Here is a 57,671-nt window from a genome sequence, read left to right on the forward strand (position 1 = left end):
GCGTGCGTGTTGTCGGCCAGCTGCTGGAAGCTGTACTGGTAATGCTGCGGTTTGCTCGATTTACAAAAGCCGATCTGGTCCGGCACCACCACGCGGTAGCCTGCGCCGCTGAGTGCCTTCATGCTCGTCTCCCAGGTTGCGCCGCAAAAGTTCTTGCCATGCAGGAGGACGACGGTGCGGCCGTTGGCCTTGCCCTGCGGCGCGATATCCATGTAGGCCATGTGCAGCTTCACGCCCTGCGACGTGAAGTTGAACTGCCTCACCGGTGCGGGGTAGGCGAAACCCTCGAGCTCGGAGCCGTAGAAAGGTTCGTCGGCGGCGTGGGCGCTGAGGAAAGCCAGCGACAGGGCGAGGCTGGCGGCGATGCGAGGCAGGCGATGGGAAGTCATGGCGGTTCGGGTCGGGTTGGCGGACAGATCGAGTCTAGCCCAGAACCCGATGCGGCGATGCCCGTAGGGTGTGCGGCTCCACCCGGCCTTGTGACTATCGGCGGCCTGAACGCCGCCCACGCGTTCAACCAGCGTAAGAAACCTCGCGTCGTTCGATGGCGCGTCAATGCATACGTGATTTGAACGCGTGGGGTGAGGCGGGCTAAATGCCCGCGTTACGCGCAGCAGGCGCTCAAGCCGCGTGTGTTCACATCGTCGGGTGGAGCCGCACACCCTACGCCCTATTCCTGCCCGATCAGCACCACCTTGTTGCGCGACTCGAACTGCACCTTGCCGCCCTTGACGATGGCGCGCGTGCCCGAATACCAGTCGCGCACGGTCTGGCCGTCCATGAAGACGCCCGTCACCGGCACCGCGACCGGTTTATCAAGCGGCAGGTCCAGCGCGACGACCACGCGGTCGACCACGCCATTCTTTTCATAGGTGCGCTTGAAGGTGTAGGGATAGTGCTGGAGCATGCGGTGCACGCCGGCGCCCACGGCCGGATGCGCCTGGCGGAAGCGCGCCAGCCTGGCCCAGTGTTCGCGCACGTCGCGCACGCGGTTCAGTCCGCGCTGGGCGTTCGATGCCAGTTCGTCCCAGTTCATGAACGAGCGCAGCGTGGCGTCGCCCTCGGCGCCCTCCACTTTCAACAGGCGCGCGGTCTCGTCGCCGTAGTAGACCTGGGCGGCGCCCGGCGCCAGCAGCAGCTTGTTGGCCGTCTCGTAGGGGCGCTCGCGCATGGCGTCATAGGGCTTGTCGTCGTCGTGCGAACTGACGTAGTTCAGCACCGAATAACCCTTCATCGGTCCTTGCAGGGCCTGGGAATAATCGCTGAACAGCTTTTCGTAGGGCTCGGCGGCGTCGGTCTTCATGCCGAAGTTGATCATGCTGTCGAAGCCCTGGGCCGGGTAGTCCACCTTTGTTCCGCCCAGGTCGAACGCGCGGCCGTGCTTGATGCTGTAGTTGTAGACCTCGGAGGTCATGTAGAAGGGCGTGTCGCCCAGCTTCTTGTCCGGGTTTGCCCGCTTCCAGTCCTCGAAGGCGGCGCTCGCGACCTTCTTCAGGTCTTTCCACACGCCCGGTTCGGTATGCTTGACGGTGTCGGCGCGGAAGCCGTCGAAGCCGTATTTGCGTACCCAGTCGGCATGCCACTTCATCAGGTAGTAGCGCGGCGCGCGCGGGTAGCCGGTGCGCTTGAAGAAGGCGTCGAGCTCTTTCACCTCGCGCTCGTAGCGCCCTTCCCGCTTCCATTTCTCCGTCAGGTGCGGCGGCAGCGCCACGGGGTCGTTGCGGTCGGTGCGGATGTCGGGCAGGTTCTTCACCAGTGTGCATTCGATGGTCGTGCGCGCGTCCTTGTAGGTGCAGGCCGGGCTCGTACGTACCCATTCCGCCGGCCACACCGGATCGAGATCGGTCACCGGTCCCGTGTGGTTCATCACCACGTCGAGCAGCACGCGAATGCCGTGCGCATGCGCGGTGTCGACCAGGGTTTTCAGCTCGTCCTCGGTGCCGAGATTGGCATCGACCGCCGTGAAGTCGCGCGCCCAGTAGCCATGGAAGCCATAGCTTTTACCGGTGCCTTCGTCGGTGCCGGCATGGATCTGCTCGACGGGCGGCGTGATCCAGATGGCGGTCACGCCCAGCTCGTCGAAATACCCTTCCTTGATTTTCGCCGTGATGCCGGCGAAATCGCCTCCCATGAAACCACGCAGTTTTGCCGCATCGTTCTTGCGTCCATAGGCCAGGTCGTTGGCCGGGTTGCCGTTGTTGAAGCGGTCCGTCAGGAGGAAGTAGACGGTCGCGTTCTCCCATGTGAAGGGTTTGCTCGGCGCCGACCACGGTGCGGCGGCGTGGGCCGAGCCAAGGCCCAGCAGCAGGGAGACGGCAAGTGCGGGTAGTTTCATGCAGGGTTCCTGTAGGTTGAAAATCAGGTGATCACGCTCGGCAGCGCGCGGCCGGTGCGCTGGCGCAGTTCGGAGACGCCGTCGGCAATCGCGATCAGGCTTGACAAGGCTTGCTGGGTGTCGAGGTCGTGGCGGCCCGGATCGGCCTCGTAGCGCTCGAGGTAGACACGAATGGTGGCGCCTTCCGTGCCCGTGCCGGACAGGCGGAACACGATGCGCGAACCATCCGTCATGACGATGCGCACACCCTGGCGCGAAGCGATCGACTTGTCGACCGGGTCGGTGTAGACGAAATCGTCGGCCAGTGCCACGCGGTACGCATCTGCCCCCTCTCCAAGGGTCTGGCCGGCCAGCTTCGGCAGCTTCTCGCGCAGCGCCGTCATCATGGCGTCGGCGGCCATGGCGTCGACCGCCTCGTAGTCATGGCGCGAATAATAATTGCGACCGAAGCGCGCCCAGTGCTCGCTGACGAGCTGGCCGACCGACTTGCCGCTGGCGGCGATGATGTTCAGCCAGAACAGCACGGCCCACAGGCCGTCCTTTTCGCGCACGTGGTCGGACCCTGTGCCATAACTCTCTTCACCGCACAGGGTGACCATGCCGGCGTCCATCAGGTTGCCGAAGTACTTCCAGCCGGTCGGGGTCTCGAAGCAGGAAATGCCGAGCGCCTCCGCCACGCGGTCGGCGGCGGTCGATGTCGGCATCGAACGGGCGATGCCCTTGATGCCGCCGGCATAGCCCGGCGCCAGCGTCGCGTTGGCAGCGATGATGGCCAGGCTGTCCGAAGGCGTCACGGCCAGGTTGCGGCCCACGATCATGTTGCGGTCGCCGTCGCCGTCCGACGCGGCGCCGAAGTCGGGCGCATCCGGGCCGTTCATCAGGGCGATCAGTTCGGCGGCGTTGACGGGGTTCGGGTCCGGATGGTGTCCGCCGAAGTCTTCGAGCGGTTCGGCATTGATGACGGTGCCAGCGGGGGCACCGAGCATGCCTTCGATAATGGCCTTCGCATACGGGCCGGAGACGGCGCTCATGCCGTCGAAGCGCATCGTGAAACCGCGCTGGAACAGTGCCCGGATGGCGTCGAAGTCGAACAGGCGCCCCATCAGTTCCGCGTAGTCGGCCACCGGATCGATGACCTCGACCGCCATGCCTTCCAGCTGGGTGCTGCCGATGTCGTCGAGGTTGACGGGCGGCGCGTCGCTGATGCGGCAGGAGGTCAAGCCCTGGGTCTGGGCGAAGATCGCTTCGGTGATTTTCTCCGGCGCCGGGCCGCCGTTGCCGATGTTGTACTTGATGCCGAAGTCGCCGTCCGGGCCGCCGGGGTTATGGCTGGCCGAGAGCACGATGCCGCCAAAGGCCTTGTGCTTGCGGATCACGCAGCTGACCGCGGGCGTCGACAGGATGCCGCCGCGCCCGACCAGCACGCGCGCCACGCCATGGGCGGCGGCCATGTGCAGGATGGTCTGGATGGCATTGCGGTTGAAGTAGCGGCCGTCGCCGCCGACGACCAGGGTCTGGCCGGACAAGTCGCCCAGGGTCAGGAAAATCGCTTCGACAAAATTCTCGAGGTAGCCCGGTTGCTGGAATTCGGTCACCTTCTTGCGCAGGCCCGAGGTGCCCGGGCGTTGTCCCGTGAATGGCGTGGTCGCCACGGTCTGGATGGTCATGCTCCGCTCCTGTTTGTGTATTCGTCGTTGATGCGTTTATTAACAAAACGTTACGATACGACAGGAGCGGAAATGGTGGCGCGCAGGCGCGGTTTAATTGCGTGCCTTGTCCGTCACGGCCAGCGTCAGTACGGCGGCAACGAGCATGCAGCCGCCACCGAGCGCCAGCGTCAGCACCGTGTGGCCGTCGAAGAAGGCGCGCGTGACGAAACCGAGCAGCAGGCCGCTGACGATCTGCGGGATCACCACGAAGAAGTTGAACAGGCCCATGAAGTAACCCATGCGCTTGGCCGGCAGCGAGCCCGCCAGGATCGCGTACGGCATGGTGAGGATGCTCGCCCAGGCGATGCCGACGCCGATCATCGGCAGCATCAGCATGTCGCGCTCGTGGATCAGGGCGATGCTCGCCAGGCTGATGCCGCCGATGGCGAGGCAGGTGAAGTGCACCGTCTTGCGGCTGGTCGCACGGGCAAAGACCGGCAGGATGAAGGCGGCCAGCGCGGAGACGCCGCTGTACACCGCGAACATGATGCCGACGTGGTTGCCGGCCGCCTGGTAGGCCGCCGACTGGGCGTCGCGCGTGCCCCAGACGGTATCGGCAATCGCGCTGCCGGTATAGATCCACATGGCGAAGAGCGCGATCCAGGTGAAGAACTGGACAAAGGCCAGCTGCACCATCGTTTTCGGCATCCTGGCAAAACCGCCGACGATTTCGGCCAGCGCCACGCCGACATTGCGTGCCTGCTGGCGCTCGTGCTGAAAGCTGTCCAGGTCGGGCGGCGGCAGTTCGTCGGCGGTGAACACGGTCCAGCTGACGGCCGTCATGAACACCACGGCACCGGCGTAGAAGGAGTAGCGCACGGTGTCGGGAATCATGCCGTCCACCGGCACGTTCGAGACACCGAGCTCGGTGAAGATCGTCGGCAGCAGCGAGGCGATCACCGCGCCACAGCCGATGAAGAAGGTCTGCATCGCGTAGCCGGCCGTCTGCTGCGAGGCGTCGAGCTTGTCGCCGACGAAGGCGCGGAAGGGCTCCATCGAGACGTTGATCGCCGCGTCCATCATCCACAGTACGGCCACGGCCATCCACAGCGCCGAGGAATTCGGCATCAGGAACAGGGCGATGGCGGCCAGCAGCGCGCCGATGAAGAAGAAGGGACGGCGCCGGCCCCACTTCGGGTGCCAGGTGTTGTCGCTCATGTAGCCGATCACCGGCTGCACCAGCAGGCCCGTGACCGGCGCGGCCAGCCAGAACAGGGCCAGGTCGTCGGGATTGGCGCCCAGGGTCGAAAAGATGCGGCTGGTATTGGCGTTCTGCAGGGCGAAGCCGAACTGGATGCCGAAGAAGCCGAAGCTCATGTTCCACAGCTGCCAGAACGACAGGCGTGGCTTGAGCGCGTTGGTATGCATGTCCATCTGTGTCCCCAAGCGGCCCGGCGCAGGTAGCCGGGCTCTCTGTATATGGCGAACGCTCCATTGATTGTCCTGCCGGCGCGGATGCCGTGCGGGAAGTGTCTGGGAGCGTCCCCGTCCGGTAGGCCAGGAGGACGGGCTAATGCAGGTCTATTTGTAGCAAAATAACATGGCATTTTCCGAGTGTCAATCGCGCGACATGGTAGTAAAATCGCCATGTCTATAAGGTGGCACGTCCATTTTGTAGTCAAATAACACAACAACACGGAGACACCATGCTCGACTTCCAGCGCCGGCTGAGCCCTTCCTTCTACGCCCTGGCCAGCCTGCCCGCCACCGCCATGGGCTTTGCCCTGTGCATCCAGATTTCGGCGCTGAGCTGGTTACTGAGCACCAGGTACCACCTCGACATCCACGAGATCGGCATCGTCTGGGCCGCCGGCCCGCTGGCGGGCATCCTCGGCCAGGTCATTATCGGCTTCATCAGCGACAAGACCTGGTTCTGGGGCGGGCGGCGCCGGCCCTTCATCCTGGTCGGCGGCACGCTGGCGGCGCTGTCGGTCTTCCTGCTGCCGCGCATCGAGGTCGTGGCAAGCCTGCTCGGCACGGCCAACCTGCTGGTGGTGGCGGTGATCATCGCGCTGACGCTGGACCTGTCGATCAACATCAGCTTCAACCCCACCCGCTCGCTGATCGCCGACGTCACGCCCGAAGGCGAGGCGCGCACGCGCGGCTACACCTGGATGCAGACGATCTCCGGCTTCTGGGGCGTGATGGCTTACCTGATCGGCGCCTACATCGACAACTATGCGCTCATCTCGGTGGGCGTGTTCATCGTGCTGGCCTTTTCGGTGCTGCCGGTCTTCCTGATCGAGGAGCCGCGTGAACTGGCGCCAGCGCAGCAGGCTAGCGCCGAGGAGGCGACCAGCACCGACTGGGGCCAGCTGTGGCGCCTCTGGACCGCGCACGCCTTCAGCTGGTTCGGCGTGCAGGCCATGTTCGTCTACATCATTGCCTTCATCCAGCAGCACGTGGTGGCAAGCGGGGCCACGCCCTCTGAAGCGGCGGCGCAGTCGGGCCACGTGATCGCCATTTCCTTCGCCGTGATGAACGTGGTCGGCTTCCTGCTGCCGGCCCTGGTGCTGGCGCCCCTGGTCACGCGCTTTGGCAGGGTGCGCACCCAGGCGGGCTGCGTCGGCATCATGGCCCTGGCCTACTTTGCCATCGCCCTGTTCGCCCGCACTCCCGGCGCGCTCTACGCGCTGATGGCGGTGGTGGGCATCGGCTGGGCGGCCGTGGTCAGCCTGCCGTTCGCGATCATGAGCGAGAAGGTGGACAAGCGCCGCATGGGCTTTTTCATGGGCCTCTTCAACCTGTCGGTGGTGCTGCCGCAGCTGGCCACGACGAGCGTCGGCTATCTATTGAAATCGGCGGCCGACAAGAACGTGCTGTTCCTGATCTGCGGCGGCTGCCTCGCCGTCTCCAGCGTGCTCTGGCTGCTCGTACGCGAGAATAAAGCCGCGCCCGTCGCGGCGCCTGCGCTTGCGAGCGCTCACTAAGCTCATGAAAGCCCGTCACTCCATGACATTGACCCGCTCCCTCCTCGCGCTTGCCCTGGCCGCCACGCTCTGCGGTTTTGCTTCGGCGGCCGACAACATCGCGCCGCCACCAAAGGCATCCACCGCCCTGCCTGGTGTGAGCCTGCTGCCGGAACTTCCCGAGATGCCGGCCCTGAACCGCAAGCGGCAGGTGCGCCTCTACCTGCCGCCGGGCTATGCGACCTCGAACAAGCGCTACCCGGTTCTCTACATGCACGATGGCCAGAACCTGTTCGACGATGCCACCGCCTATGCCGGCGAGTGGAAAGTCGACGAAACGCTCGATGCGCTGGCCAAGGAAGGCAAGCTGGAACTGATCGTGGTCGGCGTCGACAACGGCGGCGACAAGCGCATGACGGAACTGAACGCCTGGGACAACACGCGCTTCGGCGCCGCCGAGGGCAGGCAGTACATGGACTTCATCGTCAAGACGCTGAAACCCCTGATCGACGCCCGTTACCGCACCCTGCCCGACCGCGCGCATACCGCCATCATGGGCAGCTCGATGGGCGGGCTGGCCTCGCACTACGCGATCGCGCAGTATCCGGATGTCTTCAGCAAGGCGGGCGTGTTCTCGCCGGCCTACTGGACCGCCGAGCCCTCGTACGGCTTCATGGCGCAACATCCGCTGCCGAAGGACGCGCGGGTTTACCTGTTGATGGGCGAAAAGGAAGGCGAGTCGATGGTGCCGGATGTGGAACGCATGGCGCAGGTGGTGCGGACGAGCGGGCATCCGGCGGCGAATACGGTCTTGCGCATCGTGCCGGAACAGCGCCATAACGAGGGATTCTGGAGCGGGGAATTGCGGGCGGCGCTGCTGTGGATGTTTGCGGACCAGAAGGCGGCGCGCTAGCGTCAACGTAGGGCGGGGTGAATGTGGCCGGGGGCCTCATTCACGAGCCCACGCGGATTCAGGCAACAGCGTATCGAAACGCTGAAGGAAACGCGAACGCCAACACTCAAATACCAGCGCTACTCAGCAGCCGGTGAGACCGCGTGGGCTCAAGAGCCCACCCTACGTGCCTGCGGCGACGAAGGTATGCGGATCTATATTGAACGCGTGGACGGCCAGCCGTCCACGCGACGCCCTCACTCCGGCTTCGGTCCCTTGCGGTGCGGCTTCTTCGCGCCATCCTTCTCGGCGAAGCGGCGGTCACCGGCCTTCTTGAAGAAGGCCTTTTTCGGCGGCGGTGCTTCCTCGCCATCGCGCGTGATGTTGAGCTGCTGGCCCGCGACCCACACGCCCTTCAGGTGGCCGAGCAGGTCGTTGGGCAGGTCGGCCGGCAGGTCCAGGGTGCTGAAGTCGTCGTAGATTTCGATGCGGCCGATCAGCTTGGAGTCGATGTTCGCTTCGTTGGCGATCGCGCCGACGATGTTGCCCGGCTTGACGCCATTCACATGGCCGACTTCGATGCGGTAAGTCGCCATGCCCGCTTCCGGCGTGCGCATCACGCGCTCCTTCTTGAAGCCGGTGCTGGCGCCGCTGTTGGCCCCGAACTCGCGCTGCGGACGGGCCGGACGGTCTTCCCAGTTGGGTGCCGCATCGCGCGGCGCACGCGGCAGGCGCTCGACGAAGTCGGTGCGCGATGGGCGCTCTTCCCAGCTCGACGGCTTGGCTTCGCGGTCCGGCTTTTCCAGCAGCAGCGGAACGTCGCCACGGCCGAGCTTTGCCAGCGCGGCGGCGATGTCCACCGCCGGCACGTTGTTCTCGCGCTCGTAGTCCTCGATCAGCGAGCGGAACTGCTCCAGGCCGCCCGCTTCCAGGGTTTCCGTGATCTGGTCCTTGAATTTCGCGATGCGCACATCGTTCACCGCCTTGATCGTCGGCAGCGTCAGCGCCGCCACCGGCTGGCGCGTGGCGCGTTCGATGGCTTTGAGCAGCCCGCGCTCGCGCGGCGTGATGAACAGGATGGCGTCGCCGCTGCGGCCGGCGCGGCCGGTACGGCCGATGCGGTGGGTATAGCTTTCCGGATCCGACGGCACGTCGTAGTTGATGACATGGCTGATGCGTTCGACGTCGAGGCCGCGCGCGGCGACGTCGGTGGCGACCAGGATGTCGATCTTGCCGTTCTTGAGCTGCTCGATGGTGCGCTCGCGCTGCACCTGGGCCATGTCGCCGTTGATGGCAGTGGCCGCGAAGCCGCGTGCCTGCAGCTTCGTTGCCAGTTCCTCGGTACCGAGCTTGGTGCGCGCAAAAATGATCATGCCGTCGAAAGGCTCGGCTTCCAGGATGCGCGTCAGCGCTTCCAGCTTCTGCATGCCCGACACCAGCCAGTAGCGCTGGGTGATGTTGTCGGCGGTGCCGGTTTTTGCCGCCACCGTGACTTCAGCCGGGTTGCGCAGGTAGGTCTTGGCAATGCGCGCGATCGCCGACGGCATGGTGGCCGAGAACAGCGCGATCTGGCGCTCTTCGGGAATGCGCTTGAGGATGGCTTCGACGTCGTCGATGAAGCCCATGCGCAGCATTTCGTCGGCTTCGTCGAGCACCAGGGTTTTCAGCTGCGACAGGTCGAGCGAACCCTTCTCCATGTGATCGATCACGCGGCCCGGGGTGCCGACGATGATCTGCACGCCACGGCGCAAGGCCTGCAGCTGCGGACCGTAGCTCTGGCCGCCGTAGATCGGCAGCACGGCGAAATTCTTCATGTGCGCGGCGTAGCTCTGGAAGGCTTCCGCCACCTGGATCGCCAGCTCGCGCGTCGGCGCCAGCACCAGGGCCTGCGGCGCGTGCTGCTTGGTGTCGATGCGGGCCAGCACCGGCAGCGCGAAGGCCGCGGTCTTGCCGGTACCGGTCTGCGCCTGCCCCAGCACGTCGCGCCCTTCCAGCAGCAAAGGAATGGTGGCTGCCTGGATTGGCGACGGCGTCTCGTAGCCAACGTCCTTCAGGGCCTTGAGGAGGGGCGCCGGCAGGTTAAGGTCGGAAAACGATGGGATGGGGGTGTCAGACATGGATGAGTTGCTCTTAAATTGAAACGGAAGCGACAGTTTACACCGTCGTCCGCGGAGGCGTGGCTAAATTGCCACCAGTCCTCATTTTTGCGGTGAGGAAAAGAAAAAAGCCCTTGCAGGCATGGCCTGCAAGGGCTTGCTGTGATGCGGATGAAATTACAGTTTGTAATTCAGACCCAACAGCATTTGACGGCCATATTTCACATAGCCGCGTGGACGGTCCGGCGAACCCGCATAGGTCTGGAAGTCGGTGTCGGTCAGGTTATTCACCTGGAACAGCACCGACAGGCCCTTCACTTGCGGGATGTCGTAACCGAGCTGCATGTCGACCACGGTGTCGCCCTTGACGAAGGTCAGCTCGCTGGCGCCGCCGATGCCGCCGATCTCGCCAACGAAGTCGCTGCGGCGACGGCCGCTGACGCGGGCCGAGAAGCCGTTCGCCTCGTAGTAGCCGGTCACGTTGAACACGCGCTTGGACAGGCCTGGCAGCGGGATATCCATGCTGCCGAAACGCTGGTCCTTGATCGCGATCTGGCTGCTGGTGAACGAGGCGTTGGCGGTGACGCCGAAGCCGGCCAGCATCGGGTGCAGCACTTCCAGCGGGGTCGACACGGCGAACTCGAGGCCGGCGATGCGGCCGCCGTCGCCGTTCTTCGGCTGGTTCATGGTGCCGATGTTGCTGGTGGCGCCTTCCAGGCGGTACTCCGAGAAGTCACGCGGCACGGTGATGTTGTAGATGTACGACTTCAGGTCCTTGTAGAAACCGGCAGCCGACACATAGCCCTTCTTGGCGAAGTACTTTTCGTAGGACAGGTCGATCTGGTTGGCGCGCCATGGATCCAGCTGGGCGTTGCCGCCGTTGCCGTACGGCGTACCGGTGCTCTGCTGGGTCAGGCCGACTTCCAGCGCGGCGTTCAACTGGTCGAGACGGGCGCGTGCCAGCGTGCGGCCGACGCCGAAGCGCAGGACCTGGTCTTCCGGCAGGGTCCAGGCCAGGTTCAGGCTAGGCAGGTAGTCGGTGTACTTCTTGCCGTCGGTGAGCGGCACCAGGTCGGCGAACGGCCAGGCGCGCAGCGTGTTCGCGGTCGAGCTCTGGTCGGTCTTGACGACCTGCACGCCGACGTTACCGCGCAGCGGCATGGCCATCAGTTCGGTGTCGATGTTGAGCTTGACGTAGCCGGTCTTGACCTTCTCGTCGATCGACCAGTTCTTGGTCGCGCCCCAAGGCACCAGGATGGCCGGGGTGTACGGGCCGAAGTTCTGGGCCAGCACGCCGTTGATGTCCCAGCTCAGGGTGTTCGGCAGCGCGTACAGGTCTTGCGAGCCGTTGACCACGTTGGCTGCGAAGCTGCCGTCGCCCAGCTTCGAGAAGCCGGTTTCCAGGTGCTGCTTTTCCTTCTCGCGCTTCGAGACGTTGAAGCCGACTTCGACGCTGCTGAACGGGCCGTTGCCGAACTTGTATTCGACGCTGGCACGGGCCGAGTTCAGCCTGTCGGTCATGTGCGGGGCGTTGACATAGCCTTCGCCGAACTGGCCGCCGATGCGGATGTCGGCCGGGTTGTCGTAGCTGCCCGACAGGTTCAGGTTCGGGATGGCGCCGTTGCCGTAGTCGAAGCCGAGGGTCTGGCGGGTGGCGCGGCCGGCGTTGATCTCGACCAGCTCTTCCTTGTGATCGGCCTTCGAGTGGGAGAGGTCGATGATGCCGACCCAGTCGCCCGAGGTGAAGCGGTTGTTCCAGCCGAACGCGGTCAGCTTGTCGTCGCGCGACATGCGGTTGTTGCGCACGACCGGATTGACGTCGGTGGCGGTGCCGCTGACCATCACGCCGTTGACGATCTTCCCGTTGGTGAAGCCGACGGTGCCGTCGTCCTTCAGCGGGATTTCCATGCCGCGGCGGACTTCGTCCTGGTCGAAGCGCGAGTGGTACACGTCCAGGGTCGAGCTGAAGTTGCGGTTCGGGCGGTACTCAAGAACGCCCATCAGGCCGTCACGGACCTGGTTGCCGGTGGTGGCGAGGGCCTTCATGCCTTTCGGGACCTTGGCGGCCTGGCCATCCACGGTGCCGTCGACCCAATCCCAGGTCTCGAACTGTTCCGAGACGTTCGGCTTGTCCTGGCGCGCGTAGCCGATGGCCACGCCGATGGTGCGGTTGGCGAACTGGTCGACGTAGGAAGCGCTGACGCGGTTGCCGGTGTCCGGCGAACCGGCGCTGACTTCGCCCTTCGAATTGCGCTCGCCGCGCACGTTCAGGCTGATCGAGCGCTCGCGCAGCGACAGCGGCTTGATGGTCTGCAGGTCGACGGTGCCCGACAGGCCCTGGCCGACGAGGCCGGCGTCGCTGGTTTTGTAGACGGTGACGCCGTTGATCAGTTCGGACGGGTACTGGTCGTATTCGACGGTACGGTTCGAGCTGGTGCTGACCTGTTCGCGGCCGTTGAGCAAGGCGGTCGACAGGTCGCCCGAGGTGCCGCGGATGCTGATCTGCTGCGCCTGGCCATTGACGCGCTGGGCCGACAGGCCCGGCAGGCGTGCCAGCGATTCGGCGATCGAGATGTCCGGCAGCTTGCCGATGTCTTCGGCGGAAATGGCTTCGACGACGCCGGTGGCGTCGCGCTTGACGGCGATTGCGTTTTCGATCGCGCGGCGGATGCCGGTGACCTGGACGGTCTGGATCGGCGCCTCGGCCGCTGGCTCGGTGACCGCGGTTTGTGCGGTGGCGTTACCGGCCATGACCGATACGAAAATGGCGCAGCCGACCGCGACCGGGCTCAGCTGGAATGCAAGGCCTGCCGTGTTTGCAGTGCGCTTGTGTGCGGAATGTTTCATTTGTCCCCTCAGATCAATACGACGTAATTTCCCGAAGACAGCTGCAGAGCCACGGCACGGGAGCGAGTTCAACGTTCTTTTGGACGTTCTGGCAAGAATTCTGTACTAAAACTAGATGCACTGTCAACGAGAGTTCATTTCCACTACGCTATTCGCGAAGCCATAGCCCCGTTATATAGAATGAAACAGCAATTCGTTGTATGCCAGCTACATAAACATCCCTACAGCGTTGTAGTCGGACTACAAGTTGCTTGCTTTTCACCATCTGGGGGCGAAAATGCACCAACAGGGTGCGCGCTCAACCAGGCCCGTACAAACAGACAGTTCACCTGGCCAGTTTCCGGAAGACGAATTGCAATGCAGAAATTTTTGAGCGATGTCGCGTCAGAGCCCTGTATGTACCTAAACTAGATCACCCTTGGCGTTGCCCAGTCCATGCGCGTGGTGTATTCTCAGCCCATTGGCAGAGCCACAAGCCTGTACTTTGCCATGCTTGCCCTGGATTGTTCTGTAGCCAAACTACGATCTATTGGCCAGCTCGACTACTTTTACCGCGAGTGTCCATGAAGCGATCCTTGGCAGCCCTCCTCCTGACCACCCTTTCACTGGCTGCAAGCGCCGATTCCCCACCCGCCATCGAGCACGTCGAACCGCCCTTCTGGTGGACCGGCATGGCGCACAAGGGGGTGCAGCTGATGGTCCACGGCGCCGGCATCGGCCTGTTGCAGCCGACAATCGACCACCCGGGTGTGCGCCTTGTATCGAGCACGCGCGTGGCCAATCCGAATTACCTGTTCATCGACCTCGAAGTCGGGCTTGATGCACAGCCGGGCAGTTTCGATATCGTCCTGACTGGCCAGGGGCGCAGCGAACGCCACCCTTACCTGCTGCGCGCACGCGAGACGGGATCGAAGCAGCGCCAGGGCTTCGGCAACGGCGACGCCATCTACCAGATCATGCCGGACCGCTTCGCCAACGGCGATCCAGGCAACGACAATGTCCCCGGCCTGCTCGAACGTGCCGACCGCAGGGCCGGCGGCGGGCGCCACGGCGGCGACATCCAGGGCGCGATCGACCGCCTCGACTACATCGCCGGCCTCGGTTTCACCCAGCTCTGGCCCACGCCCCTGGTCGAAAACGACATGCCCGCCTATTCGTATCACGGCTACGCCGCCACGAATCACTACCGCATCGATCCGCGCTACGGCAGCAACGAGGACTTCGTGCGCCTGTCGCGCGAAGCGAAAAAGCGCGGCATCGGCCTGATCCAGGACGTGGTGCTGTCGCACATCGGCAAGGGACACTGGTGGATGAAAGACCTGCCCACGCCGGACTGGGTCAACTTCGGCGGCCGCTTCGTGCCCACGGCGCACCACCGCGTCGCCGTGCAGGACAAGTATGCCGCCCAGGCCGACAGCCGCAACTTCACGGCCGGCTGGTTCGCACCAGGCATGCCCGACCTGAACCAGACCAACCCGCTGGTGGCCACTTACCTCATCCAGAACAACATCTGGTGGATCGAATACGCGGGCCTCTCCGGCCTGCGCATCGACACCTACAGTTATTCGGACGGCGCCTTCCTGACGGAATATACAAAGCGCCTGATGCGCGAATACCCCGAGCTGAACCTGGTTGGCGAGGAATGGAGCACGCGCGTACCGGTGGTCGCACGCTGGCAGCGGGGCAAGGCCAACTTCGACGGCTATACCTCCTCCCTGGCCAGCCTGATGGACTTCCCGTTGGTCGATGCGATGCGCTCGGCCCTCGCCAAGCCAGGCGAGAACGGCCTGAACGAGGTCTACGAAACGCTCTCGCTCGACTACCTGTACCCGGAGCCCGACAAGCTGGTCCTCTTCGGCGGCAACCACGACATGGCGCGCATGGTCAGCGCCGTCGGCGGCGACTTCGCGCGCTGGCGCATGAACCTGGTCTTCCTGATGACGATGCCGCGCATCCCGCAGTTCTATAGCGGCGACGAGATCCTGATGACCAGCACGACCGAAGGCCGCGACGACGCCAGCTACCGGCTCGACTTCCCCGGCGGCTGGCGCGGCGACAAGGTCGATGCCTTCACCGGCACAGGCCTGGACGCGCAGCAGCGCGCGGCCCAGGACCTGGTGCGCAAGCTGGCCAACTGGCGCAAGAGCGAGCCCGTCATCCACAGCGGGCGCCTGATGCAGTTCGGGCCCGAGCACAATACCTGGGTCTACTTCCGCTATAACAAGGACAAGCGCATCATGGTCGCGATGAACAACAACGACAAGGAAATGCGTCTGCCGGCGGCGCGCTTCCAGGAGATGCTGAAAGGGACCGCTTCCGGTGTCGATGTCCTGACCGGGAAGACGGTCAGCCTGGCGGACGAATTGCGTCTTGCACCGAAGTCCGTGCTGCTGGTCGAACTGCCGGGGGCGTGATGAAGACGATCCACGGCATCGCCCTTGCCATCGCTCTCGCCGCCGCCTTCAACCTGGCCCATGCGGTGAACAAGCCGGGCGTCGACGCGTTTTTCGATGCCATGACCATCGAGGCCGCCCCCGGCCAGCAGGCGCGCTTTGTCGCCGGCGACAACCTGGCCGGCTACTTCGAGGGATTCACGCACAGCGTCGACGCCGGAGCCGGCTATGTCTTCAAGAGCGGCACGGTCTTCCACAACTACCTGAGTCTCGTCGACGGTGCCCGCAACGAGCGTGCCAGCGGCCGCGAACGGGTACTGCCCTACGGCCACCGGGTCGACTACGCCAACGGCAGCAGCGAGGAACTGGCGCTGCTCTCGAAACAGCGGGCGCTGGCGCTGCGGGTAAGCGCCGCCCAGCCAGCACGGCTGGCATTGCGTGCGCTGCTGAAGACGCAAGGCGCCGTCATGCAATCCGACGGTGTCGTGATCGTCGCGCCAGGCAAGGATGCGCGCCTGTACATGGCGCTGGCGACCGACCGCCCGTTCACGCTGGAAGAAGGCCTGACCCTGCGCGCCACGGCGCCAGGCACATCGCTGCTGGTCGTGGCCGCCTTTGCCGACAGCGCCCACGAGGCGGCAGCGCGTGCGCGCGCGCTCGCCGCGGGCGACCCGATCGGCGACGAACGCCGCGCGACCTACGCCGCCCTCACGCGCAGCTACCTGGCGACGAACGACACGGAATACGACAAGGCGCTGAACTGGGCCAAGGCGTCGTCGCGCCTGTTCGTGGTCGACGAATACGGCGCCGGCATCTGGGCCGGCCTGCCCCGGTTCCGCGAGAACTGGGGCCGCGACACCTTCATCGCCCTGCCCGGTACCCTGCTGGTCTCGGGCGAATTCGACAGTGCCCGCGCCGTGCTGGCGAACTTTGCGCGCTACCAGAACCTGCGCACGCCGCGCGACGCCGACTACGGCCGCATCCCGAACCGCGTGTCGCCCGACGAGATCATCTACAACACGGTCGACGGCACGCCCTGGATGCTGCGCGAAGCCTTCGAATACATCCGCTACACGGGCGACCGTGCTTTCGCCGCCGACATGTACAAACTTGCCGTGCCCTACTTCGAGGGAGCGATCGCCAACCACGTCGACAGCGATGGCCTCTTGCGCCACGCAGCCTCGGACACCTGGATGGATGCGCGGGTCGAGAACCCGACCCACCAGCCCTGGTCGGACCGCGGCCCGCGCGCAGTCGAGATCCAGGCGCTCTGGTACACGGCGCTGCAGACCGGCGCCTGGTTTGCCGAACAAGCGGGCGACACCGGTCGCGCGCAGCAGTGGCGTGCCCTCGCTTCCAAAGCCCAGGCCAGCTTCCTGCGCCTGTTCTGGGATGGCGAGGTCATGGCCGATCGCCTGCGCCAGGACGGCAGCCGCGATGTGAAAGTGCGCCCGAACCAGCTGATGCTGGCGTCGATTCCTTTCGACGACTTCGTGCCGCCGGCCGTGCAGGCGCGCGTCACGCGCAACGCCGTCTCGCAGCTGCTCTACCCCTATGGCATCGCTTCGCTCAGCCAGGACGACCCGACCTTCCATCCGCGCCACGAGAATCCCGCCTTCCACCACAAGGACGCGGCCTACCACAACGGCACCATCTGGGGCTGGAACGCGGGCTTCACCGTCACGGCCCTGAACCGCTTCGGCTACCAGGACATGGGCTGGGCGCTGACGCAGAACCTGGGCCGGCAGATCCTCGGGCTCGGCACGCTCGGCACGCTCGGCAGCATGAGCGAGAACCTGGACGCGCTGCCCCACGAAGGCGGGCGCCTGCAGCCGACCGGCACCTTCGCCCAGTCCTGGGCGTGGCCGAATATGCGCGCAACGCCTACCAGGATTACGTCGGCTTCCGCCCCGACCTGGCGGAAAATACCCGGCCTTCGAGCCGGCGATCCCCGCCGCCCGGAAGCGCTTCGAGGCGATCCTGCCCTTCGGCCAGGGCGAGTCGCTCGACGTCGATTTTCGCCGCGTGCATGGCGGCCAGCGCTGGGCCCCTGCGCCTGCGCGGCAAGGAGGCGCGTACGCTGCGCATGGCCTGGCTGGACGCCGACAAAAGTCGCGCGCAGACCACGTTCAGGCTGGTGCCGGGCAAGACGGTGACCCTGGCCCTGCATGGCAAGCGCGCGACCCTCGACGGCCGCGCGCTCGCAAGCCGGCCAGTGCGCGCTTCGTATGCCGCCACGATCGGCACGCTGCGCTTCGTCGATCCAAAACCCTACCGCAGCGAGGACTTCCCGATGCTGCGCAGCAGGACGCGCTGCGTGGCATCATCGAACGACACGAGTACCGCTGACAGGAGCACGCATGAACCGATCGCACCCGCTGCTGGCCATCCTGGCCGGCGCGATGAGTTGCGCAGCCGTCGCCGCCGATCCTGGCCCGCTGCGCCAGGAGATGTTCGTGCGCGGGGGCTTCAACGGCTGGGGTACCACCCACCCTTTGCGCCACCGGGGCGGTGGTGTCTACCAGGCCGATGTGCTGGTCGCCCCGGGCAATCATGGCTTCAAGCTGGGCAGCGCCGATTGGGGCCGCGAGTGGACAGCGGCGGCCGCTACGCCACGTGCGCCGGTCGCAGCCGGTGCCACCGTACCGCTGGCAACGCATGCCGGGCCGGAAGCGACGCTCTTCGTGCGCAGCACCGCTACCTACCGCTTCACGCTCGACGCCAGCCGCCCGCAGCGCCCACGCTACGCGTCGAGCGCCTGGCCGTCCCCAGCGGCACGGCAGCCATCGACCCGCATGCGGGCCATGCGCGCGTGGCAACGCTCAGCTACCCCACCTTCGACGGCAAGCGCGAGAGCGCGCGCTTTTCGCTGCTGGACCCCGAAGCCCAGCTGCGCACCTACGTGCACTCGACGACCTTGAATCTGCGGGACCCGCTGCCGCAGCACACGCGCTACAGCGAAGCCGCCGGTCAAGCCTATACGCGCAGCGGCAACCTGGCCTTCGACGCCCTGTTCGCGCTGGCGTCCAGCGAGATGCGCCAGGACGCGGTCAGCCATATCCGCGACGGCAACTACAAGGGCGGGGAGCCGATTCCCTGCGCCTGCTTCGAGACCGGCGAGCAGTGGCATTACGTGTGGACGCGCGACCTGTCGTATGCGGCCGACCTGTCGCTGGCCATGTTCGATCCGGCGCGCGTGCGCAATTCGCTGCTGTTCAAGCTCGCGCCCTACCGTGCCGGCGTGCCGAAGGCGCCGCAGGTGGCGGGTACGAAAGATGGCCTGCAGATCGTGCAGGACACGGGCAGCGGCGGCAGCTGGCCGGTCAGCACCGACCGCGTCACACGGGCCTTTGCCGCCGATGCGACCCTGCGCCAGTTGCCGCCCGCCGAGCGCAGTGTTTTTGCGCGCCAGGCGCTGGCTGCGCTCACCAACACGATCGAAAACGACCGCCTTGCCGTCTTCGACCCGATTGACGGCCTGTATCGGGGCGAAGCATCCTTCCTCGACTGGCGCGACCAGAGCTACGCCGCCTGGATCGTCGATGACCTGGCGGCGATGGCGAGCAGCAAGGCGCTGTCGACCAATGTCGCGCACTACGCGGCCCAGGGGCTGGCCGCGCGCCTGGCAGGCGAGGCCGGCGACAAGGAGCGCGCCACGCGCTACACGGCCTGGGCGCTTGCGTTGAAAAAAAAAGGCGATCAATGCGCGTCTCTGGCTGGCTGATGCCGGCATGTACAGCAGCCTCACCGCAAACCACGTCGACGGCGCGGCCCTGCACAAATTCGATTGGCTCGGCCAGGCATTGGCGATCGTCACGGGCGTGGCTGACGCTAACCAAACGCGCAGCATCCTGGCGCACTACCCGCACGGCCCGATGGGCGCGCCCGTGATCTGGCCGCAGCAGCCGGGCATGCCTGTCTACCACAACCGGGCTTTATGGCCGTTCGTGACGGCCTACGGCTTGCGCGCGGCGGCGATCGGCCGCAACGATGCCGTGGCCGATGCCGCCTACGATACGCTGATGCGCGGCGCGGCACTCAACATGTCGAACATGGAGAACCTCGAGTGGCTGACTGGCCAGCCACTGCTGCTCGACGAACGGCACCCGGAGCTTACCGGCCCCGTCATCAATTCGCGCCGCCAGCTATGGTCGGTCGGCGCCTACCTCGGCATGGTCGTGAACAACGTCTTTGGCGTGACGGCGCAGGACGAGGGCATTGCGCTGCGCCCCTTCGTCACCGCCAGGCTGCGGCGCGAAACCTTCGGCAATACCGACCAGCTGACCCTGCACGACCTGCGCCTGCGCGGCAAGCGCCTGGGCGTGCGCCTGCTGCCGCCCGCGGCCAGCCAGGGGTCGGGCTACCATCCCGTCGAACGGGTGCTGCTGAACGGCGCGCAGGTCGCCGGCACGATTCCCCGGGCGCAGCTTCAGGATGGCGACATGATCGAAGTGGCGCTGGGCGCGGTGGTCCAGGGCGACAGCGGCATCCGCCGCGTCGATGCGGACCCGTATGCCGAGTCGCCCGCTGTGTTCGGCCCGCGCGAGCCCCGCATCGACAGCTGGAACAGGACGCTGGCCATGCACGGCTGCGCTTCAAGGCGGGCGACGACAAGGAAGTCGTCTACAAGGTTTACCGGGATGGCGAACTGGTGGCCGCGCAGCTGACGGCCGGCAGCTGGCGCGACCCGCAAGCCCATCCGTACGCCTGCTACGCGGTCGAGGCGCAGTTCGCCGGCTCCGGCAACCGCAGCCATCACAGCCAGCCGCAGTGCGCCGGGCCGGTCAGCGAGATCGCCGTGCTTGACGCGCGCGTGTCCTCGAACGTGAAGCTTGCCGCGACCAGGGCGCGCCCTATCTCGCTGGCTGGGGCGCACCGGCCGACCGCTTCGACCTGCGCGACCTGCGCATCGACGCCGCCGGCGACTATCGGATCCAGCTGCGCTATCGGAACGAGGCCAACCAGATCAATCTCGGCATCAGCGCCGGCGTCAAATGGCTGAGCGTGGAAGACGGCAAGGGCCGCACGGTGGCGCAAGGCGTGATAACGCTGCCGCACACCCGTCCCGACGGCCCGGCCGGGCTGTCGACACCATTGTCCGCGCGCCTGCAGCCCGGCAGCTACCGTATCCGCCTGCGCGATTTTTATAACATGAGCTACCTGGAGAGCAATGCCAGCTTCAGCGGCGCCGGCGGCAGCGGCGGTCCGTCGAACCGCTTCGACCTTTATGGCATCCGTGTGCAGCGCGTGGAGTGATCAGAAGGCGCCCCTCCCGGTTTTGAACCAGGCCGTCCGTCGGTCGGCGCATGCCGCCCTCACTGTTAACGAACATGAGGCAGGTTGCAGGCTGCCAGCTCAGCCGAGGCAAAACCGTTTTTTCATCGTCCCGGCTTCTGCCGCCTTGTAAGTAAGGAAGCACAGGAGCGCAAAAGAGAGCAGTATTGGCCACCAACTCCAAAGCAGTATTGCTGCATACGGGCTGACGGACCCTGTTATCGCACCCCACACCATTGCAGTGTTCCTCCATGCTCTGGAAGGAATGACGACCCACAACTCGCCGCAGCTTCGACACCTCAAAGAGTTCTGAAAGACGCTAGCGAAAACAATCCCAAGTATCGGCAGCGTCGGCTTTTTACATCTTTCACATTGCTTGGCCATGGTTGAATTCGCTAGTGCTTTGCCAGTTCTTCGAGTTCGGAGGCCCGCTCGCTTCGTGCCGTCACCTCGCACTCGGCTGCAAACATACGCGCCGAGGTGCCGCCATCGGGATCGTAATAGAACCGACAGTTCGCTTCAGTGTATTTGCCCCAAAGACGCTGTGCTTCAAGCAGTTGCTTCTTGCGCTCTCCCTTGAGGGACCCCATCAAGTTTCGATAGGCTGTGTTCAAACGCTTGTCTTGACGGGCATATTCCCCCGAAATGCACTCGAGCACTGCCGGGTCTACGGCGCCCGCCCTATCGATGCACTGCCCGTATTCTTTTGTTCGCGGTGCATTCTCTGCCCCATACGACAACGAGCTCGCGAAAAGCAGCAATGAAGCCAATCCGATTTTTGTCACGTCGGCACCTGTGGGTGAGGAGAAACTGCGCTGTAATGAACGACCATTGTTGGCCGAATGCAGAAGTTCAGAATTGCTCAGTGTACGGTGTTGTGGCTATCAAGACGAACGCGAGGTTTTGTCAGGCGCTTTTAATGCCGCGGGACGGCCGCAGGCCAACCGATCCGCCCCGCCCGCCGCAGGCTGGCCTTGACGACCATGCGGTGGAAGGGCGCGATCACGAAGAGATAGACGCGTCCCAGCAGGTTATGGCAGTGCACGACCGTGGAAACGGTAAGCTGGGGCGTAGCGCTGCCCGAACACAGCACCGACACGCGAAAGTCGAGGTGCCGGTCGTCCTCGCCGACCACGATCTCCGTGTCGCTCGTGCTGTAGACCTTGAAGATGCCGACCCTGCCCGCCCGCGCAGTGCTCTCCAGCGTGGCCAGATGCTTACCGGTCTTTAGCCCGAGCCTGCCGACGATCGTGTCGCGGATACGCATGAGCATACCGACCCAGGCCGGCTGCTGCGCGAAGAGGAAGCGCGCTAGCACATCCGGATCGCGCGCTGCACCCTGCGGCAGGCGGATCGAAAAAGCATCGGCGAGATGTACCGTCTCGTAGACCCCGGTGACACCAGACTGCGCAGGGAGCGGAACCGCGGCAACGGCGGTGGCGAGGGCAAATTCACTGGACATGCGCACTCCTTGGGATGGCAGGGTCAACGCGAAAAACTTGGCTTTTTTGCAAATAGGATTATGGGCCCCGGCTGTGCTATGCGTCAATGAGTGGTCGGGCTAGCGCTGTGTAATGCGCTGTCCCATGCGCGATCGGGGTATGCGGGAAAGCGATTGGCTACCGCTAGCGCTGGCCTATCAACACTTCGCAACTTTCCCAAGTAGCAACAGCTTCCGCTAAACTGGTCGCCCGAGGAACGTCTGCGATCGGCTAAGAATCGACATGAATGGATCAGTCATTCGTGCACCGATGGAAGAATGGGAGCCGGCCTATGCCGTCGCTTTCCCGTACGCGCCGATTACCAAACACCATTACCAGAAAAGACAAGCATATGTGGAATTGGGCAGTCGATAGGGGCTATGCACCGCCCTGGTTATGGAAAGCAGCTCCCCTGATCCTGCTCATCGTAGTCTCCTTCAGTCTACCGACATTGCTGGAGCAGGGTTACCGCCCTTTCATGGAGATGGGGTCCGTTCAAGGCAGACTCAGTCATGTCGACATTACAAAGTGTAATTCCTACAAGGGGCAGACCTCATGGACCCCACTGGTGAGCTATGAATACACCCTTCCATCAGGGAAATATACAGGGGTTAGGTTTTCCATCGAGCGGGTCTGCGCTTCCCGGGAGCGACTGGAACAGGACATGCGCCACCTCGAGCCAGGTCAGCCCATTACCGTGTTCTACAACAAAAGCCATCCCCGCTTTGCAATGTTGAAGAAGCCAGGGTCACTGTTGTCGATGTATCTTTACCAGTCGCTCCTTGGGTTGGGCGCCATCCTTATTCTTTGGAACAGCATCCGACTGACACGGGAACGAGCACTCCCGTAGCAAGTCGCCGAGAAAAACAAAGCGTGCTTTGCAAATATGCGGCCCCTGATGAGTACACGCTGCAGCTACAGCTCGACTTGAGCTTCTTCTTTCGGCGCTAGCTGTTACGACCTGCGAGCTTAAGGTCCGCAATGGGTCCAGGCTGTGTAAAAACGCAAAGTCGGCGGCATGGCGACGACACTCGACCTCTCAAAACGCCCGCTACGGCGCTTTCTCGATGCCGGGAATGGTGAAGAGACCCCTGAAAACACACGGATCTCGCGTTTTTACACAGCCTGGGTCGTAAGCGAACGTACGCCGGGGCAAGTCTTCTCCTAAAATTTCCTTCCAAACAACATATCCGGTACACTGACCGCTTGACGAACGTCTGCGATCGGCCAAGAGCGGACCTAAGGGGACACGATGGAATGGCAGCCAATCTCAGAAGCGTCCCTGTGGGATGCGATCATCGGTGCGGAAGGACGGATGAATCCCCAAGTGTTTCGCTTTTGGGAAGCTATCAAAATATTATCGCCTGAAAAGTGGAGTGAAGAAAGGTATGGCTCGGTTGGGGGAGGTTTTTGGGTCGTGGCCATCATGGGTAACCGTGTACTTTGGTTCAACGATATTGAGGACGGGTTTAACTGGTCGTCGTATGTCGTCTGGGGACGTCTCGCTGAGTACTTTTGCAATCAAGATGAGCTCGAACTGGCTGTTCAGAAGGGGTTGAATATTTTCGAATAGGCCGTTGCCAAAGTACTTCCCAAGCGGTGGTGGCAGTGCACGCGAAGAGCTAAGGTGAAGGTCCGCTCCGGGTCGGGAGCTGCCTGTCGCGACAGGCAGAAAACGGCTAGAAGCAATGTGATGGACTTTCTCCTCCCCCGAAGGGTCAGTCGGTCTTAATGCGTTGGCTACATACACTTCAATCACTGGATTTCCGAATGGCAGTTGAATCCGTACGTAAGATCTTTTGGCTTCTCTTATTTCTGGAGGCAATCCTCATACTTATAAGTGATCATGTAGCGCTAAAACATCTGCGGGTTACCCAATTCGGAGAACGTGGAAATGAAGAGATATTAAATAATCTGCTTCGATCCTTAAATCTAGGAATTGTAATAATTTACGCTTCTGCTATTGCAACTTCAATTAGAATCAAAAGTTTGCTTGGAAGCGAACCGTTGCCAAGTAGGCTAAAAAATCTGAGTATAGCCGTCGTATGGCCGGTTATTGTGTTTTTGTTCTATGGTTATCTGATCGGTTACTCCGCGAGCTAAAAATTGATCACAGATTCCTGTTGTTCCAGTAACGACTACACCATACACTGAGCCAATCTGAACGTCGGCAATAGGCCAGGAGCGGTCCTTCAACGGCCAAGGTCTAAAGGGGCAAATGAAGACTTTCATCTTGGAAAAGACCGATCAGGTCCGCTGGTACACCAATATGCGCGACGTGTTCGAAGCCGCCAACATTGCGCCGCAAGACTATGACTGGTACGTCAGCGACATCGAAACAAACTGGAGGCCACCGGGCTTTGAGCCGGATGATCAATGGTTCACCGGCGACGAACTCGCAGCCTTCCTTCATGCCCATGAGATCCAGTTCATCTGGGCAGTGTTTAGTGCAGTACCGAAGGGGTTTCGTCCGATACCTGCTCTGGCACCATACGTCGAGGACAATCCACGGTATTGGGACGGTACGGAACCGGAACCGCAGTTAGAAGGCGCTTTGTTCGAAATCGCATGCTGGGACAGTAGTGGAACGATTCTGATCAACCTGCCCGCACAGGTCATCGATTCGTTCGTGACCCGTTATCCAAACACCAAGCCGTTGGCAACCGCGCGTTCCTGATGGATGCCGCTACGTCCGCTTCGGGTCGGTAGCTGCCGGTCGCTATAGGCTCGTTTTCGCGTCCGCGAAAATGCAGGAACTTCCAGGCGACAACTTATCCATTAGACTGAGCGCGACCGAACGGCCGAAATCGGCCAGAAACGGTCGTTCACATACCAACCCCGACTGTCAAATGTTCAAATTCTTCAAGCAAAAATCTGCCATAGAAGGCAATAAGCTGTATCGCATAACATTGCATGTCGGGCGGGGCACGAACACCGAGATGCCCGCTAACTTGATTGGGGCATATGTTCCAGTTTTCGTAGGTGCTGATGGTCATGAGGCCGCAGCGTTTAAGGCAGTGGCGGAAGTAAGAAGTCGTGGTTTTAGCTTCATTGACATTGCCGATGGTCAAATTCACGAACTTGACCCGTATCGGTGGGACGCCTTCGTCATGGAGGCTTGGACGGATTTTGCTACGGAGTTTCCAACGCAGGCAAAGGTGATCGAGGCATTACGAACCAACTTCGTTTTCATCGGCCCGTACGCATCATATGAGGCGCAAACGCCCTAGATGCGATAGGTAACGTCGACTGTCGAAGGTCCGCAATGGGTCTATTGTGTTGAAAAAGTCGCCAAGCAACTTTTCTGACCTGTTTTCGGCCGGTTAAGAGTCCAACCAGCTGGCGTTCGTTGAACAGGCGCGGTTTTGTGTAGCCGAGGTAACGCTCTTTCGTGGACGGAAGGCAAGCGCTCCGAGTTTTTCAACACAATAGGTCGATAGCGGACTTTCGTAGCGGCACTGCAGGCATTGAGATGGCGGCCCCGTTCTCAACCGGACTGATGCGATGGCCCAAGCACTTCTCCCTGAAGTCCTTTGGTCGCTATAGCAGCTCATCTTCCCAAGCACTATCGATCTGCCGAAGGCGGGCGGCCGCGCGTCGATGGCTCCACCGTTTTTGCCGACTTTGCATCCGCTTTGAGCGTCGACCCGACATTCATCAGGCGTTCCTTTCGCTAGCCTGCACGTGGCCTTCCCTCATCGTCACGGACACTTCCGTTAGGCGCATTTTAGATTTTCAAACTGTACCGGGCTGATGTAGCCGATAGTGGAATGACGCCGGCGTGGATTGTAGAACCTTTCGATATAGTCGAACACGTCAGCGCGTAAATCATCTCGGGTCCGGTAGTGCTTTTTGCTCAGGCGCTCGGTCTTGAGCGTCGAGAAGAAGCTTTCCATTGCAGCGTTGTCCCAGCAGTTGCCACGACGGCTCATGCTGCAAACGATGCCGTGAGACTCGAGCAAGCGCTGAAAGTCTTCGCTGGTGTATTGGGAGCCTTGGTCGGAATGATGCAGCACTGCCCGAGGACGGCCACGACGGAAAACAGCCATCAGCAGGGCATCCATTACCAGCTGTGCCGTCATTGTCGGTTGCATCGACCAGCCCACTACACGCCGCGAGTACAGGTCGAGGACAACAGCGACAAACAGCCAGCCTTCGCCAGTCCATACATAGGTAAAGTCAGCTGCCCATTTCTGGTTCGGGCCTGTCGCTTCAAACTGCCGGTCCAGCAAGTTGGGCGCAATGGCGTGGATCGGCGCGTCAAGCTGACCTGGTGCACGGCGACGCTTATGCCGAGCCTTGATGCCAGCTGCTTTCATCAGCCGTGCTACGCGATTCTCGCTGCAAGCGAAGCCAGCATCGATAAGGTCTCGCACTACGCGCGGCGAACCATATGTGCCATCGCTGGCTTCGTAGCTATGCTTGATGGCCTTGAGCAGCTGCGCATTCTCGCGTTCGTGCGCACTCACTGGCCGGCCGAACCAGTCGTAAAAGCCGCTGCTCGATACGCCGAGTAGACGACACATCGTCCGCGTCGGCCAGATGGTTCGATATTTGGCGATGAAGCCGTACTTCACTTGAGGTCGGCTGCGAAGTAGCCGAGCGCCTTTTTTAAGATGTCGCGCTCCGTCTTGACCTTGGCCAGCTCGCGCCGCATGCGCTCATATTCCTGGCTTGAGACCTTCTCGCTCCCGCCTGTGACCTCTGCATCCACGTTGGCGTCTCTGCACCACCGTCCCAGCAGGTTCGCGCCAATGCCCAGGTCTCGCGCAATTGCCGCCTTGCTCGCACCAGGCTGGCCTACCAGCTTGACTGCCTCTCGCTTGAACTCTTCTGAAAACAACCGTCTTTCACGTGCCATGTAATACCTCCGATAGGGACATCATACCTATCGAAAGTGTCCGAGCTGGTGGGGGAAGGCCAGTTCGTGGTCCATGCGATGAGTGCAGTAGATCAAATCACCAAGTATAACGCTGATTGCCGTTTGGAAACTAATCCAATGACCCTCGCGCACGGAACATGTGATCTGTAGAGCGAGTGACTAGCTCGGTGTCCGCTGTGGGTCGGGAGCAGCCGTACACTGAACGGCCGAAAACGGCTACAAGCAGACCTGGCGAACTCCGGTCGATAGCCAAATCGCAAACAGATCGAAAAGCGTCGTGGCCAGCAGATGGTGTACTTGCATCCATGCTGGCGTGGTGAAGCCGGCGTCTGCAGAAAAACGCAAAAAGCGAGACAATGCCCGATTACGTCTTGCGTTATGTCCGCATCGGTCTCTACCATGTCCTCTTCTACTGCTACCCTGGCCCGCCCGGGCATCAACCCGGCGCCGCTCGGCGTCTCCCTCTTGCTCATCGCACTGGGCAGCTGGTACCTCGGCCAGGCCGTCGATGGTCGCCACGCCGCGCTGTTCGTCGTTGGCGCCCTGCTCGGCCTGTCGCTCTACCACGCGGCCTTCGGCTTCACCTCGGCCTGGCGTGTCTTCATCGCCGACGGCCGCGGCGACGGCCTGCGCGCGCAGATGCTGATGCTGGCCGTCGGCGTGATGCTGTTCTTTCCGGCGCTCGCCAATGGCAGCCTGTTCGGCACGCCTGTCACCGGGCTGGTCTCGCCCGCGGGCACCTCGGTGATCGTCGGCGCCTTCATCTTCGGCATCGGCATGCAGCTGGGCGGCGGCTGCGCCTCCGGCACGCTCTATACGGTCGGCGGCGGCAGCACGCGCATGGTCGTGACCCTGGCCGCCTTCATCACCGGCTCCGTGATCGCTACCGCCTACATGCCCTTCTGGACGTCGCTGCCGCAGCTGCAGCCGATTTCCCTCGTTACCACGCTTGGCCTGGCGCCGGCGCTGGCCCTCAACCTTGCCGTGTTCGCGCTGATCGCGGGCATCACGGTCGTCGTCGAGAAGCGCCGCCATGGCCGCCTGGTCGCGTCAAGCGCGCAGCCGCTGTCCTCGCCCCGGCTGCGCGGCCCCTGGCCGCTGGTGGCGGGCGCCCTGGCGCTGGTGCTGCTCAATTTCGCCACGCTGGCGCTGTCCGGCCGTCCCCGGGGCGTGACCTCGGCGTTTGCGCTGTGGGGCGCCAAGGGGGCGTCGCTGCTGGGTGTCGACGTCGCCAGCTGGGCCTACTGGACCAAGCCGGCGAATGCCGCCGCGCTGGCGGCGCCCGTGACCCGCGACGTGACTTCGGTGATGAACATCGGCATCGTGCTCGGCGCGATGCTGGCGGCCGCCCTGGCCGGGCGCTACGCGCCGGTGTGGCGCCTGCCGCTGCGTTCCCTCGCCGCCGCCATCGTCGGCGGCCTGCTGCTGGGCTTTGGCGCGCGCCTGGCCTATGGCTGCAATATCGGGGCCTACTTCAGCGGCATCCTGTCGGGTAGCTTGCACGGCTGGCTGTGGCTGGTGGCTGCCTTCGTCGGCAACGTGCTCGGTACCCGCCTGCGCCCGCTGTTCGGCCTGGAAGTCGAGCGGGTGAAGCCGAGCGCCTGCTGAAGGCGCGGCGCGGCTAGGCGAGGCGCGCGCCTGCTGGTGCCCGCTCGCCGTCTGGCGCCGCCTCAGGCACGGGCACGGGTTTCAGCAGGCGCAGCCTGCCCTCCACCACGCGGAATTCGAGCGGCATGTCCATGCGCGTGACTTCGCCGTCGGTGGCGACCTTGATGCGCCGTCGCGGCGACAGCGCCGCGTGGCGCACGCGCAGGCGCTTGAAAGAGAAGGCGACCACGTTCTCGGCATCGCCCAGGCGCCCGAGCGCGCCGCGCACCAGCAGGCCGAGCATGCCGAACTTGCCGACCACGCGTGGTGCGATCGCCGCCAGTTCGCCCTCCTCGACCGCCTCGGTCAGCGGCTCCATGCCGACCTGCTCCATCTGCAGCCGGTTGTTACCGACAAACAGGGTGGCCGTGCGCAGCTTGCGCGTATGGCCCTCGGTTTCGAGCTCGATGCGCAGCGGCCGGTGGCGTCCGAGCGCGGTCTTCAGCGCGGAGAGGATCGCCACCACGCGGCTGCGGCCATACTGGCGCTTGTCGTGTTCGCGCGCCTCGAGCAATTGCGGATAGAGGCCGACGCTGGCGTTGACGAGGAAGATGCGGTCGTTGACCATGCCGACCTGCACCGGCGTGACGCGCGCGTCCAGCAGCGCGCGCACGGCGTCGGCCAGGTCTTCGGGGATGCCGTGGGTGCGGCCGAAATAATTGAAGGTCCCCTGCGGCAGCACGCCGAACAGGCAGCCCTGCAGCACCGCCTGGTGCGCCACCGCATTGATGGTGCCGTCGCCGCCGGCGGCGACCAGCACGCCTTCGTGCTCCTTCGCCTGGTTCGCCACGCGGCGCGCGATGTCGCCGATCTGGCTGGCGTCGCGCACGATCTCGAGGTGGCAGGTGCGTCCCGCGGCGCCGAGCACGTCGCGGATGGTCGAGCAGCGCAGCTCGGTTTCGGAATGGCCGGAACCGGCATTCAAGACGACGTAGAAGGCGGCGTTCGGCCCTGGTTCGGCGGTTGACATGGAATGACGCGGCTTTCGGAATGATCGACCTGACAACATCCTAGCATGCTGTCGCGTCGGGGCGGCGCACGCTGGTCCGGGCCTGCCCGGGGCGGATCTATTCGTCTCTCGTCGGCCAGTGGTCGGGATCCTGCAACAGCTGATACATCACGTAGGCGTCGACATAGCCCAGGCGCTTGTGGCGAAACGCCTTGGGCAGCGTGCCGACGATCGAGAAGCCGAGCTTCTTCCACAGCATCACGGCCGCCGTGTTGGTGCTGACGACGTAGTTGAACTGCATTGCCAGGTAGCCCTGGCGGCGCGCCTCCCCCAGGCTGTGCTCGCCGAGCAGGCGCCCCACGCCCCCGCCCCGGGCGGCGGGACTGACCATGTACGAGGCATTGGCCACGTGGGCGCCGCGGCCGATCTGGTTCGGCACCACGCGGTACATCCCGAGCACGCGTTCGCCCAGCGCGGCCACGCGCGTGGTGACGCCGGCACCGAGCCAGTAAGCCTGCGCCCCTTCGGGCGAGGTGTCGTGCTCGAATGGATAGGTCTCGCCGCCGGCGACATGGGCCTGGAAGATGGTCCACATGGCGTCGAAGTCGGCGCTGGTAGCGGGGCGGATCTGGAGTTCTTTCACGGCGTGGACAAGACTTGTGGGAGTACGAAGTTGTCTGGAAGGGCGTCGTCGATCAAAAACGGTCGGGCACCAAGGGGACCGGGAATTCTAGCACCGTGCCTTGAGGGCTCAGCGCGCCATTCGAAAATCGACCGCATCCGGGCGGCCCGGCAGGCGCAGCGTGGAACGCGCGGGCGCCGCTTCCGCGACGATGGCGCCGCGCCGCACTACCGCACGGCGCGCGGCGCGCAGGCGGATCGCCTCGACCGGATCGCCGGCAGCCAGCAGCACGAAATCGGCGTAACAGCCGGGCGCCAGGCCATAGCCTTCGAGTCCGAGGATGCGCGCGGGCGTGTCCGTGATGGCCATGAAACACTGGCGCATCGCCGCCTGTCCCGTCATCTGCGCCACGTGCAGGCCCATGTGGGCTACTTCGAGCATGTCGCCGGAACCGAGGCCGTACCAGGGATCCATCACACAGTCGTGGCCGAAAGCGACGTCGACGCCGGCGGCCAGCAACTCCGGCACGCGCGTCATGCCGCGCCGTTTCGGATAGGTGTCGGCGCGCCCCTGCAGGGTGATGTTGATCAGGGGGTTGGCAATCGCCGCCACGCCGGACTCGCGCATCAGCGGCAGCAGCTTGCTGACATAGTAGTTGTCCATCGAGTGCATCGAGGTCAGGTGCGAGCCCGCCACCCTGCCCTGCAATCCGAGGCGCCAGGTTTCATGCGCCAGCGTTTCGATGTGGCGCGAGAGCGGATCGTCGGTCTCGTCGCAGTGCATGTCCACGCGCAGGCCCTGCTCGGCTGCGTACTCGCACAGCAGGCGCACCGATTCCGCCCCTTGCGCCATCGTGCGCTCGAAATGCGGGATGCCGCCGACCACGTCCACGCCCATCCTGATCGCGCGCTTGAGGTTCTCGAAGGCGCCGGGGCTGCGCAGCAGGCCATCCTGGGGGAAGGCCACCAGCTGCAGGTCGATATACCGTGCGACGCGGCGGCGCACCTCCAGCAGGAACCTCGACCGCCAGCAGGCGCTCGTCGCAGATATCCACGTGGGTACGGATCGCCAGCAGGCCGCGCGCCACCGCCCAGTCGCAATAGCGCATGGCCCGCTCGACCAGGGCTTCCTGCGCCAGCTGGGGCTTCAGTTCGCCCCACAGCGCGATTCCCTCGAGCAGCGTGCCGGACTCGTTGACGCGCGGCAGGCCATAGCTGAGGGTGGCATCCATGTGGAAGTGCGCGTCGACGAAGGGCGGCGTGACCAGGTCGCCGGCGGCGTCGATTTCGCGCCGCCCGGTGACGGCCAGTACGGGGCCGACGGCGGCAATGCGCTCGCCCTCGACGGCGATGTCGATCCCGCGGCGACCGTCGGGCAGGCTGGCGTTGCGAATGACGAGATCCATCGGGGCTCCTTTTCGAGTCTGCCATTGTAGCGAGTTCGCTTCCGCGTGGATGCTGTTTGCCGTGTCATTTTGTAACAGTGCTGCATTGCAATATTTCCCACATGCCACAGTGACAAATTCTCCTTTCCAAGGCTGACTGTCAAGGCTACACTAGGATTTGTTGCAGTGCGCCATAACCGAACGAATAAGGAATTCCAATGACTTCACTTCCAGAACAGTTCTTCGCAGCACGACAGACCCAGCTCGACCATGGATTCAAGCTGATGCGCAGTTTCAGCGAACAGGCGCTCGACCGCACCAGCCGGGTGCTGACGCTGCAGATCGATGCCTCGCGCGCCGCCGTCGAACAGTCTTCCACCGCCATGCGCCAGCTGCTGGCGGTGCGCGATCCGCGCGACCTGCTGACGCTCGGTAGCCAGTCGCAGCAACAACTGCGCACCCTGTTCGATTTCAGCCGCGAGCTCTTCAGCATCGCCATCACGCCGTATGCCACGCCGCTGCGCAGCTATGCCGTGAACGCGCCGACATCGGCCACCCGGCGGCCCCGGAAACCGCGCCGTTGCAGGACAGCGCGGACAGTGCCAAGCAGGCCGCGGCCGAGGCTTTCGAGCGCATCGGCGGCGATACCGCGTCGGTCGCGGCTGCGGCCACCGCTGCCGCCGTGTCGGAGAGCGCGTCGCCTGGCGCGTCGCATGGCGCGTCGCATGGTGCACCAACCCCGGCGCATGCGGAAGCGGCCGTGCAGTCTTCGTCCGACTTCGTCCTGCCGACCGAGACTGCCCCGCAGCAGGCTGCGGAAGTCGTCACCTCCGTCATCGCCCCCGATGCCGAACCGACGCCGATCGCCAAGGCCACGGTCGAAGCGCTCGAGGTGCCGCTCGCTCCCCCGCACCCGCTTGCGGCCAGCGTGCCGGTCGAAGTGGCCGTCGAAATCGAGCTGCCGAGAATCGAACCCGTGGTGGCCGCGCCGCCATCACCCGCACACACGACAGGTCCCGTCGAAACGCGCGGCACCAAGGGTCGCAGGAAGCAGACCTGAGGTACCCATGCGGGCGCGCGCCGAGGCGCGCTGCGGCCGTCGGGCAAAGAAAGTAGACTAGCGGGCTTCGGCCCGCTTTCTTTTTTCGGGCCTCACGCAAGGAATACCGATGAGTCTCGCTCGCTTGGTGGGCGGCTTCGTGCTGCGCCACTGGAAAGCCTACGCGTCCTCGGCCGTCATGCTGGCCGGGGTAGCGGTGTGCACGGTCTGGATCCCGCGCAAGGTCGGCGCCATGGTCGATGGCCTGGCCGCGCACCGCCTGTCCAGCCACGAGCTGACCGTGCAGATCCTGCAGCTGCTCGCGCTCGGCGTGGCGATCTACCTGCTGCGCGTGGGCTGGCGCATCCGCCTGTATTCGGCCGCCTACCGCCTCGGCGTGGAGCTGCGCATGCGCCTGTATGCGCGCCTGTCGGCCCAGGGTCCGGCCTTCTACCAGAAGCAGCGCACCGGCGACCTGATGGCACTGGCCACCAACGACATCGATGCCATCGAGATGGCGGCCGGCGAAGCGATGCTGGCCGCGTTCGACGGCACGCTGACGCTGGTGATGGTGCTGGGCGTGATGCTGCTCGGCGTCGACTGGCGCCTGGGACTGGTCGCGCTGCTGCCCTTCCCCTTCATGGCCCTGGCCTTCTGGTACATCTCGCGCCACATCCACACCGCCGAAACCGATTCCCTGAAGCGCTTCTCGAACCTCAACGACCATGTGCAGGAATCGCTGTCCGGCGTACGCACGCTGCGCGCCCTCGGCCTGGAGGCGCGCAGCGCCAGCCAGTTCGCGGAGCTGGCCGGCCACGCCTCGAACGCCAGCCTGAACGCGCAGAAATGGGAAGCGGCCTACGAGCCGGCCGTCGGCCTGGCCCTGACGGCGGCCACCACCCTGACGCTGGGCGTGGGCGGCTACCTCGTGCTGCAAAATGAATTGACCATCGGCGCGCTGACCAGCTTTTCGATGTACCGGGCCAGCTGATCTGGCCGATGTTCGCGGCCGGCTGGGTGCTGTCGCTGATCGAACGCGGACGCGCCGGCCTGGCGCGATTGCAGCCGATGTTAGACGCGCCGCTGACAGTGGTCGACGAAGGCACCCGCGAGCGCATCGAGGACGGTCCGCTCGTGCTGCGCGAGGTCCGTTTCGCCTATGGCGGAATGGACGCGAACATGGCGCGCCCCGCGCTGGACGGCGTCTCGGTGACGCTCCGCCCGGGCATGACCCGGGCCTGGTGGGACCGACCGGTGCCGGCAAGTCGACCCTGCTGCGGGTGCTGCTGCGCCAGGCCACGCCGCAGGCGGGCAGCGTGACTGGGGCGGGCACGCGCTGGAAGACTACCGTCTGGCGGCCCTGCGCGCGGCCACCAGCTGGGTGCCGCAGGAATCCTTCCTGTTTTCGGCCACCATCGCCGAGAACATCGCCCGGCGCGGCCGGGCGCGAGCCGGCTGGAAATCGAGGAGGCGGCCGGCATGGCGGCCATCCACGACGACATCCTGCGCTTCCCGCAAGGCTATGACACACCGGTCGGCGAAAAGGGCATCACGCTCTCGGGCGGGCAGCGCCAGCGCGTGGCGATCGCCCGTTCGCTGCTGGCCGACAGCTCGCTGCTGCTGCTCGACGACGCCTTGTCGGCCGTCGACACCGGCACCGAGACACGCATCCTCGAGCACCTGGCCGAGCTGCGCGCCTCGCGCCCGGAGCTGATGGCGATCATCGCCAGCCACCGCCTGTCGGCCGTCGTCAACGCCGACCTGATCGTGGTGCTGAAGGATGGCCGCATCGCCGAATCGGGCGACCACGACACCCTGCTGCAACTGGACGGCTGGTATGCCAGCCAGTGGCGCTACCAGCAACTGGAGGCCAGCCTTGACGCCACCTGATACCACTATTAAAGCCGGGCGCGCCCAGGCCACCCGCGCCGCCGCCCTGCTGCGCCGTGCCGCCTGGCCGGACCGCCGCCAGCTGGCCTGGGCGACCTTGTGGCTGATCCTCGCCGCTGCGCTCGAGGTGCTCGGCCCCATCCTCGGCAAGGCCCTGATCGACGACTACCTGATTCCCCGTCACGCCGACTGGACGCGCATGGCCCTGCTGCTGGGCGGCGCCCTGCTCTCGGGCTGGGCGGCGTCCCTGGCTGCGCTATCTGCAGCTGGTACGCCTGTCCGGCATGGCGATGCGCTCGGTGCAGCGCCTGCGCGAGTGGGTGTACGGGCACGTGCTGCGTTTGCCGATGGCGTTTTTCGACCGGGCGATTACCGGCCAGCTGGTCAGCCGCGTCACCAACGACACCGAGGCCGTCAAGAAGCTCTACATCCAGGTGCTGTTCGTCCTGCTCGATTCCACCATTGTCCTGATTGGCACCTCGATTGCGATGGCCTGGCTCGACTGGCGCCTGATGCTGATCGTGCTGGCGCTGCTGCCGGCGGTGCTGGCCATCGTCTGGCTCTACCAGCGCATGTCGGCGCCGGCCGTCACGCGTGCGCGCAGCCTGCGCAGCGACATCAACGGCCAGATGGCCGAATCGATCGGCGGCATGACGGTGCTCCAGTCGAGCAATGCCGCGAACCGCTTCGGCGAGCGCTTCAGCGTCACCAACGAGGCGCACTACAAGGCGCGCATCAAGGAACTCACCGCCAACGCCCTGCTGCTGCGCCCGGCGCTCGACCTGCTCAATGTGATCCTGCTGGCGGTGGTGATCTTCAGCTTCGGCCAGCGCCAGATCGGCGCGGTGGAAGTCGGCGTGCTGTATGCCTTCATCAGCTACATCGCGCGCGTGGTCGAGCCGCTCATCCAGATCACCATGCAGTTCAGCGGCCTGCAGCAGGCGGTGGTGGCAACCGCACGCGTCGCCGCGCTGCTCGACGAACCCGGCGCCGCCGAACACACGAGGGAAAAAGCCCCACGCGGGGTGGCCGAGCCCTCCCGCGCGGCCCATCCCGGCGCCCCGGCCGTGCGCGTGCGCGGCCTGAGCTTTTGCCTACGTTCCCGGCCAGAACGTCCTGCACGAGGTCTCGCTCGACATCCCGCAAGGCGCCTTCTTCGGCATCGTCGGCCACACCGGCAGCGGCAAGTCGACCCTGCTGTCGCTGCTGCTGCGCTACTACCCGGCCGAGCATGACCGCATCGAGATCTGCGGCGAGCCGATCGCGGGCATCGACAACGAGGCCTTCCGCAACGAGGTCGGCCTGGTACCGCAGGATCCCTTCATCCTGGCCGCCTCGGCGCGCGAAAACATCGACATGGGCCGTGGGTTGCCGCAGGCGCGTATCGAGGCAGCCGCGCGCGCGGCCCATGCGCACGACTTCATCGCCGACCTGGAACAGGGCTACGACACCTCGCTCGGCGAAGGCGGCTCGCGCCTGTCCTCGGGCCAGAAGCAGCTGATCGCGATCGCGCGCGCACTGGCGGGCGAACCGCGCATCCTGCTGCTCGACGAGGCGACCTCGCGCATCGACAGCGCCACCGAGCAGATCGTGCAGCAGGCGCTCGACGAACTGCGCGGCAAAGTCACGATCATCGCCATCGCCCACCGGCTCTCGACCATCCGCGACGCCGACCGCATCGTGGTGCTGAACCACGGCCGCATCAGCGAGGCGGGCAGCCACGACGAACTGATGGGCATCGAAGGCGGCTTGTACCAGCGCTTGTATTTGCTACAACAACTTGCAGTGTGAAACGGGACCGGGACGGGCTGTAACGATATTTGAACGCCAACATTGACATTCCTGCGTCGTATTTTTGCGATATCGCATTGAAAAAACGGATGTTTCTGTGTTGCAACAGGCATATAATGACAGATGGACCTGCGTGAAAAACAGCGCGCCGGCCGTTACATCGAGAGAATGCCTATGTCAGCAGCAAGCAAGAAGAGACCGTCAAGCCGTCGCCCTGCGGCACTGCTGGCTGCGTTGTTGCTGGCATCGGGCTGCGCATGGGGACAGGCTCCCGCGACGCTGGATGCGCGCCTGCTCGAACTGCGCGAAATCAACCGCTTCGTGCCGGAACGCGCGCTGCCGCTGCTGCTGGCGATCGAGCCGGAGGCGCGCGGCGGTTCGCGTGCCAACAAGGTCGAGATCCTGACCGAGGTGTGCTCGGCCTATACCTGGCTGGGCAAGTTCGACCGGGCCCTGGCCTACTGCGAAGAATTGATCGCGCTCGGACGCGCCGAGCAGGACAAGGACATCCTTGCCAGCGGACTGCTGCACAAGGCCTACCTCGTTTTCGCCCGCAACGAGCAGGCGCAGTCGCACGAACTCGTGTGGGAGGCCGAGCGCCTGGCAAAGGACTCGAAGAACGCCGAACTGCTCATCCGCATCGGCCTCACGTCTTCGCAGGCCTACGGCGAGGAAGGCAACTTCCCCCGTGCGCTGGAGCGCATGCAGCGTACCCTGACCTATGCGCGCCAGCACGGCAAGGAAGTGCAGGTAGCGATCGTGCTCGATTCGCTGGCGAACCTGTACGCCCAGATGCACGAGTACGACAAGGGTTTTGCCGCGCTCTCGGAAGCCATGGCGATCGCCTCCAAGACCGCTTCGCCCGGACGCCGCGCCTCGCTCAAGTCGACCGAATACTTCCTCGCGGTCGAAACGGGCCAGATGGACCGTGCCCTCAAGGCGCAGCTGGAGGCGCTGGCATTGCAGCGCCAGATCGGCGCCGAGTCCTCGGTTCCCTACTCCCTGGTGAACCTGTCGGACTGCTACCTGAAGATGCGCGACTATGCGCACGCACTCGAATACAGCCTGCAGGCGCTGAAGGCGGCGCAAGCGCTCAATGACCAGGTGCTGGTCGCCACGGCCCAGGTAAACATCGGCCAGGTGCAGATCGCGCGCGGCCACCTTGCCGAGGGCAAGCGCAGTTTCGAGCAGGGACTGGCGATCTACGAGAAAACGGAAAACAAGCCGGAGATCCAGGACGTGCTGATCGAGTACGGCGATGCGCTCGAACGCGCCGGCGACTTTGCCGGTGCGGTGAAGGCGTATCACCGTGAACGATCGATCTCGAACGAACTGTTCGAGAAGCGGCGCCAGAAAGCCATGCTCGAGCTGCAGGAAAAATACGACGCCGACAGGAAGCAGCGCCAGATCGAACTGCTCAAGACGGAAAACCAGGTGAAGTCGACCGAAATCGCCAACCGCCGCCTGCAGCAGCGGGTCTGGTGGCTGCTGGCCGTGGTGTTCGCCCTGGCCGCGGTCGTGGTCGGCATGCTGTACCGCAAGGTGCGCCATGCGAACGCCCAGCTGCACGAGAAGAACCAGGAACTGAAGCAGCAGAGCGTGCGCGACCCGCTCACGGGCCTGTACAACCGCCGCCACTTCCAGGACTTCATGCGCGGCCACCAGCGCAGCGAAAAAGTGATAGTCGAGAAGCGCGGCGCCGGCACCTCGGGCGAAGAGATGGTCAGCGCCCTGTTCCTGATGGACGTCGACCACTTCAAGCACATCAACGACACCTGGGGCCATGGCGCCGGCGATGCGGTGCTGGTGAAGATGTCGGAGAGCCTGCGCGAGATCCTGCGCGAGACCGACATGATCGTGCGCTGGGGCGGCGAGGAATTCCTCGCCTTCCTGCCCTCGATCCCGCGCAATGGCCTGGACGAAGTGGCGCGCCGCCTGCTCAACGGCATCGCCGACACCAAGATCCAGTATGGCGACATGACGCTGTCGGCGAACGTGTCGATCGGCTACGCGCCCTACCCGCTGGCACCGAACGGCATCTCGCTGCCGTGGGAACGCGCCGTCAACCTCGTCGACATGGCGCTGTACATGGCCAAGGGCCACGGCCGCAACCGCGCCTACGGCGTGCGCGGCTTCGCCAAGAGCGGGAACACCTCGATGGAAGAAATCGAGCAGAACCTGGAACAGGCATGGCGCGAAGGCCAGGTCGACATGGCGATCGTCGCGGGCGGGTATCCGGAGCTGCGCGCCAGCGCATGAACGTCGCGCAGGCGGGTCCCCCGCCTACGCGTTCAAGGACCGCCTGGACCGCGCATCCGCAGCAATCACGTAGGGTAGGCGGGTCCCCCGCCTACGCGTTCAAGGACCGCCTGGACCGCGCATCCGCAGCAATCACGTAGGGTAGGCGGGTCTCCCGCCTACGCGTTCAAGTACCGCCTGCACCGCGCATCCGCAGCAATCACCGTAGGGTAGGCAGGTCCCCTGCCTACGCGTTCAACCACAGCCCGCACCGCATACCGGCCGCAAGCATCCCGTCGACTCAGTTCGCCGCTTCCTGCATCTTCTCGCCGGCGCGCTCGACCTTTTCCCCCACCTTGCCGGTGGCTTTCTCGAGTCCGCGTTCCGCCTCGGCGGTCGCATCGTGGATTTTCGCGCGCGCCGCTTCGGTGCGTTCGGCCAGGCGTTCGCGCGCGGCGTCGGCCCGTTCGACCGCCTGCCTGGCCGCCTCGTCCGCCTTGTCGAGCGGTGCGCGCAGTTCGCCGGCCACCTTCTGGCCAGCCTCGTCCACTACCTTGCCGGCCTTTTGCGCCGGCCCCATGGATTCGTCCTCGCGCGCGCAGCCGGCGGCCAGGCCGCACGCGAGCGCCACCAGCAGCGGCACGCCGAACAGGGGTTGTCGTCTTCATGATTCGCTCCCGTGACCGTGTTTCCGCAAGCATACACCTTGCCGAAAACGCATGCTCGCGAGCTTGTATCGTCGCCGCGCCCTCATTCGACCTCGTCGGCACGCCGGTGTTCGGGCGAGCGCGCGTCGATGTCGGCCTTGAGCGCGCGCGTCTCGTCGTCCTCGCCCCAGCGCCGGGTAAAGGCGCGCAAGCGCTGGCGCGCCTTGTCGGCCGACGACGCGCCGAGCGCCGACTCGACCGCGTCCTTCGCCTCGCGCCAGGCCTTGTCGCGCTGGCGCTTGCGCGTGCACGCCGCACCCGCGTCATTGAGGGCGCGCTGCACTTGCTGCAGCTGTTCCGGCGTCGCCTTGGTCTTCCTGAGGGCGATCAGGGCGCTCTGGGCCTCCCGCGGCTTGCAGTCGGTGGCCAGCGCGATCGCCTCGTCCATCTGGCCTTCGATGCGCCGTTTCGCCGGATTGACGAGCAGCCAGAGCGCCCACACCAGCGCCAGCCCCAGCAGCCACCAGCGCAGGCGCACGGGCTGGCGCGCCCCTTCGCCGATGGCGCCGGGGCGGCGCCGGGGGCCTGCTGCGGCTGCCAGCGGCGCGGTGCGGCCGCGGGCGGCGCTGGCGTCGCGGCCGGGCCCGGCGCGCCCGCCCCTGCGAGCGGCGGCTCCGGCGTGGCTGGCCCGGGTTCGGCGGCAGGCGCAGCCGCGGTCGACTCCGCCCCGGCAGCCGGAATGGCAGCCGACCTGTGATCGGGAACGGCCGCCGCCGCGGCAGCCAGCATGCCGGCAGGCGTCGTCTCGCGCAGGGCATCCGGCCCGGTCGGACGGGAGGCCTCCGCATGCCGCGCCGGCGCGCGCACCGCATCGTCGTGCTGCGCCGCGCCGCAATACGGGCAGAAGTTCACCCGGCGCGCCAGCAGGCGGCCGCAGGCGGCATCGATACAACGGGTCATTGCCCGGTCTCGCACGGTGCTCCCTTATTGCGGGTCCGGAATGGCGTCGTCCGGATCGGGAATGGCGCCGTCCATCGCGCCATAGAGGCCCGGAATGTCGGCCACGGTGCCCCACTTGCCGGACTTCGGATCCTGCGCCATGTCCCGGGCGCGCGTGGTGGAATCGATCTCGCCGCGCGCCAGCAGGACGCGGATCTCGTCGAGCCCGAACGGACCGCGCTGGACGCCGGCCACGAACAGCTTGTGGCGCACCGCTGGCGCGGCCGGCGGATCGGGAATGACCGCCGTCTGGCGGCCGCGTTCGAGCACTTGCGCCGCGCGCCTCGCTGGACCAGCAGCTCGGCCTTGAGGATGCGCTTGTCGACAGGACGCTCGACTTCCCAGCTGTAGGCGTCCTGCGAGGAGTCGGGCACGCTGTCGGTCCACTCGGCTATCCGTGCCAGCGCGGCGTCGAGTGCTTCCGGCCCGAGATTCGGGTCGGTCGCGCGGGCGCGCCGGAACCAGGCATCGTAGAGGCGCCGCGCCGTGATGTTCGGCAGCGACGGGGACGGCAGCTGGGCACCGGTTTCGTCGGTTTCGAGGCGCGGCTCGTAGACACGCTGCTGGTAGTGGCGCATCAGGGCGGCAAGCAGCAGCAGCTGATGCGGGCCGAGGCCTCCCGCGCGGCTGCGCACCGCATTGATCACCTGTTCGCGGTAGTAAGGCGGCAAGCCGTTCGAGCGGATCGCGAACTCGTTCCCGATCTGCAGCCACTCGCCCGACCCGGGTTCGACTTCGAACAGGTACTGGCCGCGTGGCTGGAAGGCCGCTTCGCGGTCGCCCGCGTCCACCTTGCGGCGCACGACGCCGAGCGCGATCGCCTGCAGGAACCACTCGTAATCGTCCGCCAGGCGGTTGAGTTCGTCCATCGACGGCGAGATCGGATGGCGGAAGCGCGTGGCGTCGAAATGCAGGTGGGTCGGAATCTTCGGGTTCTCGATCTGGTACGAGGCGCGCCAGGTCGGCAGGCCGCGCAGCACCGTCATCGGGTAGCCCGACAGCTCGATGTAGCAGACCGCGCGCCCCGGCATGCCGGTGTTGACGATCGAGACCAGGTCGCCGTGGAAGTACCCGGTCGGCACCGCGGCGCGGATTTCCGCTTCCATCCTGCGCCAAGCCGCGGCATCACCCACTCCGATAAAACACTTGAATTGGTCCGCATTCGGAGTGAACTCGGCCGAGAAGCGGGCATTCACCCAGGGCATGGCGCTCCTGATCCATTCCGCAAACACGCGCGCGCGCTCCGCCGGCTGCATGGCGTTCAGCCGCTCGAGCAGCGGATCGACCGGTTCCGCGCCCGCCAGCTCGCTGTTCGACAGCTGGGTCTGGGCGCGGCGGAACAGTTTCAGCAACAGGTCGGCACGTGTGCGCTCATCGCCCAGCTGGGGGAACAGCTGGCGCGAGCCGCCGAATTCGAGCAGCACCTCCTCGCTCCAGGCGCTCACGTCCCCGGTCAGGCGCACGGGCGCCGGCTGCACGTCGCTGGCCAGCTTGATGTAGGTGGCGTGCTCCTGGCGCGCATCGGCGCGCAGCTGGCTGATGCGGCTGTCGACCGCCTGCAGGATTTCCTGCACATGCCGGCGCCCTTCACGGAATTCGCCGGCGATGCCGCTCCACTGGGCGTTGCCGTATTCGTCCGGCGCCTGCGGTTCGCCCAGCCAGGCCGACATGTTGCGCATGACTTCGATGGACTGGGCCGCGCTGACGGCCAGCAGGTGGAAACGCAGGTAGTCGGCGATGTCGCGCTTGAGGTGCGCCATGACTTCGCGGGCCTGCGCTTCCCTTGCCGAACAGGCGGCCGGCAGCCTGCGACAAATTGCCCAGCGATTCTTCCACCTGGCGCGTGCGCAGCGCGTCGCGGATGTCGCGGTAGCGCCGGCCGTTGCGCTCGGCATGGGCCAGGTCGCGCTGCAGCAGGCGCGCCTTGACCTGCTCCAGCAGCGAGAGCACGAATTCGAGGCCGCCCTGCTTGCGGTCGTCGAGCAGCGCGTACAGGCGCTCGCGCACGCGCTCCTTCAGGCGCCCGGTCAGTTCGACCGTATGGCGCTTGATGCGGTCTTCGCTCGTCTCGGCGGTGGCGCCGGCCTCGCGGATGGCGTCGCGCTCCAGGTTCGGCAGCAGCTCGGCCACGCGTTCGCGCCACTGGTTGATGTCGAAGGCGGCCATGATGCGGTCCATCTCGAGCTGCACCTTGCTTTCGACGCGCTCGAGCAGCGAGCGTCCTTCGCGGTCGCGCAGCAGCAAACCCGTGAGCGCGTATTCCTGGAAGGGCGCGACGTCCACGGTTCCCTTCTTGAAATCGGGGAATTCGTCGAAAGGCAGCTCGCGCATGTCCATCTGCTCGCGCATGAAGCTGTCGCGTTCACCGTCGCCGGCGCGCCGCGCCAGCAGGCCGTCGCGCCCCACCAGGCCGAAGAATTCCTTGACCATCAGCGCCGCCAGCTCATACGCGCGGATGTCTTCGCGCAGGCTTTGCTGGGTATCGAGCACGGACTGGCCGAAGGCCGAATACACCTTCGAATACGACAGGCGCATGTCGCCGAAGCGGGCTTCCGGCACGCGCGGGTTGTAGGGGCCGAGCTTGTGCTGCTGCTGGTTGACGGCGACGGAACGCTTGCGGTTGGCGAAATCGGCGGAAGCGAAATCCTCGAACAGGGTGTCCGCCACCATCTGGTAGACATCCTTGACGTCCTGCGTGGCCTTGTTGGCCAGGTTCGCGTTATCGACGAAGTACACGTCATCAAAAGGAGCTCCCCGGCCCGTGATGCTGTCCGGGTCCATCCACTTGACCTGCGCGTTCATGTCGCGCATCGTCGTTTCCAGTTCCATCAGGGTAGCGTAGGCGTTCGCCTCGGTCCTCTCCTTGTTGGCCTTGGCGAACCCCGAGGGCATGAACATCACCAGGTCGACCTGGCTGTCGGCCACTTCCTGGCGCGCGATGGCCTTGGCCATCCAGCCCAGGTCGATCGCGCTGCCGGCGCCGGTGCCGCCCGCGTTCGAGGCGATGACGACGATGCGGAACTTCGAGGTATCGACCTGCAGGCCGAGGCGCTGGTAGTTTTCCTTGCGCTCGATACCGGCATTACTGCTCAGGAAATTCAGCGCGCCCTTGATGCGGCCACGGAGCTTCGGGTATTTGTCGAACAGGTACAAACGCGCCACCGAGCGGATCTGTCCCGCCCCTTTCGACGGGTCGATGCCGAGCGCGCGCAGCTTTTTCGGCCGCAGCGGCATCCAGGATTCAATCAGCGGAAAGCGTGCCAGGCTGTCGTCGGACTCGTGGTATTGCGGCAGGTCAAGCGGCTCCACGAGCCGCTCCTCGTCAGTGAGTTTCACCAGTTCGAACCAGGGGTCGGTGCGCTGCGACTTGCCCTCGTCGATGACGGCGTTCGAATCGAGGTCGAAGTGGAGGAAGCGCGCGACCGGGAAGTCGTGGATCGATTCGACGCGGGTCGGATGGTGCCGGTTCCAGACGGCCGACAGGATGCGGCGGCGGATGCGCATCATGACTTCCATGCCGGTGCCGCCGGCGCCGATGAACAGCGTAGGCCGCAGGTCGACCTTCAGCTCGGACTTGCGGTTGATGTTGTCAAGCGTGGGGATGTCTGCCATGTCTTTCTTTCGTTCTTTAACGGCGGCCGATGAACAGCGCGGCGATCAGTGCGACCAGTCCCACGATGACCAGCGGCCCGGTCACGCCGAAGGTGAGGTATTTGGCGGCGTTGATGATTGCCAGTACCGCCGCCGCCGACAGGAAGGCCAGTCCCACGAACAGCAGCCAGCCGGCGCTGCCCGCGGTCGAAGGCGCGACGCGGCGCACCACCAGGTGGTGCACGTAGGCGTTGCGGACAAAGAAGTACACGACCAGCAGCACCAGGAACACGATCGCACCGATGGCAAGGTCGCGCGTGGAGGTGTCGGTGGCTGGCGTCAGGGGCGCCGGTGCCACCTCGATCGCACCGGTGGTGGCGCTGTCGGGCGTGGTCTTCGGTTGCGGATCGTCCGGCTTGGCTTTGTCGTCGGGGAGCTTGAAGCCGGGGTCGGCCTGGGCAAGGGTCACTGGGGTGTCGCGCATCGTGGTTCCTCAGGTAGCAGCGTAAGTAGGAGCGAAATCCGGTTGTGTTCTCAGCGGCCAAGGCGCACTTGCGCGCCCTCGCGCAGGTCCGTCAGCTGGTGGCCGAACAGGGTGGTCTTCAGGCGGGCCACTTCCCTGCCCGCGTTGTCGTAGATCGGCTGCACCGTGCCGGCACGGCCGCGCATCGTGCGCAGTTCGTCCTCGACCGTGACCGGGGCCTGGCGCGGCCGCATCCAGGCCCAGGCGCCCGCAGCGCCCAGCGCCAGCAGGGCAAGCAGCCCGGCCCCCGCGGCCAGCAGCGGCCCGGAGCCGTAGTGCACCCTCACCTCGATCGGCAGGGTCGCCGTGGAAGCCTGGATGCGCGCGGGTGGCGTGAAGATCTCGGGCAGCGGGTCGCCCGGGAACAGCTCGGCCATGCGCGCGCGAAAACCCTGCGACAGCGCCAGCTTCTGCTCAAGCAGGTGCACCTCGATCGTCCCCGGCAGTACGTAGGCCGAGCCGGCGGACTTCAAGGCGGCAAGCGACCATTTGCCTGGCAGGTTCGCCGTCGGCAGCTGCAGGGTCGAACTCAAGGGCTGCGGCTTGCCGGGCGCCAGCGCATTGACGTGCTGGCTGCCGAGGCTGACGCCGCGGTCCTCGCCGCCGAGCTTCGAGCGCGCGCTCAGGGCCGCACTCGTGATCGTGTACGGGTACATCGTGTTCTCGAGGTTCCAGCTCACCTTCGCGCTGGGGGCGGTGGCGCCGGGGGCGACGTCGGCGCGCAGCACGCCGTTCGGTGCCAGCGCGAAGCGCACGCCGGGCGCGTTCTCCACCTTGCGCGGCACCAGGCGCACGGTATCGCGGTCGAGCGGTTTCAGGCGCGCCGGCGGCTCGGTGATCACTTTCGCGATGGCGCCGCTCGCCAGCAGGCGCTCGATCCCGGCCTTGCCGCCGGCGCCGATGGCAAAGGCGTACACCATCAGGCCATTCGCGTGGTAGTGCTTCCCCTGCACGGGCATGCGCAGCGGGAAGGCCAGCGCGACGCGGATCGCCTCGCCCCGGTGGATCAATTCGTAGAATTCGCGGTTGCGCTGGGCCGTCGCCTGGTCGTTGTTCGGGCTGTTGCGGTTGTTGGTGACCAGCCAGACGATGCCGTCCTTGCCGCCCAGCGCCTGCGTCATGGCCGCGCCCACGGCTTCGCCGAGGTCGGTGTCGGCCAGCGCGCCGCCGGCCTTGCGGGCGGTATCGAGCCCTGCCAGCGCGCTGGTGACCTGGGCGCGCGTTCCCGCCCCGACCGTGCTCGAGACCAGCGCGCGCGGCGACGGTGCGCCCGGCTGCGACTGGTTGAAGGCGGCCAGCACCGTGGCGTCGCCGGGTTGCGCCACGGCCAGCGCCAGTTCGGTCACGAGCGGCTTGAAGGACGATGCCGGGTCGCTGTAGAAAGGCTCCATCCAGCCCGAGTTCTGCACCGGGGAATACCTGCGGCACGGCCCGGGCCTGCCCCCCACGCCGCACAGCAGCGCCAGGGAGGCGAAGGCATGCAGCAGCCTGCGACGCCAGGCCGCCATCACGACAGGTCTTCCAGGCGCCAGCCGCGCACCACGTTCCAGTCCGGGTGGTGCAGCCACAGCGCATTGGCATACACGAAAGGCACGCATTCGAGGGGCCGCGCCAGGCGCGCGAGGTCGTCGAGGATGACGTTGCGCTTGCCGATCCACTCGACCGTGGTGCGCGGGATCGTGCGTCCGGCCAGGGCTTCCTCGGCGCGGCCCGTGTACTTGTGGAAGCGCAGTACCAGGCCGCTCGGCTGGGCGCGGTTGTTATTGAAGCTGCGCAGCAGCGGCAGCACCAGGGAATCGTCTTCGATGATGTCTTCCACGTGCTCGGGCGCCCAGGGTTCGTCCAGCACCGGATGGCCGCGCCGGAACAGCAGGTTGGCAAAGCCCAGGCGCGCCCCGTCGATGGGCTCGACCTGCGGATTGTCGGCGCCGAGTTCGAGGAAGGAATAGGCCTGGCCGTCATGGCCGATGTGCCACAGGCGGCCGTCGCGGCTCTGCGTGGGGCCGCCGAAGTCCAGCTTGGGGGTCCAGCCGCGTGGCCAGGGCGTCCAGCGCGGCGCCTCGCCCGGGCGCCACACCAGCTGGCCCGTGGCATGCAGCCAGAACAGCCGGTTGTCGTAGCCGATCGGGGCCGACCAGCCGGAGGTGGGCGCATCCGGGCAGTCGAAGGTGACGCCGTTCACAAAATCGAGCTGGGCGTCGAGCAGGTTGAGCACGCCGTCTTCCACGTACAGGCAGCCGACCTGGCGCCGCATCACGCCGGGGCTCGACACGAGCTGCCCTGCGAACAGGAGTTCGAGACGGTAGGTCTCATTCACGGGATTGAGCCACAGGCGCGACAGCCCGGTATCGAGCGGCACGATGCCGACTTCGCCGCGCGCCGGATTCGCGGTCGGCAACCAGCGATAGGCGCCGGCGGAAAAGCGCAGGTCGGCGCCCGCCTCTTCCGCCCCCAGCACATGCCACAGGCCGGCCAGCGGATCCCAGTATTGCAGCACGCCGCGGCCGGGCGCCAGCGCCAGCAGGCGCGGTTCGGGGAAACCGTAGCTGCCGGCGATGAAGACGCAATGGGCGTTGGGCGGCGCCGGCATGGCCAGCTCGGCGCGGCCGATGGCGGGCGCCGCCGGCCGCTCTTCCGTGAAGTCGCCCGGGGCCAGCGAAGTGACGGGCAGCCCATGCGGCACATGACGCGGCAGGGCGAGGTCGCCATAGGCGCCCCACCAGTCGGGCTGGCGGACTGTGCGTCCCTGCAGTTTGTCGAGCGGCGCGCCGCAGGTCGGGCAGAAGGCGAAGCCCTCGGGGTAGATCGGGGCATGGGCGCAGCTTCCCGGCAGCGAGGCGCCGAGCAGGTGGGCGACGTCGGGCAGCCGGCCGCGCGCATGCGCCTGCCAGTCGATCTGGCCCAGCCCTTCGCTGGTCTGCAGGGCGAATTGCCCGCTCGTTTCGTCCTCCAGCCAGACGCTGGATGGCGTTTCCCATTTGTATGCCATTGCGCTCCGCTTGTCGTGACGCGTGTGTTCGACGCCGGTGAGATATGCATGCCGCCCTCGCAGCGAGAGCGGCATTGCTGTCTAAATCATAACGCCGCGCCCGTGCCGGCGGCGCGCCGTTCACGGGGTAGCACGGACCGCCACCGCCGGCATCGGCTGGCGCGACTTTGATCCGCATCAAGTCGCTGGCGTGGCTGCGCCAAGTTCTACTGGCCCGTACTGGCTTTTGCCCCCGGCTGCGCAGGTGCCGCGTTCGCCTGCCTGGCCGTGGGTTTCGCCGCCCTGCTGGTGCCGCTGGCGATCCTGGCCATGCACCGGTGGCTGCCGGCACCGGTGGCGGCGTGAATGTGGAGACGCCCTGCACCGGGCGGCATGGCGGAAACGTATAATGCCGGGTCAACCGTCCGCTCGCCTCGTCTTCCCGCCATGTCCACCGCTCCCCTCCCCGCCACACCCGACCTGCCGCCGTCCACCGTCGATGCCGCCACCGGCCACCTGCGCGACGTCCTCGCCATCGCCATCGAACACGGCCCCGGCCAGCGTGCGCTGGTGGTCTACGACACCCGCACCGGCCTGGCGCGCGCGCTGCTGGCGGCTTACCGGCGCAACCTGCCGGACGCCGAGTTCGTCGACTTCGACAGCGTGGCAGCGGACCAGGTGCTGGCGCGATTCCGCCAGCTGGCGCCGAAAGACCCGGTGGTGCTGGTGCAGTCGACCAACTTCCGCCTGGAGGCCTTCCGCATCCGTGTCGAACTGTTCAAACTGGGTTTGAAAGTGATCGAGCACGTGCACCTGTCGCGCATGCCGGGCGTGCAGGGCGAGCACTATATCGACGCGCTGGCCTACGACCCCGCCTATTTCCGCGGCGTCGGCCGCGCCCTGAAAAGCCGTATCGACACCGCGCCTGGCGCGCGCATCTGCGGCGGCGGCGAGGAGCTGGTGTTCGCGTCCCGTTTCGAACCCGCCAAGCTGAACGTGGGCGACTACAGCGAAATGCACAATGTCGGCGGCCAGTTCCCCATCGGCGAAGTGTTTACCGAGGCGCTGGACCTCGAAGCCGTGAACGGGCGCGCGCAGATCCACGTGTTCGGCGACACGGCTTACCTGTCGAACCGCCCGGCCACGCCGGTGACCATCGTCGTCGAACGCGGGCGCGTCGTCGGCACCGAGAACGCCACGCCGGAATTCCAGCGCGTGCTCGACATCATCCGTGCCGACGAGGGCGAGGTCTGGGTGCGCGAACTGGGCTTCGGCATGAACCGCGCCTTCACGCGCGAGCGCCGCGTGGACGACATCGGCACCTACGAGCGCATGTGCGGCATCCACCTGTCGCTCGGCGCCAAGCACGGCGTGTACCCGAAACCGGGCTTCAAGCGCAAGGACGCGCGCTACCACATCGACGTGTTCGCGGTGACCGACGCGGTGTGGCTTGGAGAGGAACGCGTGTATGCAGACGGCGCCTGGACGCTGCGGGAACCGTGACGGCTTGCATTTAATAACCAGTAGTAATTGCCGAAAAACGACAATTTGACGCTGTTCGCCGTGGTAGCATGGCAGGAAAATTATCGAATTTGCCGGGGATGGCATGCAGGACGACCTTATCAAACGCGTGGAAGAAATCCAGGCGATCAGCGCTGTACCAACGATTCTTGAAACCGTCGCAGCGCTCACCGGGCTGCGCTTCGTCTGCATCGCCCACGTCACCGACGACTCCTGGACCGCCTGCGCGGTGCTCGACCGGCTCGATTTCGGACTGGTGCCCGGCGGCACGCTGGACGTGACGACCACGCTGTGCGAGGAAGTACGCGACACCGCCCGCGCCGTCGTCATCGACAGCGTGGAAGGCAGCGAGCGTTACCGCGAACACCACACGCCGCGCCTCTACGGTTTCCAGAGCTATTTTTCGATTCCCGTCTTCCGTACCGACGGCAGCTATTTCGGCACCCTGTGCGGCCTCGATCCAGAGCCGGCGCGCCTGACCGAGAAGGCCACCGTCTCGACCCTGCACCTGTTCGCCGAACTGGTGTCGAAGCAGCTCGACGCCGACTCGGACCTGGTCGCGACCCGCGCGGCACTCCTGGACGAACGCGAGACCGCCGAGTTGCGCGAGCAGTTCATCGCCGTGCTGGGGCACGACCTGCGTACCCCGCTTGGCGCCATCCTGCTCGGCACCGATATCCTGAAACACAAGCATGCGGACCCGGCCAGCGCGCCGGTAGTCGAACGCATCCGCCGCAGTGCCACGCGCATCGCCTCGCTGGTGGACGACGTCGTCGATTTCACGCGCGGACGCATGGGCAGCGGTATCCCCATGCGCCTGCGCGACGCGGCGCTCGACGGCTACCTCGAGCAGGTGGTGGACGAGTTGCGCGGCCTGTATCCGGAGCGCGTGATCGATGCCGTCATCGTACCTGGACTGCGCCTGCATTGCGACCCGGAGCGTATCGCCCAGCTGCTGTCGAACCTGCTGAAAAATGCCCTGGTCCACGGCTTCGACCACACGCCGGTGGCGGTGCGCGCGGCCATGGCCGGGGATGAGTTCATCCTGTCGGTCACCAACCAGGGACGCGAGCTGGCGCGCAAGGTGATCGACCAGCTCTTCAAGCCCTACTGGCGCGCCTCTTCGCGTTCCGGCAACGAAGGCCTGGGGCTGGGCCTGTACATCGTCGACCAGATCGCGCGTGCCCATGACGGCAGCATCGACGTGCACTCCGACGGCGGCAGCACCAGCTTCGTGTTCAGGATGCGGGCCGCCGACGCGGCAGGCCGGGGCCGGTAGGCCCGTCCGGGGCGCTTCCCGACAGGAGGCCGCCATCCATCGCACCAGCTTGCGATTCGTCGCATGCGGCTGGGCGCACGCTGCGCCTGGGGCAATCATGTGTTTTTCGATGACACGGATTGCACCATGGCCCTCCCCCCCCTTCCCGCCCGACCACCCTGCACGCCTTCGTGCGCGCTGGCGCCACCGCCCTGCTTTGCCTGCTCGCCGGCCTTGCCGCGGCAGCCGCGCCACGCCCGGCGCTTGAACTCGTCGGCGGCCGCCAGCTCGAATCGGTCACAGTGCGCAACCCGCAGGCGAAGGCGGTCGTCGTCTTCGAAAACGGTTCGCGCGCCACGCTCGACGGCTGGGGGAAAGTGATGGATGCCGTCAGCCCGAGCGCCACGGTGTTCGCCTATAACCGGCCCGGCTATGCCAACAGCGCCGCGGCCAGTACGCCGCGCGACGGCGCCACCATCGTCGAGGAACTGCGCGCAACCCTGAAGCAGAAGGGACTGGCGCCGCCCTATGTGCTGGTCGGCCATTCGCTCGGCGGCCTGTACATGCAGCTGTTCGCGCGGCGCTATCCGAACGAGGTGAGGGGCCTGGTGCTGGTCGATGCGCTCTACCCGCGCGTGGTGAAAAAGCCCGAGGACTTCCCCTGGACCACGCGGGTCGCCAAGCGCCTGTTCTTTTCCAAAACGGTGCAGCAGGAGATCGACGCCATCCACCACACCGGCGAAGCCGTGCTGGCGCTGCCCGCCATCGACGACAAGCCCATCATCCGCCTGGTCAACCAGCCGACCTCCGCGACGGCGATCGCGGTCGACTTCGGTGCCTTCAATTTCGACCCGCAAACGCGTGCCCTGGTGCGCGGGCTGTACCCGAAGGCGAAGACGATCGTCGCCGATTCGTCGCACCAGATGCAGAGCACCAGCCCGGAACTGGTGGCAGGCGCGATCCGCGAGGTGCTGGCGGCGCCGGCACAGTAAGCGCTGGCGGAATCCGCGGGTTCAGTACAATTGCCGTATCACCGACAACCTGCCACGCCCATGCTCACTCTCGAACAGCGCCAGCAGTACCAACGCGACGGCTTCATCGTCCTTCCCGGTTTCAAGGATGCAGGGGCGATTGCCGCCCTGCGCCGCCGTGCCGAGGAAATCGTCGAGGCCTTCGACCCCAGCCAGTCGCGCGCCATCTTCACCACGCGCGACCAGGAGCGCGCCAGCGACGACTGGTTCCTCGGCTCGGACAACACGGTGCGCTGCTTTTTTGAAGAAGAAGCCTTTGGCCCTGACGGCCAGCTGCGCCAGGCCAAGGCACTGTCGATCAACAAGATCGGCCATGCCATGCACGACCTCGACCCGGTCTTCTCCCACTTCACGCGCGACCCGAAGCTGGCCGCCGTGGCGCGCGATCTCGGCCTGGCCGAATCGCAGGTCTGGCAGTCGATGTACATTTTTAAACAGCCCGGCATCGGCGGCGAAGTGCGCTGGCACCAGGACGCCACCTTCTTCGACACGACACCGATCAGCGTGACCACCTTCTGGTTCGCGCTGGAAGACGCCACGGTCGACAATGGCTGCCTGTGGGCGGAACCGGGCGGGCATCGCGGCCCCTTGCGCGAGCGTTTCCTGCGCGACGGCGACCGGGTCACGATGGAAAAGCTCGATGCCACGCCCTGGCCGGATGACAGTACCGCCGTGTCGCTGGAAGCCGAAGCGGGGACGCTGGTCTGCTTCCATGGGCTGCTGCCGCATTACAGCGCGCCGAACCGCTCGCCCGTGTCGCGCCATGCGTTCACCCTGCATGCGACCGATGCGCGCACCGCGTATTCGGCACGCAACTGGATCCAGCGCGATGCCGGCTTTCCGGTGCGGGGATTCGTCCTCTAAGGCAGGGGCAGCGGGGCTACATGCACGACATCTGGATTTTTCTTGGCGCACTCTGCTTCGTAGTTGTCTTCAGCATACGCGACGTCAAGCGGGCCAACGGCATGCGCTGCGCAACGCAGCCGGCCAATGCGCCCGCTGCGCAACGCCGCTGCGGCCCTGGTTTCTCCGGCACATTCCCTACCGCTACTCGAAAATTCGATCGGCCAGCAAAGTCGAGGTTTGTGTCCCCTGTTACGCGCGCTACCGGTGACACCGCCGCCTGTTCTGGATCGGCGTTGCACTCTCGCCGGTGGCGATGATCGGGCTGCTCAAGCTGTTCGGCTAGTAGGGCGAACTGCTGGGGTCAGGTCTGACATTCAGACACGGCCTCATCCATAACCGGGGCGAACTGCTGGGGTCAGGTCTGACATTCAGACACGGCCTCATCCATAACCGGTGTCCGAGGCGCATGCGCATACTGCCGCGGGCCGTTCCGACATCACCGTCCGCATTCCTCAACAAGTCATTGCCTCCAGCATGAGCGTAAGCGCAGAGCTCGTGTCCGAATGTCAGACCTGACCCCAGCCTTTGGGCATGAGCGTAAGCGCAGAGCTCGTGTCCGAATGTCAGACCTGACCCCAGCCTTTGGGTACTCCACTTGATGTAGCAAAACTACTCCACGCGACCCGAATTCGATTGACAGCAGTGCCCGGTTAACGGAATCCTTCCTGTCAGTGCGATGGTCTTTTGTTATTTGAAATTGGAAATAGTAGTTTTAATACGATCGCCACGCACACAACAGAGCCATTACTTGGCCGTCAAAATCGTTACTCATCGGAGGAGACCATGAAGACCTTACCACCGCTTTCGGCCCTGCTTGCCGCCGCCCTGTGCACCATGTCCGTCCAGGCACAGGCTGCCACCCCACCCGCCCAGGCCGGCAACAGCCAGGCCGTCCTGCTGCAGGGCTTTCACTGGAAATCGTCCAGCTATGCCAACCCGAACTGGTACAACACCCTGCAAGGCAATGTCGCCGACCTGAAGACGATGGGCTTTACCCACGTCTGGTTCCCGCCGCCATCGGACTCGGCCGCGGCGGAAGGCTACCTGCCGCGCCAGCTCAACAATTTGAACTCGCGCTATGGCAGTTCGGCCGAACTGACCAATGTGGTGCGCGCCTTTACCAACAACGGCATCAAGGCGATTGCCGACGTGGTCGTGAACCACCGCGTCGGCAATACCGGCTGGTCCGACCTGAGCAACCCGAACTGGACCACCCATGCGATCGTCAACAACGATGAATGCAATTGCGGCCTGGGCAATCCCGACACGGGTCCGGGCTTCAACGCTGGCCGCGACCTCGACCACAAGAATGTCGGCGAAGTCCAGAACGGCATCGTCAACTGGCTCAACTACACGATCAAGCCGGTCGGCTTTTCCGGCCTGCGCTTCGATTACGTCAAGGGCTTCGGCGCCAATTTCGTCGGCCAGTACGCGAATGCCTTCAATGCCGAGTTCTGCGTCGGCGAGCTGTGGAACGACCTGGACCTGAACAACATCGACGCCCACCGCCAGGGCATCATGAACTGGATCAATGGCACCAACAACAGCTGCGGCGCCTTCGATTTCACGACCAAGGGCCTGCTCAACGACGCGCTGGCAAACGGCAATTACTGGCGCCTGAAGGATGCCGCCGGCAAGCCGCAGGGCGCGATGGGCTGGTGGCCGGCGATGGCGGTGACCTTCGTCGACAACCACGATACCGGGCCGTCGGAATCGTGCGGCGTCGGCCAGAACCACTGGCCCGTGCCCTGCGGCGCGGTGATGCAGGGCTACGCTTATATCCTCAGCCATCCGGGTATTCCGACCGTCTACTATCCGCACATCTATAACTGGAACCTGAAGTCGGGCATTGCCGCGTTGATGAAGGCGCGCAAGACGGCCGGCGTGCATTCGACCTCGCCGGTCGCCATCCAGCAGGCCACGCAGGGCCTGTACGCGGCGATCATCACCGGCACGACGCGCCAGCTGGCCATGAAGATCGGCCCGAACAACTGGAGCCCGGGTACCGGCTGGACGCTGCAGACGTCGGGAACGAACTACGCGGTGTGGATGAAGTAAAAGAGCCTGCCGAGGCGAAGCGCGAGACATACAGATATTCGCGGAGTTGATCGAACTGGTGCGCACCCCGCGCACCAGTAATCACTCAGCAGTTAAACCATGCCTCCGTAAAAACAGAAACTAAAATACCTATTACTAACATTTCGGTAGAACAAGTATCGGATAATGAGGGCTCATCCAATGTAACTATTCCGGAGGAAGCGATGTTCCAGAAAGCCCGTCATCCCGCACTGCCCCAGCGCCCACACATCCATGCCTTGCGCGCGCTGGCCCAGGCCAGCGCCCTGCTGGCCGCGTTGACGGTCTTCGGCGCAGCGCCCGCCTCCGCCGGAACGAACGGCGACATCGCCCGCATCGAAAACGGCCTGCGTCCCGTGGTGGCGCTGGCCGGCGCGCCGGTCGTCACCAAAACGCTGGCCGAGGAAATGCAGCGCCTGCACGTGCCGGGCGTGAGCGTCGCGGTCATCCGCGATGGCAAGATCGCGTGGGCGAAGGGCTTCGGCGTCGCCTACGCGAACGGCCCCGCCGTCACCCCGAAAACGCTGTTCCAGGCCGCCTCGATCAGCAAACCCGTCACCGCCCTGGCCACGCTGCGGATGGTCGAGTCAGGGGAGCTCTCGCTCGACGCCGACATCAACACCCTGCTGAAGGACTGGAAGCTGCCGGCAGCCGACGGCAGCAACGCGACGGTCACCGTGCGCCAGCTGCTCTCGCATACGGCGGGCACGAGCGTGTCGGGCTTCCCCGGCTATGCCGCCGGCAAGCCGGTACCGACGCTGCGCCAGGTGCTCGATGGCACCGCGCCCGCGAACACGAAGCCGGTGCGCGTCGACAGCGCGCCAGGCGCCGACTTCCGCTATTCCGGCGGCGGCTACACGGTGCTGCAGCAGGCGCTGATCGACCGCAGCGGCCGGCCTTTCGACGCGCTGCTGCAGGACAGCGTCCTCAAGCCCGTCGGCATGGGCGACAGCCGCTTCGCCCAGCCGCTGCCGGCCGGCCGCCCTGCTCGCGCGCGCCGCCCTGCCGCACGACCGCAATGGCCAGGCCTACGAGGGTGGTGCCTACACCTATCCCGAACTGGCCGCGGCCGGCCTCTGGACCACGCCCACCGACCTGGCGAAGTTCGCACTGGCACTGCAGCGCGCCGCCCTCGGCAAGGACAAGCGCCTGCTGTCGAAGGAGACGGCGCGCACGATGCTGCGCCCGGTCCAGAACGGCTATGCACTCGGACTGGCAACGGACGGCACAGGCACCACAGCTTCGTTCGAACATGGCGGCAGCAACATGGGCTACCAGAACACGCTGTTCGCCTATACCGAACACGGCGACGGTGCCGTGGTCATGACGAATGGCGACGCCGGCGCCGAACTGGCGCAAAGCGTGATCCGGGCAATCTCCGCCGAGTACAAATGGCCCAGCTACCAGACCAGGGTACGCAAGGCGATCGCGCTCGATGGCGCCCGCCGTGCCGCGCTGCCAGGGCGTTACGTGACCCGCGAGATCGGCGACTTCGTCATCGAAGAACGTGATGGCCAGCTGATGATCGCGCTGCGCACGGGCCAGTACGAGCCCTTGTATGCCGAGTCGCCCGAGCAGCTGTTCGTGCTCTCGCGCGAAGCCGACCTGCACTTTGCGGCGGACGCGAAAAGCGGACGCCTGGTCTCGGGCGCCTTCGACATCGCCTTCACGCGCGCGGACTGAACCCGGCTACCCGGGAGGCAGCGGCGGGATCGGACACGCATCCCGCCGGCCGGATTTACATCAGGCGCACCCAGCCGCCCTTGTAGAGGATCGGGCCGCTCGGGCCTTGCGGATTCGGCGAGCCGCCGGCCGGTTCCAGGCTGACCGCGAGCAGGGCCACGTCGGCGCCGATGGCGTTGCCGGCCAGCGGCAGGGTCAGCTCGCGTCCGCGCCCGAGCACACCGAGCGAACGGGGCGCGCCCCGGCGCGGCACGGCCCACAGCTGCAGTACCTGGTTCGGCGTCAGCGGCGCCGCCGCCAGCACGCGCACGCGCAGCAGCCGGGCCTCACGGTCGGCGGTCACCACCAGTGCCGCCTGCGCCTGTTCGTCGATCAGGGTGGCGACATCGCTGACGGCCGGCCGCCCGGCTTCGTGGCGCGTCACCGTCACCAGCAGCAGCGTGGCCACCGCCGAGGCGGAAACGGCCAGCGTGCGCCAGAACGCCAGCGAGCCATTGCGCCAGAACTGCCACGCCGGCACCGCCGGCTGCAGGTCGAGGCGGCGTTCGATCGCCTGCCGGACGCGTGCATCCGGCTGCACCGGCGTGACGAATTCGGCCATGGCGCCGAGCCGCTCGCGCCATTCGCCGACCGTGCGGCGCAGGGCGGCGTCGCCGTGCATCAGGCCTTCGAAACGGCGGCGTGCACGTCCCTTGAGCGTACCAAGCACATACTCGGCAGCCAGCCGCTCGCGCAGCGGCTCGTTTCCTCGCAGGTTCATGCCAGCCCCTTTCCGCTCAGGCAGCCATGCAGGCGCGCCAGACTACGGCGGATCCAGGTCTTCACCGTGCCGATCGGCAGCGCCAGCTGCTGCGCCACGTCGCTGTGCGACAGGTCATGGAAAAACGCCATGCCCAGCACGCGCCGGTGCTTTTCCTCGAGCGCCGCCATGCAGTTGGCCAGGGCCTTTGCCTCGCTGCTCATCTGCAGGGCCTCGATCGGCGTGGCAGCCGGGTCGCGCATGGCCGCCAGCACATCCGCGTCGAACCCTTCGCCGTCGATATCGACCTCCTGGCGCGTGCGCCGCAACAGGTCGAAGGCCTTGTTGCGCACGATCGTCGTCATCCAGGTCATGGGCGCGGCCAGGGCGCCATCGTAATCGCGGGCGCTGTTCCAGATCGAGACGAAGCTGTCCTGCAGCACCTCCTCGGCCAGCTCGCGGCGGCGCAGGATGCGTAGCGCCAGGCCATACAGCCGCGGCGCGCTGGCGTCGTAGAGGGAACGAAAGGCGGCAGCATCGCGACGCGCGGCGCCAAGCAGCCATGTGCGCAGTTGAACCGGATCTGGTTGGGTTGCAGTGCTCAATGCTTGCCTGGGCAGGAAAGTGGATAAAAGTGCCGTCGCACAACGGCAGCGACCTTAGCATATTTACGGCCAAACCATGCCAAAAAATATGTTGAATCCGACATGCATCCGGCTGCGTACAAGCCTGGGTAGCCCCGCCACGCAAATGGCATCGCCACTTCTCCCTGGAAGCGCGTGACCGGGGCTGCCTTCTGCTTCACACGACGTGAAACACGCACACCCAATAACAACCGGAGAATGACATGGGCAAGTTGAAGAGCAAGCGTTTCTGGGCCGCCGCACTGGCTTCGGGATCGGTCGTCATGGGACTGGCCGCACCGGCCGGGGCCTCCAGCCACCGCGAGGCACCGTTCCTGACCAACGCACCGAAAGTGGACGGCACCGATTTCTACATGTTCCGCAGCTATGCCCCGGGACGGGCCGGCTTCGTGACGATGATCGCGAACTACACGCCCTTCCAGGACCCGCAGGGCGGACCGAATTTCTACCAGTTCGACCAGAACGCGCTGTACGAAATCCATGTCGACAACAATGGCGATGCCAAGGAAGACATCAGCTTCCAGATCCGTTTCAAGAACGCGTCGAAGCGCACTGCGCTCAACATCGGCGGCAAGCAGGTCCTGATCCCCCTGATCAACTCCTCGACCATCAGCGGCGTCAACCCGGCGGCCCTCAACGTGCGCGAAACCTATACGGTCGACATGGTGCGCGGCGACCGCCGCGGCGGTACCCGTACCCGCCTGGCC

Annotated in this window: 42 protein-coding genes and 5 pseudogenes (2 of these 47 cut by a window edge); 27 read left to right on the forward strand and 20 right to left on the reverse strand. The window is 65.3% G+C overall.

Annotated elements, in window-relative coordinates:
* The 4 genes from G4G31_RS23765 to G4G31_RS23780 form a co-directional block, all read right to left on the reverse strand.
* Positions 1 to 389: the 5' portion of an alpha/beta fold hydrolase gene (locus G4G31_RS23765; RefSeq protein ID WP_182989658.1), read on the reverse strand. 631 nt of this gene lie to the left of the window's left edge; the window shows 389 of its 1,020 coding nt (coding positions 1–389); it begins with the start codon at positions 387 to 389; the stop codon falls past the left edge of the window.
* A 281-nt stretch (positions 390 to 670) separates the two neighbouring features.
* Positions 671 to 2,335 (reverse strand): alpha-amylase family glycosyl hydrolase, encoded by a 1,665-nt coding sequence (locus G4G31_RS23770; RefSeq protein WP_182989659.1) that lies wholly within the window; start codon positions 2,333 to 2,335, stop codon positions 671 to 673.
* A gap of 23 nt (positions 2,336 to 2,358) precedes the next feature.
* Positions 2,359 to 4,002, reverse strand: coding sequence for an alpha-D-glucose phosphate-specific phosphoglucomutase (locus tag G4G31_RS23775; RefSeq protein WP_182989660.1), 1,644 nt, complete (start codon positions 4,000 to 4,002; stop codon positions 2,359 to 2,361).
* A gap of 93 nt (positions 4,003 to 4,095) precedes the next feature.
* Complete coding sequence (locus tag G4G31_RS23780; protein WP_182989661.1) at positions 4,096 to 5,418, reverse strand: MFS transporter; 1,323 nt, start codon at positions 5,416 to 5,418, stop codon at positions 4,096 to 4,098.
* A 272-nt stretch (positions 5,419 to 5,690) separates the two neighbouring features.
* Between G4G31_RS23780 and G4G31_RS23785 the strand changes: the two genes are divergently transcribed.
* Both G4G31_RS23785 and G4G31_RS23790 read left to right on the forward strand, forming a co-directional pair.
* On the forward strand, positions 5,691 to 6,974 hold the full coding sequence (locus tag G4G31_RS23785; protein ID WP_182989662.1) for an MFS transporter: 1,284 nt from the start codon (positions 5,691 to 5,693) through the stop codon (positions 6,972 to 6,974).
* 28 nt (positions 6,975 to 7,002) lie between these two features.
* Positions 7,003 to 7,866, forward strand: a complete 864-nt coding sequence (locus G4G31_RS23790) for an alpha/beta hydrolase (RefSeq protein WP_229425218.1) — start codon at positions 7,003 to 7,005, stop codon at positions 7,864 to 7,866.
* A gap of 236 nt (positions 7,867 to 8,102) precedes the next feature.
* On the opposite strand, the gene G4G31_RS23795 is transcribed toward G4G31_RS23790, so the two are convergent.
* Together G4G31_RS23795 and G4G31_RS23800 are read right to left on the reverse strand one after the other, a co-directional pair.
* Positions 8,103 to 9,962 carry a DEAD/DEAH box helicase gene (locus G4G31_RS23795; RefSeq protein WP_182989664.1) on the reverse strand — a complete coding sequence of 620 codons (1,860 nt, stop codon included), beginning with the start codon at positions 9,960 to 9,962 and terminating at the stop codon, positions 8,103 to 8,105.
* A 156-nt stretch (positions 9,963 to 10,118) separates the two neighbouring features.
* Complete coding sequence (locus G4G31_RS23800) at positions 10,119 to 12,788, reverse strand: TonB-dependent receptor (protein ID WP_182989665.1); 2,670 nt, start codon at positions 12,786 to 12,788, stop codon at positions 10,119 to 10,121.
* Positions 12,789 to 13,351: 563 nt separating this feature from the next.
* Between G4G31_RS23800 and G4G31_RS23805 the strand changes: the two genes are divergently transcribed.
* The 7 genes from G4G31_RS23805 to G4G31_RS23835 all read left to right on the forward strand — a co-directional run bounded on the left by G4G31_RS23805 (position 13,352) and on the right by G4G31_RS23835 (position 20,437).
* Positions 13,352 to 15,202, forward strand: a complete 1,851-nt coding sequence (locus G4G31_RS23805; RefSeq protein ID WP_182989666.1) for a glycoside hydrolase family 13 protein — start codon at positions 13,352 to 13,354, stop codon at positions 15,200 to 15,202.
* On the forward strand, positions 15,202 to 17,337 hold the full coding sequence (locus G4G31_RS23810) for an amylo-alpha-1,6-glucosidase (protein ID WP_182989667.1): 2,136 nt from the start codon (positions 15,202 to 15,204) through the stop codon (positions 17,335 to 17,337). Before G4G31_RS23805 ends, G4G31_RS23810 begins: the two co-directional genes overlap by 1 nt.
* A gap of 204 nt (positions 17,338 to 17,541) precedes the next feature.
* Positions 17,542 to 18,102: a hypothetical protein gene (locus G4G31_RS23815; protein ID WP_182989668.1), complete on the forward strand. Its 561-nt coding sequence runs from the start codon at positions 17,542 to 17,544 to the stop codon at positions 18,100 to 18,102.
* The gene (locus tag G4G31_RS23820; RefSeq protein WP_182989669.1) at positions 17,994 to 18,905 is read left to right on the forward strand and encodes a hypothetical protein; all 912 of its coding nucleotides are present in this window, start codon (positions 17,994 to 17,996) and stop codon (positions 18,903 to 18,905) included. Before G4G31_RS23815 ends, G4G31_RS23820 begins: the two co-directional genes overlap by 109 nt.
* A 7-nt stretch (positions 18,906 to 18,912) precedes the next feature.
* A complete protein-coding gene (locus G4G31_RS23825; RefSeq protein ID WP_182989670.1) occupies positions 18,913 to 19,848 on the forward strand; it encodes a hypothetical protein in 936 nt (311 codons plus the stop codon).
* A complete protein-coding gene (locus G4G31_RS23830) occupies positions 19,833 to 20,183 on the forward strand; it encodes a hypothetical protein (protein WP_182989671.1) in 351 nt (116 codons plus the stop codon). Before G4G31_RS23825 ends, G4G31_RS23830 begins: the two co-directional genes overlap by 16 nt.
* 2 nt (positions 20,184 to 20,185) lie before the next feature.
* Positions 20,186 to 20,437, forward strand: a complete 252-nt coding sequence (locus G4G31_RS23835; protein ID WP_182989672.1) for a hypothetical protein — start codon at positions 20,186 to 20,188, stop codon at positions 20,435 to 20,437.
* A 413-nt stretch (positions 20,438 to 20,850) separates the two neighbouring features.
* On the opposite strand, the gene G4G31_RS23840 is transcribed toward G4G31_RS23835, so the two are convergent.
* Positions 20,851 to 21,240: a lysozyme inhibitor LprI family protein gene (locus tag G4G31_RS23840; protein ID WP_182989673.1), complete on the reverse strand. Its 390-nt coding sequence runs from the start codon at positions 21,238 to 21,240 to the stop codon at positions 20,851 to 20,853.
* 131 nt (positions 21,241 to 21,371) lie between these two features.
* On the reverse strand, positions 21,372 to 21,917 hold the full coding sequence (locus G4G31_RS23845) for a DUF2867 domain-containing protein (protein WP_182989674.1): 546 nt from the start codon (positions 21,915 to 21,917) through the stop codon (positions 21,372 to 21,374).
* Between the two features lie 371 nt (positions 21,918 to 22,288).
* Here G4G31_RS23845 and G4G31_RS29560 point away from each other — a divergent pair, with 371 nt between their 5' ends.
* The 4 genes from G4G31_RS29560 (at position 22,289) to G4G31_RS23865 (ending at position 25,166) form a co-directional block, all read left to right on the forward strand.
* Positions 22,289 to 22,786: a DUF3592 domain-containing protein gene (locus G4G31_RS29560; RefSeq protein ID WP_374011333.1), complete on the forward strand. Its 498-nt coding sequence runs from the start codon at positions 22,289 to 22,291 to the stop codon at positions 22,784 to 22,786.
* 402 nt (positions 22,787 to 23,188) lie between these two features.
* A complete protein-coding gene (locus tag G4G31_RS23855) occupies positions 23,189 to 23,509 on the forward strand; it encodes a hypothetical protein (protein WP_202033688.1) in 321 nt (106 codons plus the stop codon).
* A gap of 645 nt (positions 23,510 to 24,154) precedes the next feature.
* Complete coding sequence (locus G4G31_RS23860; RefSeq protein WP_182989676.1) at positions 24,155 to 24,613, forward strand: hypothetical protein; 459 nt, start codon at positions 24,155 to 24,157, stop codon at positions 24,611 to 24,613.
* Positions 24,614 to 24,785: 172 nt separating this feature from the next.
* Entirely contained in the window at positions 24,786 to 25,166 is a 381-nt protein-coding gene (locus tag G4G31_RS23865; RefSeq protein WP_182989677.1) for a hypothetical protein, read from the forward strand.
* Between the two features lie 486 nt (positions 25,167 to 25,652).
* Here the strand turns inward: G4G31_RS23865 and G4G31_RS23875 are convergent.
* Positions 25,653 to 26,797 (reverse strand): IS3 family transposase gene (locus tag G4G31_RS23875; RefSeq protein ID WP_182989678.1). Its coding sequence is split into 2 segments (ribosomal slippage): positions 25,653 to 26,539 and positions 26,539 to 26,797, totalling 1,146 coding nucleotides; the frame shifts between segments, so codons are not numbered across the junction.
* Between the two features lie 420 nt (positions 26,798 to 27,217).
* Here G4G31_RS23875 and G4G31_RS23880 point away from each other — a divergent pair.
* Complete coding sequence (locus G4G31_RS23880; protein WP_182989679.1) at positions 27,218 to 28,426, forward strand: YeeE/YedE family protein; 1,209 nt, start codon at positions 27,218 to 27,220, stop codon at positions 28,424 to 28,426.
* Positions 28,427 to 28,439: 13 nt separating this feature from the next.
* Here G4G31_RS23880 and G4G31_RS23885 read toward each other — a convergent pair whose 3' ends face one another.
* The 3 genes and pseudogenes from G4G31_RS23885 to G4G31_RS23895 all read right to left on the reverse strand — a co-directional run bounded on the left by G4G31_RS23885 (position 28,440) and on the right by G4G31_RS23895 (position 31,441).
* A complete protein-coding gene (locus G4G31_RS23885; RefSeq protein ID WP_182989680.1) occupies positions 28,440 to 29,435 on the reverse strand; it encodes a diacylglycerol kinase family protein in 996 nt (331 codons plus the stop codon).
* Positions 29,436 to 29,532: 97 nt separating this feature from the next.
* On the reverse strand, positions 29,533 to 30,057 hold the full coding sequence (locus G4G31_RS23890) for a GNAT family N-acetyltransferase (protein WP_202033690.1): 525 nt from the start codon (positions 30,055 to 30,057) through the stop codon (positions 29,533 to 29,535).
* Positions 30,058 to 30,165: 108 nt separating this feature from the next.
* A pseudogene (locus G4G31_RS23895) lies at positions 30,166 to 31,441 on the reverse strand (amidohydrolase family protein).
* A gap of 263 nt (positions 31,442 to 31,704) precedes the next feature.
* Between G4G31_RS23895 and G4G31_RS29565 the strand changes: the two are divergent.
* The 5 genes and pseudogenes from G4G31_RS29565 to G4G31_RS23915 all read left to right on the forward strand — a co-directional run.
* Positions 31,705 to 31,857: pseudogene (locus tag G4G31_RS29565) on the forward strand (phasin family protein); the annotation flags it as partial.
* A gap of 143 nt (positions 31,858 to 32,000) precedes the next feature.
* The gene (locus G4G31_RS27255) at positions 32,001 to 32,480 is read left to right on the forward strand and encodes a hypothetical protein (RefSeq protein WP_229425220.1); all 480 of its coding nucleotides are present in this window, start codon (positions 32,001 to 32,003) and stop codon (positions 32,478 to 32,480) included.
* Positions 32,481 to 32,589: 109 nt separating this feature from the next.
* Positions 32,590 to 34,349: pseudogene (locus G4G31_RS23905) on the forward strand (ABC transporter ATP-binding protein).
* 127 nt (positions 34,350 to 34,476) lie between these two features.
* A pseudogene (locus tag G4G31_RS23910) lies at positions 34,477 to 36,140 on the forward strand (ABC transporter ATP-binding protein).
* A gap of 174 nt (positions 36,141 to 36,314) precedes the next feature.
* Entirely contained in the window at positions 36,315 to 38,399 is a 2,085-nt protein-coding gene (locus tag G4G31_RS23915) for a GGDEF domain-containing protein (RefSeq protein ID WP_182989682.1), read from the forward strand.
* Positions 38,400 to 38,679: 280 nt separating this feature from the next.
* Here G4G31_RS23915 and G4G31_RS23920 read toward each other — a convergent pair whose 3' ends face one another.
* From G4G31_RS23920 to G4G31_RS23945, 6 genes are all read right to left on the reverse strand, one after another.
* A complete protein-coding gene (locus G4G31_RS23920; protein WP_182989683.1) occupies positions 38,680 to 39,021 on the reverse strand; it encodes a hypothetical protein in 342 nt (113 codons plus the stop codon).
* Positions 39,022 to 39,128: 107 nt separating this feature from the next.
* Positions 39,129 to 39,563 carry a hypothetical protein gene (locus tag G4G31_RS23925; RefSeq protein WP_182989684.1) on the reverse strand — a complete coding sequence of 145 codons (435 nt, stop codon included), beginning with the start codon at positions 39,561 to 39,563 and terminating at the stop codon, positions 39,129 to 39,131.
* Between the two features lie 2,048 nt (positions 39,564 to 41,611).
* Entirely contained in the window at positions 41,612 to 43,636 is a 2,025-nt protein-coding gene (locus tag G4G31_RS27260; protein WP_229425221.1) for a tubulin-like doman-containing protein, read from the reverse strand.
* Positions 43,637 to 43,652: 16 nt separating this feature from the next.
* A complete protein-coding gene (locus tag G4G31_RS23935) occupies positions 43,653 to 44,099 on the reverse strand; it encodes a hypothetical protein (protein WP_182989685.1) in 447 nt (148 codons plus the stop codon).
* A 50-nt stretch (positions 44,100 to 44,149) separates the two neighbouring features.
* On the reverse strand, positions 44,150 to 45,646 hold the full coding sequence (locus G4G31_RS23940; RefSeq protein ID WP_182991906.1) for a hypothetical protein: 1,497 nt from the start codon (positions 45,644 to 45,646) through the stop codon (positions 44,150 to 44,152).
* A complete protein-coding gene (locus G4G31_RS23945) occupies positions 45,646 to 47,127 on the reverse strand; it encodes a hypothetical protein (RefSeq protein ID WP_182989686.1) in 1,482 nt (493 codons plus the stop codon). Before G4G31_RS23945 ends, G4G31_RS23940 begins: the two co-directional genes overlap by 1 nt.
* 426 nt (positions 47,128 to 47,553) lie before the next feature.
* Here G4G31_RS23945 and G4G31_RS23950 point away from each other — a divergent pair, with 426 nt between their 5' ends.
* The 7 genes and pseudogenes from G4G31_RS23950 to G4G31_RS23980 all read left to right on the forward strand — a co-directional run bounded on the left by G4G31_RS23950 (position 47,554) and on the right by G4G31_RS23980 (position 55,581).
* Entirely contained in the window at positions 47,554 to 48,609 is a 1,056-nt protein-coding gene (locus G4G31_RS23950; RefSeq protein ID WP_182989687.1) for a hypothetical protein, read from the forward strand.
* A 103-nt stretch (positions 48,610 to 48,712) separates the two neighbouring features.
* A complete protein-coding gene (locus tag G4G31_RS23955; RefSeq protein ID WP_182989688.1) occupies positions 48,713 to 49,906 on the forward strand; it encodes an ATP-binding protein in 1,194 nt (397 codons plus the stop codon).
* A gap of 170 nt (positions 49,907 to 50,076) precedes the next feature.
* Complete coding sequence (locus G4G31_RS23960; protein WP_182989689.1) at positions 50,077 to 50,877, forward strand: alpha/beta fold hydrolase; 801 nt, start codon at positions 50,077 to 50,079, stop codon at positions 50,875 to 50,877.
* 60 nt (positions 50,878 to 50,937) lie between these two features.
* Complete coding sequence (locus G4G31_RS23965; protein WP_182989690.1) at positions 50,938 to 51,780, forward strand: phytanoyl-CoA dioxygenase family protein; 843 nt, start codon at positions 50,938 to 50,940, stop codon at positions 51,778 to 51,780.
* An 825-nt stretch (positions 51,781 to 52,605) separates the two neighbouring features.
* The gene (locus tag G4G31_RS23970) at positions 52,606 to 53,880 is read left to right on the forward strand and encodes a glucan 1,4-alpha-maltotetraohydrolase domain-containing protein (RefSeq protein ID WP_182989691.1); all 1,275 of its coding nucleotides are present in this window, start codon (positions 52,606 to 52,608) and stop codon (positions 53,878 to 53,880) included.
* A gap of 425 nt (positions 53,881 to 54,305) precedes the next feature.
* A pseudogene (locus G4G31_RS23975) lies at positions 54,306 to 55,215 on the forward strand (serine hydrolase domain-containing protein); the annotation flags it as partial.
* Positions 55,216 to 55,368: 153 nt separating this feature from the next.
* Entirely contained in the window at positions 55,369 to 55,581 is a 213-nt protein-coding gene (locus tag G4G31_RS23980) for a hypothetical protein (protein ID WP_182989693.1), read from the forward strand.
* 55 nt (positions 55,582 to 55,636) lie between these two features.
* Here G4G31_RS23980 and G4G31_RS23985 read toward each other — a convergent pair whose 3' ends face one another.
* Positions 55,637 to 56,341 (reverse strand): anti-sigma factor domain-containing protein, encoded by a 705-nt coding sequence (locus G4G31_RS23985; RefSeq protein WP_182989694.1) that lies wholly within the window; start codon positions 56,339 to 56,341, stop codon positions 55,637 to 55,639.
* Complete coding sequence (locus G4G31_RS23990; protein WP_229425222.1) at positions 56,338 to 56,925, reverse strand: sigma-70 family RNA polymerase sigma factor; 588 nt, start codon at positions 56,923 to 56,925, stop codon at positions 56,338 to 56,340. The genes G4G31_RS23985 and G4G31_RS23990 overlap by 4 nt, the downstream gene beginning before the upstream one ends.
* A gap of 242 nt (positions 56,926 to 57,167) precedes the next feature.
* Between G4G31_RS23990 and G4G31_RS23995 the strand changes: the two genes are divergently transcribed.
* Positions 57,168 to 57,671, forward strand: partial view of a DUF4331 domain-containing protein gene (locus G4G31_RS23995; protein ID WP_308621927.1) — the beginning only. The gene runs 912 nt beyond the window's last position; the window shows 504 of its 1,416 coding nt (coding positions 1–504); the start codon lies at positions 57,168 to 57,170; its stop codon lies beyond the right edge, outside the window.

Origin of the sequence: Massilia sp. Se16.2.3 (assembly GCF_014171595.1) — a bacterium.
In the GTDB taxonomy this organism is placed as follows: domain Bacteria; phylum Pseudomonadota; class Gammaproteobacteria; order Burkholderiales; family Burkholderiaceae_D; genus Telluria.

Coding starts and splice junctions, on each gene's coding strand:
- G4G31_RS23770 (WP_182989659.1), bottom strand. CDS start 2,335: ATGAAACTACCCGCACTTGCCGTCTCCCTGCTGCTGGGCCTTGGCTCG.
- G4G31_RS23775 (WP_182989660.1), bottom strand. CDS start 4,002: ATGACCATCCAGACCGTGGCGACCACGCCATTCACGGGACAACGCCCG.
- G4G31_RS23780 (WP_182989661.1), bottom strand. CDS start 5,418: ATGGACATGCATACCAACGCGCTCAAGCCACGCCTGTCGTTCTGGCAG.
- G4G31_RS23785 (WP_182989662.1), top strand. CDS start 5,691: ATGCTCGACTTCCAGCGCCGGCTGAGCCCTTCCTTCTACGCCCTGGCC.
- G4G31_RS23795 (WP_182989664.1), bottom strand. CDS start 9,962: ATGTCTGACACCCCCATCCCATCGTTTTCCGACCTTAACCTGCCGGCG.
- G4G31_RS23800 (WP_182989665.1), bottom strand. CDS start 12,788: ATGAAACATTCCGCACACAAGCGCACTGCAAACACGGCAGGCCTTGCA.
- G4G31_RS23805 (WP_182989666.1), top strand. CDS start 13,352: ATGAAGCGATCCTTGGCAGCCCTCCTCCTGACCACCCTTTCACTGGCT.
- G4G31_RS23810 (WP_182989667.1), top strand. CDS start 15,202: ATGAAGACGATCCACGGCATCGCCCTTGCCATCGCTCTCGCCGCCGCC.
- G4G31_RS23815 (WP_182989668.1), top strand. CDS start 17,542: ATGAACCGATCGCACCCGCTGCTGGCCATCCTGGCCGGCGCGATGAGT.
- G4G31_RS23825 (WP_182989670.1), top strand. CDS start 18,913: ATGTACAGCAGCCTCACCGCAAACCACGTCGACGGCGCGGCCCTGCAC.
- G4G31_RS23845 (WP_182989674.1), bottom strand. CDS start 21,917: ATGTCCAGTGAATTTGCCCTCGCCACCGCCGTTGCCGCGGTTCCGCTC.
- G4G31_RS29560 (WP_374011333.1), top strand. CDS start 22,289: ATGTGGAATTGGGCAGTCGATAGGGGCTATGCACCGCCCTGGTTATGG.
- G4G31_RS23855 (WP_202033688.1), top strand. CDS start 23,189: ATGGAATGGCAGCCAATCTCAGAAGCGTCCCTGTGGGATGCGATCATC.
- G4G31_RS23860 (WP_182989676.1), top strand. CDS start 24,155: ATGAAGACTTTCATCTTGGAAAAGACCGATCAGGTCCGCTGGTACACC.
- G4G31_RS23865 (WP_182989677.1), top strand. CDS start 24,786: ATGTTCAAATTCTTCAAGCAAAAATCTGCCATAGAAGGCAATAAGCTG.
- G4G31_RS23880 (WP_182989679.1), top strand. CDS start 27,218: ATGTCCTCTTCTACTGCTACCCTGGCCCGCCCGGGCATCAACCCGGCG.
- G4G31_RS23885 (WP_182989680.1), bottom strand. CDS start 29,435: ATGTCAACCGCCGAACCAGGGCCGAACGCCGCCTTCTACGTCGTCTTG.
- G4G31_RS23915 (WP_182989682.1), top strand. CDS start 36,315: ATGTCAGCAGCAAGCAAGAAGAGACCGTCAAGCCGTCGCCCTGCGGCA.
- G4G31_RS27260 (WP_229425221.1), bottom strand. CDS start 43,636: ATGGCAGACATCCCCACGCTTGACAACATCAACCGCAAGTCCGAGCTG.
- G4G31_RS23935 (WP_182989685.1), bottom strand. CDS start 44,099: ATGCGCGACACCCCAGTGACCCTTGCCCAGGCCGACCCCGGCTTCAAG.
- G4G31_RS23940 (WP_182991906.1), bottom strand. CDS start 45,646: ATGGCGGCCTGGCGTCGCAGGCTGCTGCATGCCTTCGCCTCCCTGGCG.
- G4G31_RS23945 (WP_182989686.1), bottom strand. CDS start 47,127: ATGGCATACAAATGGGAAACGCCATCCAGCGTCTGGCTGGAGGACGAA.
- G4G31_RS23950 (WP_182989687.1), top strand. CDS start 47,554: ATGTCCACCGCTCCCCTCCCCGCCACACCCGACCTGCCGCCGTCCACC.
- G4G31_RS23955 (WP_182989688.1), top strand. CDS start 48,713: ATGCAGGACGACCTTATCAAACGCGTGGAAGAAATCCAGGCGATCAGC.
- G4G31_RS23965 (WP_182989690.1), top strand. CDS start 50,938: ATGCTCACTCTCGAACAGCGCCAGCAGTACCAACGCGACGGCTTCATC.
- G4G31_RS23970 (WP_182989691.1), top strand. CDS start 52,606: ATGAAGACCTTACCACCGCTTTCGGCCCTGCTTGCCGCCGCCCTGTGC.
- G4G31_RS23985 (WP_182989694.1), bottom strand. CDS start 56,341: ATGAACCTGCGAGGAAACGAGCCGCTGCGCGAGCGGCTGGCTGCCGAG.